Genomic DNA, 49,107 nt, shown 5'->3' on the forward strand with positions numbered 1-49,107 from the left:
TTCAGGTTATTCCTCCTTAGCTCAGTCGGTAGAGCATGCGGCTGTTAACCGCAGTGTCGTTGGTTCGAGTCCAACAGGGGGAGTTTAAAATTAAATATGGCTCCATGGTCAAGCGGTTAAGACACCGCCCTTTCACGGCGGTAACAGGGGTTCAAATCCCCTTGGAGTCACTTACAAAATGAGATTTTTGAGAGGCTTAACTCTGACATTTGGTATGTTTTTTATGTGCCGATGTGGCTCAATTGGCAGAGCAGCTGATTTGTAATCAGCAGGTTATCGGTTCGAGTCCGATCATCGGCTTTTTGGACCTTTAGCTCAGTTGGTTAGAGCAACCGGCTCATAACCGGTCGGTCCTGGGTTCGAGTCCCCGAAGGTCCATTTTTGTTATATAAATATTTTTTCTGGCCCGGTGGCTCAGTTGGTTGGAGCGCCGCCCTGTCACGGCGGAGGTCGAGAGTTCGAGTCTCTTCCGGGTCGTTGCTGTATTTAGCAAATTTTATGGGGTCTTAGCTCAGCTGGGAGAGCATCTGCCTTACAAGCAGAGGGTCATAGGTTCGAGCCCTATAGGCCCCATCCTATTTTACTAAATTATATGCATGCCGCAGTGGCGGAACTGGCAGACGCCCGGGACTTAAAATCCCGTGGGTAGTGATACCCGTACCGGTTCGATTCCGGTCTGCGGCATTAATTAAAGCCCTTGATTTTCAAGGGTTTTTTTATGTTGTAGAAGATGACATTGATAAAAAGTATTCATTTGGCTATAATAAAAAAGAAAATACAGAACGTGTTATAGGAGAAACGATTATGTGTACAGCAGCTACTTATAAAACAAAAGACTTTTATTTTGGAAGAACGCTGGATTATGAATTTTCTTATGGTGATCAGGTTACTATTACACCTCGAAGCTTCCCGTTTCATTTTCGACATGTGAGCGAACTGAAGAACCATTATGCGATTATCGGGATGGCTCATGTTGCGGGAAACTATCCACTGTACTATGATGCCATCAATGAAAAAGGACTCGGTATGGCAGGTCTTAATTTTGTGGGAAATGCTTCTTATTCAGATGTACAGAGCGAAGTGGATAATATTGCACAGTTTGAATTTATACCTTGGATTTTAAGCCAGTGCTCCTCTGTAACAGAGGCCCGGGAATTGCTTCATCGTATTAATATAGTGAATACGCCTTTCAGTGAACAACTGCCTCTGGCACAGCTGCATTGGCTTATTGCTGATGAAAAGGAGTGTATTACAGTAGAATCTATGTCTGATGGATTGCATGTTTATGACAACCAGGTAGGAGTCCTCACAAACAACCCACCTTTTCCACAACAGATGTTTCAGCTGAATAACTATATGCATCTTTCTCCCAAACAGCCAGTGAACACATTTTCAAGTGATTTGAATCTTAATGCTTATAGCCGGGGAATGGGAGGTCTGGGTCTTCCTGGGGATTTATCTTCTGCTTCTCGCTTTGTCCGTGTGGCATTTACAAAAGTAAATTCATTTTCCGGTGAATCCGAGATGGAAAGCGTCAGCCAGTTTTTCCATATTTTAGGATCAGTAGATCAGCAGCGCGGTTGTTGCCAGGTCTTTGATGGAAAGTATGAGATTACGCTGTATACTTCCTGCTGTAATGCTACAAAGGGAATCTATTATTATAATACCTATGAGAATCACCAGATCAGTGCGGTGGATATGCACAGTGAAAATCTGGATAGCGATAAACTGGTTTGTTATCCGTTAATTCAGGGAGAACAGATTAAATATCAAAATAGATAACATTCTTCAATAGTATTAGATGCATTTTCAGATTTATATCTTTGTATCTACAGGAATGAGAGATATGTGTAGTATCTGTACTGAGTTAAGAATATGGCTATTTCCTTTATGCCGGGAAGTAGTCATATTTTTTTTGATGAATTTTTGGCAAAATACCTGGCAGGATGTTACCTGGAACAGTTACTGTCAGAAGTGCTAGTGTAAATATTGAAGTGTTTACGTATAATGAAGATGAACGAAAAACACACGAGTATAACAAGAAAGGAGATGTTTTTATGAACAAAAAAATGAAATTATGGGTGGCTGGATCTGTTGGAGTTATAATGGCAGGTATGATGAGCGTGAGTGTTTATGCACTTGAAGAAAAGGACGTTATTGGAACCTGGTATGTAAATGAGCTTTCTATGGGCGGAAACATGACGTTCCATCCGGAATCAATGGGAATGGAAGTAACCGTTGACATTAAAGAAGGCGGACAGATAGAGATAACGACATCTAATAGTGGAGAGGAGCCAGAGGTAGATCAGGCAGAGTGGAAAATAGAAGATGATAAATTACTGATAACCAATGATGGTGAATCTAAAGAATGTGAGTATGCTGATGGCAAGTTAACTATAGATGCAGACGGAATGACAATGATCATGAGCCAGGAAAAAGAAGAATATGAGCCATATGTACCTGGTGAACCGGTAGAAAATCCTGCAATAGAGGATTTTGAAGGAGAATGGATGTGTACTTTGATGGAAGCATTTGGAATGCAGATGCCGGTCGATGCTGAACTGACTGGATTCGAGATGATGCTGACAGTTCAAGGGGATACGGCTGAGCTTTCTTTAATAGAGAGCGGAGAAGAGAGCAAAGTAGAGCTTTCAGGCGAGGTGGAAGGAAATAACCTGATCTTGAAGGCTGTATCCGAAGATGAGGCAGGGACTATGTTCTTCAGTTGTGATCTTATGAAGTTCACTTTGCTGGATGATGGAAAGCTTTGTTTTGAAGCAGACGCTGATGACAGTGAAGAATCAGAAGATTCTGAAACAGATGGGGAAGATTTCTCTGTAAAGACATATTTTGACAAAATAACTGTTACTGAATAGAGTAAAACACTGCCGTACCGGAGATATCTTATTCCAGTGCGGCAGTATAGGATTGCCAAGATGTGTAGAAAAATATGTGATGCGTTGCATGACGCACATCTTCCGGCAAGAATACCAAGGCATTTTTGAAATTCTTCTTGACTGAATTCAAGTTGAGCAGTTGCGAGACTTGGCGCGTGATTCTGGTCAGCGTAAGCTGACATATTCTTTACGGAATCACTGCGCATCCTCGCGAAGCGTTTATCTCAGTCGGAGATTGGACTCCCACTGAGACGAACTTGTTGTTACTCACCACCTGAAAGAGGTGGGAGTCTTCTCGACTGAGATAAAAAGGGAGGTAGGGCATGGGATTATTTGATAAAAAAATTTGTGATATCTGTGGAGAAAAAATAGGTTTACTTGGAAATAGAAAATTAGACGACGGAAATTTGTGTAAGGATTGTGCAAAAAAATTATCACCATGGTTTGAAGAGCGGCGGCACAGCACAGTAGAGGATATCAAACGTCAATTGGAATATCGTGAAAAGAATAAAAAGGCGGTAATGGATTTTTGCGTTACCCGTCAGATCAATACCAGAAATTACACTGTTTTTATTGATGATCATAAGGGGAATTTTACAGTTGCACGAAAACTGGATGTGAATGAAAACCCAGATATCGTTCCTTTATCAGCTATTGTGCAGTGCAGAGTAGAGGTAGAGCAACAGCAGCTTGAAGAAACATATACAAAGGATGGAAAGACAGTAAGCTATCAGCCACCAGTATATAACTATGAATATGATTATACGATGCGTATTAAGGTTAATACTCCCTGGTTTGATGATATGGATTTTCGTTTGAATACATTTTCCATAAGTAGTGAAAAGAGAAACGAATTGATGGAAGTAGAGCAGACGGGAATGTCCGGGATGAACATGAACGGAGGGATGCAGCCGGGAATGTCCGGGATGAATATGAACGGAGGGATGCAGCCAGGAATGTCTGGAATGAATATGAACGGAGGAATGCAGCCAGGAATGTCCGGGATGAACATGAATGGAGGGATGCAGCCGGGAATGTCCGGGATGAACATGAACGGAGGGATGCAGCCGGGAATGTCCGGGATGAACGTGAACGGAGGGATGCAGCCAGAGGGTAATTCCTGGAAATGTCAGTGTGGCGCAGAGAATACAGGAAGATTTTGCGAATACTGTGGTCTGCCGAGACCGTTTTAAAAATATAAACAAAAGGTTATGATAGACCGTCCTGTGACTCCCAATGAGATGAACTTGCTGTTACTCACCACCTGAAAGAGGTGGGAGTCTTCTCGACTGAGATAAAAAGATTTTGTGGAAGTTTCTAATGATTGCCAGCCTACCCGGTGTGAACAGATAACCAATTTCTCTAAAAACTATATGCCAGTACATGGGCTTTATAGTATACTTAGTACAAGAGAGTATTAATGAGAGAGGAATTTTCATGACATACAATAAAAAAAAGATGCTGTCGTGTGGAGTGATTTTGATAAGCGTGTTACTGGCTTATATCTGCAGGCTGGCACGACCGGAAAATGTTTTTATGAGAAACATTGCAGACCAGTGCCGTAACTGTATTTATCTGGGGATTTACTGTGCCTGGGTGATTTACCTGGAAAAGCACGTAGTACATAAGAAAATGCGCAGATGCCTCACTGCAATTGGCTGTCTGATGGTATTCTGGTTTTTTGTAAGGACAGTGAAATTTCATATTCTTCATGACCCCCTTGGAGAACACGTTTGTTGGTATCTGTATTATATTCCAATGATTTTAATCCCGGTTTTGGGTTTGGCAGCAGCCATGTTTTTTGGTGAAAAGGCTGAAGAGAAAACAGTCAGAAGAATCAAAATCCTGTTGACTGTGGCGGTGGTATTGATCGTAAGTGTTTTTACAAACGATTTACATCAGATGGTATTTCATTTTGCAAAACAGCCTCCATTTTCAGATAACGATTACAGTTATGGCATTCTTTTTATGGTGATACAGGGATGGATGTTGATTTGCCTGACAGGAATGGAAATCATACTGATCAGAAAAAGCAGAATCCCGGGAAAGAAGCAGTTCTGGCTGCCAATTATTCCGGGAATCCTGCTCCTGGGATGGAACATAGGAAATATATTCCGACTGCCTTTTATCCAAACCTTTGCAGGGGATATGACTGCAGTATGTTGTCTTTTAATGGCAGCAATTTATCAGGGCTGTATCTTATGCGGACTGATACAGACGAACAATCGTTATTTTGAATTATTTCAGACTTCCGGAGGATTGGATGCAGAGATCACAGATTATTCTTTTCAGCGTTATTATCATTCCGGTGATTTTCCGCAGCTTTCGCCTGAATTGCGTTCAATGATCGTTAACAGATCATTTGTACAAGAACAGGGGATTCGGATCAACCACATTCCCATAAGAGGAGGGCATCTGTTTTGGTCGGAAGATATTTCGGTATTGCTGGATCAATATCAGGATATTCGAGAACAGCAGGAAGAACTGACTGCTAGAAACAGGCTGTTGAAAAAAACCTATCAGAAAGAAGCAGAGCGGAGAAAAGCTGAAGAACAAAATCGGCTGTTAAATATGATACAGAGTCAGACCGCAGGCCAGCTGGAATTGCTGTCACAGCTGATGGATGAACTGGAAAAGACAGAGTCCAGGGAACGGTATAATTGGATTCTTGGTAAAATTGTAGTTGTTGGTACGTATTTGAAGCGGAGAAAGAATCTGGTATTGACACAGTACACATCAGATGGAAATCTGCTTACAATGGAAGATCTTAGACAAAGCATTGCAGAATCCTGTGATAGCTTAAAACTATGCAAGATTCGTGCTGCTTATTACGTTGAAAGCGGAGATGTGCAGCTGAATGCAGATGATATACTAAAATGCTATGATACTTTTGAATGGCTTGTGGAACAGTTATCTGATGTTATGCATTCTATATTTTACCGTGTATCGCAGATTGATGAGGATCTTCGAATTTCCGTTCATATTGTGTCAGAAGCGGATCTGCGTGACTTAGTGTCAGAAAGACCGGAATTAAAAGTACAGCAGGAAGATGAAAATGAATGGTTTGTTGGGTGTATCGTACTCAGAAAAGGAGGCAGCAGATGACCAGTTTTGGGGAACGCAGCATGGTAATGCAGAATTTTCTGATGATTCTCCTTGAGATATGCCTGATTCTGGAATTGATCCTTCTGATGGCAAGAATCACCGGTTTGTCCGGGAAAAAGAAAATCATAACGGCAATGACTGTTTTTGTAGTTTCTTTTATTCTTATGGGTTTTCTTATGAATGACCACAGGTATTGCCTGGGAGAAAGCGCATATCAGCCTATACTTAGGTATCCGGTCAGCATTTTAATTGCAATGGTGATTGTATTGACTTTGTATCTTTGCTGGGCGATCTGGAGGGAGAAACGCAGATATCAGCATTCTTTATCATACTGGTCTGTGAATGAAGCGGTGGATGATGTTCCCTGCGGGGTGTGCTTTTCAGATCCTCTGGGAAGGATTGTTCTATGTAATACCAAGATGCAGGAATTGTGCAGAATGATGACAGGTTCCTATCTGCAGGATTATGAAACCTTGCGAAAAGTAATGAATGACGAGCCTGTTTCCGAAGGTTTTTTCAGGTTGAGCAGCGACAGCAATGTATTTTATTTTCCGGATGCTTCTGTTTGGATGTTTCAGGAATATCATCTGCAGGAACCGGATTTTGCGGGATACCTGCAGACAGTAGCTGTTAATGTATCAGAAATATACTACAATAGTGAAAAGATCCGGGCAAACAATGAAGAACTGGAGATTCTGAACCGTAAGCTGGAGGAAATGTACGAAAAAATCGGAGATAAGATCAGAGAACAGGAAACTCTTGCTTTGAAAATGCAGGTTCACGATAATTTCGGACGAAGCTTACTGTCAATACGCAGAATATTGGAAAGAAAAGAAAAACAGGATAAAATGGATAAACAGTTGTCCACATTGAAGCACCAGGTTTATATTCTTACTGGTTCAACAGTTGAAAATATGGAAGAGCTGTATGAGGACACAGTGAAACATGCGGAAGAGCTTGGAATCTCCGTTCAGATCATTGGAAGCTTTCCGCAGCATCCTGCATATAGGCTGCTGGCAGACAGAGCAATTCGTGAATGTGTGACAAACTGCGCCAGACATGCCCATGGCAGTATCGTTTTTGTGAAGATAGATAAATGTGCAGATGAATACAACATTCAGATCACCAATGATGGAGATGCGCCTGAACAAAATGCAGAAGAAGGCGGTGGCTTGTCAGCACTGAGAAAAGCGGTTGAATCAGAGAAATGTATGATGCAGATTTCTTTTGCCCCTGAGTTTTGCCTGGTATTGAAAATGCCTATGACAGAAAGGATGAGATTCGATGGTACGGGTACTGATAGTAGAAGATCAGAAGATCATGCAGAAGTATTTTGAATATATGCTTATGCAGGATTCGGAATTACGACATGTCCAGACGATTTCGGATGCCCGTGAAGCTGTAAAGATCTGTGGTTATTCGGCAATAGATCTTGTGCTTATGGATGTGCAGACATTTCATAATCATGATGGATTAAGTGCCGGCAAAACGATCAGGGAAAAGTATCCACATACAAAGGTTTTGATTGTTACTTCCCTGATTGATCCCAAAGTGCTGGAAAGAGCCAAAAGCGGATGTGCAGACAGCCTCTGGTATAAGGATCATGGTGAAGAGGAAATACGGAATGTGATTTACAGAACTTTAAATGGTGAGCGTGTATTTCCGGATGTAACGCCGAAGGTGGAACTTAACTGGATCACAAGTGGAGATATCAGTCCAAGACAGCTGGAGATGCTGCGCCTGTATATTCATGGAATGTCATATTCAGAGATTGCCAAGAAAATGGAATGTTCCACCTCTGGGGTAAGATGGAATTTTCAGGAAATGATTGCCAAGGCAGGATATAGCTGCAAGGAAGACCTGATAGCAGCTGCACTGGAAAGTAAATTGATTGTGACTACACTAAAATAGAAAATCCGTAACTGTGAGGATACAGAACAGTTATGAAAACACACAGAATGTAGAAACATATTCTGACAGGAAGGAGATACGAGCATGAAAAAATTTTCTGTTGTTGTATGTGTTTGTGTGGCACTGCTTTCTTTTGGTATTTATGGGAAATGTGTGAGAGAAGTGTCTGCCCAAATACCTGGGGCAGAAGAGAATCTGGCAATTTTAAGGGATATCATCAGGGAAAATGAATGTCAGGTGGGAATGGCATTTCTTGGATATACCTATGAAACTGCAGAAGCGTCAGATATACTTGAATATACTAAAATGGAAGAAGTGGCAGCGGCTTATCCTTTCTTACAGGAGGGGACAGTTGTTGATGCAGGGGGATATGAAATTTATGCTATTGTTCCGGGATGCGATTGTAAGATCAGTGTTTATCCGACTCAGATTACGGAAGACGGGGAATATCTGGATGACCTGAACGCCCCATATTATATAGGTCAGGAGGACGAAATCATTATACTGCGATGCAATATGAGTGAGATCCATTCCAATGTGATGGTTTCAGTGCAGAAGCAGAATATGAGTGTGCAATACCATCCTATGGTATCACTAAAGGATGGGCATCTTGCCACAGAAGCTTACTGTTATGATTTTTCCATATATCATGATTGGGAGGAGTATCACCCGGAGGATGATTCATCATTGGATATAAATATTGCCCGGGAAGTGCTTTCACAAACTGACGAGGTGCGTTACTATCTGGGGCTTGGTATGTCATTGTGGTATACAGGTACAGAGGAATACATTGAAGGAAGAAATTGTCCGGTATTTGTACTTGGAACAGATCATGAGGATCATTTTACAAAAGAAAATTATTATGCAGTAGGAGACAATGTGGTTTATTACTATGATGCGACAGGCGACGCATGGCTTCTGCTGGGAGCAGGCTGATAAAGGTATTTCGCAGGGACAGACAGAAGATTCACCAATATATCATTGCATTTGATTAACCAGAGAAAGAGGAAACAGACATGAGTGATTTTTTGACAGAAAAAAATAAAAAAGCAGGAGTTCTGGGGAAAATAAAATGGATTCTTTGTGGCTTATGTATACTTTTGTCCCTGGGTGCTATTGGCGCCTCAGAAAAGTATATTGGTGAAAGACGATTGGGAATGGCAGCAACAGAGATCTTACTGGGATTGTTGTTTCTGTATCCTACTTTCAGGGAAATTCAGAAAATACGAAAGAAGAAACAAGCCAGTGAAATTGCCTGCTGGTTTGAATCTTATGCGCAGAGTACGCTCTCATTTGAAAAGTATGAGAAGGAGATGGGAAAAGGTGCAGTAAAAAAATTGGAAAAATATATTGCCAGAGGATATATTCGGAATATCCAGATAGACAGAGAAGGGGATTATATATTGATTACTGCACCAAACCGACGTGTGAATGAGAAGATTTATATTACAGTTACCTGTTCCAGCTGCGGCGCGAAGAATCAGGTCATAAAAGGCCGTCTGAGCAATTGTGAATACTGCGGACAGCGCCTCACCCCATGACATAAGGTTTTAAAAGGGAGTAAAAGACTGTGTAGCTTACAGACATATCACCTGCCGGCGACATCATTTAGTACAGCTATTTGCAGAATGTTGTACTATGAAAGATTTGGAAAGGAGAATAGATGTGAAAAGCTTAAAAAGAATAATGCTTACGGCTGTATTTTTGTGTATGTTTCTTTTGTGTGCATGTGGAGAGAAGGAAGAATCCAAAGAAGCTGCTGCACCCACAGAGGCACCTGCACCCACAGAGGCACCAGCCCCTACAGAGACACCAGCACCCACAAAAGCACCGGAACCGACAGTGACGCCAGAACCAACGGCCACACCAGCACCGACAGCGACACCTACACCGATTCCAGAGTATAAAGAGTATGATTATGCAGAAGGAAATCTTACGATTACTCTGCCCTATGAAGCGGAAGAACCAATAGAGCAGGAAGGCCAACTGGAATTTACAGATCCAAACGGGAAATGGACGATGACAATTGAGCCTATAACAGCAGGGCAGATTTCTAATTGTATTTTGAGTATAGAATCTGCACAGAAATACCGGGAAGAAGGCGCAAAGCAGGTCAAAACCGAAGAAACCAAGATCTGCGGTATGAATGCAATTGTATTTAGTTCCAATCTGGATGAATCTAAAAACGGACCAGATCAGACCGCAATATATCTGGGCACAGGAGAGTATGCTGCGATTCTCAAATATGAGGATCATTATATAGGACCATGGGATGGCCTGCAGATTGAGGTAAAAACCACGGAACGTTTTGATGACATATATACAGTGATGGAAGATGAACTGATACAGACGGTACTGAATGGAATCAAATTCCAGGAAGGAATCCAGTATGAAGAAGTAACTTCCAAAGGAATTACAGTGAAAATGCCGACTCGATGGCAGGGCAGAGAATTAGACGATTTCTTTGTAGGTGGAAAGATCCATTGTGCTTATGAGGGCCTCCTGAATATTCAGACTATTTCAGCTCCAGACGCAAAGGCACAGGCAGAATCAAGAGCAGACGGAGCCATAAAAGAAATAGACGTAGGTGACAGTCATTATTACGTGGCATGCAATAAGCAGGATTCGCACATAACCCTGCATAAGAACCTGACTGACCGGAAGAGTTTGTTGATACTTGTGAGTATTCCTGACTGCTCTGAAGAAGAGCTTTGGAAATTCCTGGACAGAGAAGAAATGAAAACATTATTGGAAAGTCTGGAGATCGATCAGGAACTGCTTGAAAATCCTGAAAAGGGACAGAAGAGTGGTACAGGGTATGAAAAGAATAATGGGGTGAAGGTAAGCGGTTATACGGGAGAAGAAACAGATCTTGTCTTACCTTCCAGTATCGATGGTACTGACATGAAGGGTGTTGCGGCAGTGGCATTTAAGGACAATACAAAGATTACTTCCGTTGAATGTCCGGCTGGAATGCTCTCGATTGATGACTCTGCTTTCGAGGGGTGTACCAGTCTGAAGAAAGTAATACTTCCGGATTCTCTGACATGGATCGGTCCGTATGCTTTTTCGGGCTGCACCAGTCTGGAAACAGTGGTTTTTGGAAATCGTGTTATGCAACTTCAGAACTCTGCATTTAGAAACTGCACAGCCTTGAGAGATGTGGATCTGTCATTAAAGAATCATTTTCTTGCAGATTCAGTTTTTGATGGTGCAGGTGCCGGAGGATATATTCACATAGGAAAGGGTTCAAAAATAGGAAGCTGCTGCTTTAACAGTTCAGGATTTGAGGAAGCGGTATTTGGAGAAGAATGTGTTTTTGAAGGTTATGGAACGTTTTCCGGTTCAAAAATTAAAAAGATCACATTGGGTGAGGGTATAACGGAATTACCATCCATGTTTGCTTCTTTCTGTGAGAATCTGGAGCAGGTAGATATGCCGGAAAGTCTGACGAAAATACCGGACGACTGTTTTGATGCCAGCCCAAAGATGGAAAAAGAGGAATAAAAAGAACAGTAAGTTGATCATTGAACTGATGGGATTCATCAAAAACAGCGACAGGGCTCTGCCGCTGTTTTTGTGATTCATTTCATGATCGTTAACTTATGAATATTTTATGATTTTACCATTTTTTGAATTAAAAACAATTTTGTGTGTTTTATCAGATGAATAATCATCAGGACTGCATTCATACAGAATGGTTATCTTATTTCGGGAAACGGTTATTTTATAAGGCCAGTAATTACCGGTTTTGGATATGTTTGTTTTCCAGAGAATCTTGCCCTTTTTAGATACTTTGTAAACAGTTTGATCATAGTAGCCTGTTACATACAGGTTGCCATTTTTGTCAAATTTGCAAAGATGTCCTGCCGGACTGACTTTTTTTACCGTCCATAATTTTTTGCCGTCTTTTTTTCTAAGGACAACGATTTTGGAATTATCAAAAATATAAACCTTATCCTTGCGGATGATACATTTGGTTTTAGGAAGCTCTGTAGCCGTGTATTTCTTTGTAACATATTTCCAGACCGCTTGCTTATTTGCGTCCAGCCCCCTTACGATCATGCGTTCTTTGGAATTTGTATAAGAGGTTTTGAACTTAACAGTTGTAGCTTCTGGACCGGCAGCCTGAGCTGGAACAGATATGATCAGTATGGAGAACAAAAACAATAGTGACATTAAAAGGATTGGTTGGATTTTCTTTTTCATATACACATGCTCCTTTCTGATAAATGAGTGGTTTAGGATTGGGCATAATATTATAAGCTCATCCTTGTAATCGCTGCACATCTTTTGATATTATTATCATACCATATTGAGAATAAAAATGTAAGCAGTTCAGTTACGGAAGATTGCTTCCTGTCTTGAGTTTTCATAGGATTTTTGGTATTTTATTCTACAGAATGAGTAATGGAATACAGAAAGGAATTTGAAAATGAAATTAATGATCGTGCGGCATGGAGAGCCGGATTACTCCATAGATTCACTGACACCGAAGGGATGGCGAGAAGCAGAATTGCTTGCAAAGAGACTGAGCAAGCTGGATATAAAGGATTTTTATGTTTCACCACTGGGAAGGGCACAGGATACGGCGTCCTTTACATTAAAGAAAATGGGGCGGCAGGCAAAAGTGCTGCCCTGGCTGCATGAATTTGATGCACCTATGCGTAAACCGAATTATCCGGAAAAAGATACAGTGACCTGGGACTGGCTGCCTCAGGATTGGATGGCTGACGAACGCTTTTTCCATTATGACCAATGGCTTGAAAATGAATATATGCAGAAATATGGGGTAAAGGAGAAATATGATCAGGTCATCCAGAAATTTGATCAGTTTATGGAAGGATATGGTTATAAAAGAGAAGGTCATTTTTATCGGGTGGTAAAAGCAAATCACGACCTGGTAGTCCTTTTCTGTCATTTTGGATTGGAATGCGTCCTTTTAAGCCATTTGTTGGGAGTATCACCTATGATCCTATGGCATAACACCTGCGTGCTGCCTTCAGCTGTAACGCTTTTGATTTCTGAAGAGCGTAAAAAGGGAATCGGTGCTTTCCGTATGAACTATATGGGGGATATTTCCCACCTGTATGCCGGTAATGAAGAACCGTCTTTTGCTGTCCGTTTTTGTGAAACGTTTGAAGATGATACACGGCACTGACAAGTGGAATTATACTTTTTTTTACCAAGGCTTTATATGCTGGGTCTGCGTGCGAATCTTGCAGCTATGTGGGTTCCCATTGCTGTCCTAATACTATGGGGACTGTTTGCGAACCGTAAGTTTAAGAATGCGGGGGCTAATATTTTATCCGGGATGCTTGGCTTGATTCTTGGGTTTAGCCCAATGCTTCTTTATGGAGCGTACACCCATAGCTTAAAAGATATGTTTCAACAGTCTATTTTGTTTAATCTGGCATATGCCGATAGTGGAAAATTCCGGATTCTTTCACTATTTACATCTGTAAAGACATCCTGGGTGGTTTACCTGTCCATGATTTCTTTATGCTTGGTTATTTTTTCCGGATATATATTGAAATTCAAGGTATTATATACAGCCTGCTTATTAATTTCACTGTATTCGGTTGCCCTTTCCGGAAGAAATTACGGACATTATTATGAATATTTTGTTCCTTTTCTTCTGCCGGTCATATTTGCTGCTTCCAGGATATTTTCAAAAGTATTTTCCAAAAAGCTGCAATGTGCAGCAATCCCGCTAATATTGCTGTTGACGCTAATGGTCAGTTATCCATCTAAGCTGCATTCTTACTCCTACACGCAAATGCAGCGATATGCACAACCTGTGAATGAATTTTCCACACTGTATAAACAAAAGTACAGTAATAAAAAAGCCGTATTGGCTGTGAATAATAATGCAGTTATTTATAATAGTTTTGGTGTTATTCCCCAGGAAAAATATTTTTACATTCCATCCATCAGTTATAGTAAATTTCCGGAACCCATTGACAGTCAGGCAGAATCCATATTAAGCGGCAGAAACGAGATCGTAGTGATCAAGTATAGGGATTATAAGAAAAAAAAGATTTTTCAAACGTCCAAGTATGATACACAGATAAAAACCTACTTAAAAAAGAATTATACATTAGTTGATGAAAATAAATATATGGAAATGTATATTAAGAAAGAGTAAAACTATAATGCCTGAAACGTTTGAAACTCCCTTTTTCAATGTTGCAGTTGTAGAAAGGGAGGATATTAGCTATAATATAAAAAAGGAGTAAGCTGTTGAAGAGAGCAACTGGTCTTGACCAGGGGAGCGAGTGAAGCAATCGTTTTCACGGATGAATTAAAAGAGGATTTACTGCTGATGGATGAAGCAAAAGTAAGAAATGTATCAGTGCAGATGGACTTAGAATTATGGGAATCATAGGAATTCTTATGGCAATATATAAGGAACATGAATGTCTGATGAAGGAAGTGATTGTATGCCGGAAAATGTAAGCAGCATTATATATAATTTTTCACGGGAAGTGAAGCGTTTGCTGGGAGAAAAACTGACAAAGGTTATTGTATATGGTTCGTACGCCAGAGGCGATTATCGAGATAATTCTGACGTAGATATTATGATACTGGTAAAAATGACTGATGAAGAAATTCGGACTGTTAAAAACGATATTTATGATCTTGCTTTTGAGGTAGAGATGAACACAGGGATTGAAATATCTCCAGTTATCAAAAATGAAGAACAGTATGAATATTGGGTAGATACGTTACCTTTTTATCGAAACGTGAGGGATGAGGGGATAGTAGTTAGTGAGTGAAAAGAAAATAGATTTGTGTATATATCGCATGAGAAGCGCAATTGAGACGTTGGGGGTATCTGCATTATGTCTGGAAAGCCAGCATTATAAGGATTCAATAAACCGTAGCTATTATGCTGCCTTTTATGCGGTGAAGGCGGTGTTGGCTTTAGAAGAGATAGATTTTAAGAGACATAAAGATGCTGTTGCACATTTTAATAAGACATATGTTGCAACAGATATTTTTCCAAGAGAGATTGGAAAAAAACTGGGAAGATTAAAACAAGAACGTGAAACTAGTGATTATGACGATTTTTATATTGCGTCCTCTACAGATGCTGAAGAACAGTATGCAGCTGCAGAACTTATCATTGCTGAGGTAAAGAAGTATTTGGACAGGAAAAACATTCAATACTAAGGTTACTGGATATAATCTGGTGTTTGCAATGGGGGTGGCATGTTTATAATTGCTACCAGTTTTTTTATAAATTTTATAGATTTATTAGAAATAGGACAAAGTTTTCTCACATTTGTATTGTATGATATATACATCTTAAGAGAAAGAACTCTTAAGACAAACTCTTTCCTTTCCCTAGAAAAATGTAAAACAAAAACATAAACCACCACCTTATATACAAGAACAGTTATAGGGTGGTGGTTTTGTATATGCTGAATATATCAGTTTGTATGAAACTCAGGGTCTGCGGCAGCGGTTAAAGCAGGAGTAGATTTCCTGGATCCTGGGGATGGCATAGCCACAGGAGGTATACCCGTCAAAGAAGAATGCAAGTCCTTCTTTTTTCAGATGGGAAGCAAGGAAAGCAATAATCTCATCAATTGTCCGTTTACCATCTATCAAATGTTCTGCTGCATATTTTAGAAGCAGACCAAGAGAGGCGGTTTGCTCACTGTCGATCAGCTGTTCAATATAACGCAGGTCTATTTCCTGTTTACCAAGGGAAAATCCGTCACAGCCGTGATTTTTGACTTTCAGCCGTTCAGGCTGATTTCTGGTGTTTCCATAATAATCCTTGTGTGTTTTTGCAGTGGGGGCTTTCGTCATAATCCGATGATTCTTTGGCAGTACAAAGGCTGGTGTGTCCGAAGCAGGAAGAGGGAAATCCCGGCAAAGCTTTTTGACTTTGGCGGTGATATCCACCGGAATATAGTTGTCCATCTGGATAACTGTATCTGCAATGTGGAAAAAAGCACCGGAGCTTCCTGCAACAAGAATAGTGGAAATCCCAGCTTTGGTATAAAGGTCCACAGCACGTTCCAAAAACGGGGTGATTGGCTCCTTTTCTCTAAGGATCACTTTTTGCATAAAAGCATCCCGAACCATAAAATTGGTAGCAGAGGTATCTTCATCCAGAAGGAATAAACGGCTGCCGGACTGGATACCCTCAACAATGGCAGCAGCCTGGGAAGTGCTGCCACTGGCATCCTCAGTACAGAAATTGTGGGTGTCTTTTTTATTGGGAAGATCATTGATGAACATGGAAATATCCACATCTTTAATAAAACGTCCGTCTTCGGAACGGAGTTTTTGTGCGGAGATATCTGTGATCACATATTCACGGCCATCCCCTGGAATATGGTTATAGACTCCTAGCTCCAGCGCATTTAGAAGCGTGGATTTGCCATGGTATCCACCGCCCACGATCAGGGTAATGCCCAAGGGAATACCCATGCCTGTGATGGTTCCGTGATGAGGAAGCTCCATGGTAATGCGAAGACTTTCCGGAGAAGCAAAAGGCACACAATTCTTCATTGGTTTTGATGAAATTCCACTTTCTCGGGGAAGAATGGCATTGTCAGCAACAAAAGCACATAAGTGGCGGACTGGAAGTTGCTGGCGGATATATTCCTGATCCTGGGTTGTATGGATATGTTTTTCCAGCTCTTTGCTGTTAAGGTTTCTGTAAAAAAAGGATTTCTGAACGCATACCGGCAGGAATTCAAAGAGTATTTTTTCCAGCTCTGCTGAATTAATTGTACGGCCGTTTGCCGGAAAGCCAATGAAGAAACGAACCACAATCTCCTGATCTGTAATCTGACAGGCAGTGCGGGAAAGTACCTCCTGTCCACAGTGCGTAACAAGAATCAGGCCGCTTTTCCCGGAGCCTTTTGCACGGAAGGTATATTGGCTGACCTGGCGCTCAAACTGTCTGGTAAGGAAGTCTGCAAGAGTAATTTTGGTAAGGGTATCCTGATAATATTCTGCCGGAATCCGGCTGTCTGTGTGACGGATCCGGATGCTTACGTGAGAGGGAGAGGCGAATGGATCGCCTTGTACATGGTCGATGGACAGGATATAGTTTTTAAATTGATAAGTTCCTTTTGTTGATTTATAAGCAGGATAGCTTTTTCTGTTAATGGAACGAAGAAGTTCCTGGAGCTGAGCCGCTGATTGCATAACATTTCCTCCTTTTGATCCTGGGTTCTTATGATTACTGTATCACAACTGTATTAAATAAAAAAGGATTTGTTCAGAGATAGGTGTTTTATCATACTGACATAATTCAGTGGAAAAAAAACGGATATTGGTTTATAATAAATAAAGATTTGTACGGTAAAAAAAGAAAGGCGGAACAGAAACATGGAACGTAGAAATGCATGGCTTGCTTATACAGAAGCAGAAGAAAAAGAACTGGAGGAAACAGCAGCGAAATATCGTTATTTCCTGGATCAAGGCAAGACCGAGAGAGAATGTGTTACACAGATCATCCGTGAAGCTGAGGCAGCAGGATATGAGTCTCTTGAGAAAAAACTGGCAGAGGGAGGATCTGTAAAAGCAGGGGACAAAGTATACACAGTTGGCATGAAAAAGATCATTGCCCTTTATCATATCGGCCAGGAGCCTTTGGAAAAAGGTATGAATATCCTTTGCGCACACATTGATTCTCCAAGGCTGGATATCAAACAGAATCCTTTATATGAGGACACAGACCTGGCTTATCTTGACACACATTATTATGGCGGAGTAAAGAAATACCAGTGGGTAGCCCTGCCTTTGGCAATGCATGGTGTAGTCGTAAGAAAAGACGGTACAGTTGTTGACGTAAAGATTGGTGAGGATGAGTCAGATCCTGTGCTTTATATTACAGATCTGCTGATCCACCTTTCCGCAAAGCAGCTTCAGAAGACAGCTGCAGAAGTGATCGAAGGGGAGAATCTTGATATCCTGATCGGCACCAAACCGTTGAAGGATCTGCCAGATGACAAGAAGAAAGAAGCTGTAAAAGAGAATGTGCTGAAGCTACTCAATGAAAAATATGGGATTGATGAGGAAGATTTTCTTTCAGCAGAACTGGAGATCGTTCCGGCAGGAAAAGCAAGAGAAGGTGGACTTGATCGAAGCATGATCATTGCCTACGGGCAGGATGACAGAGTTTGTGCATATACTTCACTGCTGGCACAGCTGGAGCTTGAGGATACACCAATGCGTACCCATTGCTGCCTGTTGGTAGACAAGGAAGAGATCGGAAGTGTGGGTGCTACAGGTATGCAGTCCAGATTCTTTGAAAACAGTGTGGCAGAGCTTATGGAAGCACTTGGACAGTACAGCGAGTTAAAGTTAAGACGGGCACTTTCCAGATCCAGCATGCTTTCATCTGATGTAAGTGCAGGATATGATCCGGCATATGCAGAGGCTTTTGAAAAAAAGAATTCCGCATATCTGGGAAGAGGAATCGTATTGAACAAATTTACAGGAGCAAGAGGAAAGTCCGGTTCTAATGATGCAAACGCAGAATATGTGGCAAGAGTGCGCAAGATTTTTGATGACCACAACGTTGCATTCCAGACAGCAGAGCTTGGAAAAGTAGATTTTGGTGGCGGCGGAACCATCGCTTATATTGCAGCTCTTTATGAGATGGAAGTAATTGACAGTGGAGTGGCTGTATTAAGCATGCATGCTCCATGGGAAGCTACAAGTAAGGCAGATGTATATGAGGCTAAGAAAGCATATAAAGCTTTTTTGCTTGATGCCTAAAGCTTGGTAGAGCTGGCTATGAGGAATTTATTTGTAACCGTCAGGAAGACTGCACCTGGTGAATTGATGCTGAAGATCATCGGAATGGCGGCAATATATTTGGTATGTAGGGCAGTTTCAGCCAATCGGAGTGGTGAATATGCTGATTCTTCCGGCTTTATATTTAGTGGAAGCCTTGAGAAATAAAAGTGCGGTAAAGCAGTGTTAAAAAGTGCTGTAAAGCAATGTAAAAAAATGCGATAAAAAAATATAAAAAAGGCTTGACAAAAATGTCCGTATACGCTAATATATTCAGTGTTGCGAAACAAGTTCGCAAAAGATGTGCGTTTAGCTCAGCTGGATAGAGCGTTTGGCTACGGACCAAAAGGCCGGGGGTTCGAATCCTCTAACGCACGCTGATAAAAGAAAGGGACAGAGCATGAAGCTCTGTCCTTTTTTTACGCGAGCAACGAGCCAAAGTCCGTGCTTGCACGAGACCTTGGCGACTGCCGCGATAACTTGAGAAACTCGCGGAGCGTGTTTCTCATAGTTTGAGCCATTGCTATCGGGGACAATTCATATTTTACACAATTCAATTTCGTGAAAAAACTTGACTTCAAACATACTTTTGGTATGCTATTTAGTAGAGAATATGATCACTATGTGGAAGATATGGGATGTTTGTGTGATCATATGTCTGGAATATTCTTTTCAGGAGGTTTGTATATTATGGAAAAATCAACTGTTTATTTTACAGATTTTCGTTGCAAGGTAGGTACCAGCCAGTTAGATAAGCTGAGAAAGCTTTGCATTGCAGCAGGAATTAAAGACATTGATATGGATGGGAAATTTGTGGCAATCAAAATGCATTTTGGAGAACTGGGCAATATGGCCTTTCTTCGTCCAAACTACGCAAAGGTAGTGGCGGATCTGTGTAAGGAGCAGGGAGGAATGCCATTCCTTACAGACTGCAATACGCTTTATCCGGGAAGCAGGAAAAATGCACTGGAACATCTGGACTGTGCTAATATTAATGGATTTAATCCCATTACTACCGGATGTCAGATCCTGATCGGAGATGGCTTAAGAGGTACGGATGAAATCGAAGTACCTGTGGTAAACGGAGAATATTGCAAGACCGCAAGAATCGGACGTGCTATTATGGATGCAGATATTTTTATCAGTCTTACCCATTTTAAAGGACATGAAGCTACCGGTTTTGGTGGAACCATGAAGAATATTGGAATGGGCTGTGGAAGCCGTGCAGGAAAGATGCAGCAGCATGCCAGCGGGAAGCCGGCCATCAACGCAGAAGCCTGTCGTGGCTGCAAACGCTGTTCAAAGGAGTGCGGAAGCGATGCCATTACATATGTTAATAAAAAGGCTGTGATCGATTATGATAAATGCAAAGGCTGTGGCCGCTGTATTGGAGCCTGCAGCTATGATGCAGTATACAATCCGAATAGCTGTGCAAATGAACTTCTGGATCGTAAAATGGCAGAGTATGCACAGGCGGTCTGTTATGGACGTCCTTGTTTTCACGTTTCGCTGGTACAGGATATCAGTCCAAACTGTGATTGCCATGGGGAGAATGACGCTCCAATCCTTCCAGATGTAGGAATGTTTGCAAGCTTTGACCCTGTAGCCCTGGATCAGGCATGTGCAGATGCATGTCTGAAAGAAACTCCTATCAGGAACAGTCAGCTGGGAGAGCATCTGGCAGAGCCGGGCTGGCATTGTCATCATGATCATTTCAAAGATTCCAATCCCAATATTGAGTGGAAGGCAACATTAGATCAGGCTGAGAAGGTGGGACTGGGTACCAGACAATATGAATTGAAAGTTGTGAAATAATGGGCGATTATATTACAACTTTTACCGGGAAACATTTCTATCCTACAGATCCGGATCCTTCGGCAATCTGTATGGAAGATATTGCCCATGCGCTGCCTATGATATGCCGGGGAAATGGTCATGTACATTCCTTTTGGTCAGTGGCAGAACACAGCATATGTTGTGCAAAGGAAGCACGTGCCAGAGGATTTTCAAATAAGATCATACTGGCATGCCTTTTACATGATGCAAGCGAATGCTATATGTCTGATGTACCACGGCCCTTTAAGAAAGAACTGGAAGCATATCAGGAGCAGGAAGATAAGCTTTTAAGCATGATTTTTAAGAAATTTCTTAATTCTGATCTGACAGAAACAGAGTGGGAAGCAGTGAAGACAATTGATAATGCTATGCTCTGGTATGATCTGGAAGAGCTACTGAATGAAAAACAACCCGGGGACCCGCCGGAAATCCATATTAAGCTGGATTATACTGTGCGGCCGTTTGAAGAGGTGGAAGAAGAATACAGACGATTGTTTTATCTCAGCCGAGAAGACTCCAGTTTTTATAAAGGGTGAGAGATAAGAATCCTGTTGCTATATAGGCCGTATCATAATAAGTTCCACATGTATTTGACCGGAAATTCCTGAAAGTGATAAGATCGTATGAATGATAATAAGTTTGTAATATGTGTTGAAAAAGGCGGTCAGCGTGACCAGGCAGAGTCGTTTGCCAGAAAGACTGGTAGCAGCATTGCCAGTCATCCTGGAAACGGTTTGACCGTGCTGTTTCATGCAAAAGGCGTTTCCCTTACAGGATATGGACTTGTATATCAGGGGGATTTTGAAAACATGCTTCACCGTGTGACCAACGGAAGGCTTCAGCATGAAATGCTGGTGCGCGCAGCAAAATCTGACAAAGAGGGGCGAAAAGCCATCGATGCAACAGCTGGTATGGGTGAGGATGCATTCCTTCTGGCGGCACAGGGATATGAAGTGACTTTGTATGAGCAGAATCCTGTGATTGCCATACTTCTAAAAGACGCACTTCGTCGTGCACGAAAGCATCCTGTATTGAAGGAGATTGCTGCCAGGATGAAGCTGGTAGAGGGCAACAGTGTGGAATGCATGAGAAAATTGCTGGATCCTGTAGATGTGATCTATCTGGATCCTATGTTCCCAGCCAGGCAGAAATCAAGCCTGATCAATAAAAAGCTTCAACTGATCCAGAAACTGGAACCTCCATGCTCAGCAGAAACGGATCTTTTTGATGCAGCGATTCAGGCAGACCCGGAGAAGATCATTGTAAAAAGACCGCTGAAAAGTGAATTTCTTGCAGGCCGGAAACCTTCGTATACATTGAATGGAAAAGCAATTCGGTATGATTGTTATACCCAATGAGAAAGACCAACTTACATTTATATAGTCTCCAGTACTCAGTTTACAAAAAGAGAGATAAATTCACATTTGATATAGTCTCCGGTATTTTAGAGTTCAAAAAAGGCTGTGAGCTGCCTGAGAGGTGGCAGTTCACAGCCTTTTTGCGGGTCTGACTACTCAATTTCGTCGATATCCAGGGAGTACCCGAGAACTTCTCCAACATCGGTGCATTGTCCTTTCAGGGTAACAGTATCGCCTTTTTTCATATTGGAAATAGCATTGCGCTGTGTATCATCTGAAATATAACATTGCACACCGTAAATGGAAAAGTCAGAATTTACAGGGTCAAGATTAATATACTTACCGGAAGAATCAATATTGGACAGTTTCCCTGTGATTTCCAGATAAGTGTCCTTGTAATGATCCGATGCATTCAGTGCGTTGTCTTCCAGTTCAGCTACCATATCATCTACGGATACAGATAAGTAAGTGATAGGCGTCACTGTTGTTTTTTCACCAGAGGAGCCTGCTGATCTTGAACCTTTGGAAGACTCCTTTTTACCTCCGGAAGCAGCACCTGCAATCATAAGGATCACAAGCAGCAGAAAGATCCATTTCAGCTTTCCACCCTTCACCTTTTTACGACACTGTGGACAGATTCTGGCATCTGCAGGAATTTCTGATTTACAATATTTGCATTTCTTGGTTTTTTCATTGTTCATATGTATTTCCCCCTCGTTTTGCATAAAAGTATAGCATATTATTAGGGTTATGATTCTCCCTCTAGGGGTGGAAAATTACGAAAAAACTGTACTGTGAAAGTGCTGAACATTTATGAAAAAGTATGAAAAATTATAAGTATGTTCTATACAGATTCACTTTGCATGCCACTGGATTTAAGTGGTTCAAACTGGTAGCGGCAAAGCTGTTCATTAACCTGAATGATACTGCCGGGACGGTCATTAAAACAGATCATCAGCAGTGCATCCCGTGGAATTTTGGCGTAAAGCTGCGGCATTTCATATTTTTTCAAAGCCTGTTGTGTCTGAGCAAGCGTAAGCTTTCCGGCATAGCAGATCCTCAGGATCACATCTCTTTGCCGGGTCTTTTTTTCACCGGATAACAGTTTATACCCGTATCCTTCAGGAATTTGTGCCTGGAGAAATGTCTGCTGCTGAGTGATATGATTATTTTTCAGACATTCTTTCAGATAAACACCAAAAGGATTGAGGGAAGGAAGCAGACTGTCCTCATAGGTACGGCAGTACTGGTCATATGTTCCGGTATGGGTGTTTTCTAAAATCTCCTCTAGTTCTCTGGTATTTTTTGTGCACATAGAAACCTCCTTGTGATAAAATCATAGTACGTTGTAAGAAGAAAAGGAATGATAAGCTTATGAATCTGGAAAATCAGCTAGCTCTTTCTTATTATCAGGAAATTGCAGTTTTGAATGAAGAGCATCATATTTCAGTCGTTCAGCATCGTGAAACGAAGAAGATATATGTAAAAAAGCTTCTGACCGTTTACAACGGTGAAGTTTACCGACGCTTGCAGCAGCTTAATTTGGAAGGGGTTCCAAGAATCAGGGAGTTTTTGGAAGGGGAAGGACAGGCGGTCCTTATTGAGGAATATATTTCAGGAGATACCCTTCAGGAAAAAATAGATGCCTGCAGATTAACGGAAAAGGATATCCGCCGATATACAGGAGAACTGTGCAGGATCCTGAACAGTCTGCATCAGCAGGAGCCTCCGATGATCCATAGAGATATAAAGCCTTCTAACATCATTATAACACCAGAAGACCCAGAAGACCGGGTAGTGCTGATTGATTTTAATGCTGCGAAAAGTTATACTCCGGGAAAAGCAGAGGACACCATGCTGATTGGGACAAAAGGCTTTGCGGCTCCGGAGCAGTATGGTTTTGGAAGCTCATCCCCGCTTACGGATATTTACGGGATGGGGGTGTTGATCAGGGAACTGACAGGACGGATCCGTGTATATGAAAAGGTTCCGGAGATTTACGAAAAGGTGATCCAGCGGTGTACTCAGATGAACCCAGAGGATCGTTATCAATCCGTACAGGAACTGGCTAGTACTTTGGGAAATACTAAGGATTTCACTTACAGCGGTGGCAAAAGCCAGGAACAGAAGGAAACTCAGTGGAGAAAATACTGCCCGCCGGGATTCCGCACACCTGTATTGTGGAAGAATTTTCTGGCATTTGCAGGCTATTTTGTGCTGCTTAGTGTATCTATGGGGATTACTGTGGAAAAGACTTATGGGGCGGCACTTTGGATCAATCGGATTTGCTTTCTGCTTTGTGCTCTTGTATTGGTTTTTGTAGGCGGAAATTACCTTGGAATCCAGAGGCTGATGCCCCTATGCGGCAGTAAAAAGCGAAGCGTTCATTATCTTGGGATGTTTCTCCTGGATACGTGTCTGATCTTTTTATTGTTACTACTGTTGGAGATGGTCCTCAGGTATTTTTGAGTAATTATTTTGTGTTTTACAAGCAATTCGGAAAGTGCTATGATATCTTCAGAAAAGAATAAAGGAGGAATTTTGAGGATGACTCTTGAAGGTTTAAGAAAAGACATGGTTGCAGCCATGAAAGCAAAAGATAAAACAACAAAGGATGCGGTATCATCTCTGGTTTCCGCTGTTAAAAAAGCTGCTATTGATGCAGGATGCAGAGAGGATGTTCCGGAGAGTATGGTAGACCAGGTGATTCTTAAGGAATTAAAAACAGTAAAAGAACAGCTGGATACCTGTCCGGAAAGCAGAGAAGACCTGCATGCAGAGTATCAGGCAAGATATGATGTGATCGCCAAATACGCACCACAGCAGATGGGAGCAGAGGAGATCCGTGCATATCTGGAAGAGAAATTCGCTGATCTTCTTGCAACAAAGAATAAAGGCCAGATCATGAAAACTGTAATGGGTGATCTGAAAGGAAAAGCAGACGGCAAGCTGATCAATCAGGTGGTGGCTGATATCTGCAAATAAAACCAGACAAAACAACGAGGCCACGATTTGCGGCCTCGTTATTTTTTTACCAATAAGAGCGGATCACAGCTCTTTTTTTAATTGCCGGAAATCCCCAAGAGCTTTCCAGCCAATTTTCACAATCTTTTTAATGTTGATGGAATTAGTACCGCCTTGTCTTGGTTTAAAGGAAATTTCAATAAATTTCACATGTTTTTTGTAGTATACAAAATAAGTGGTAAGCATGATATTGGGAAGATTGAAATCAGCAGGCATCTTTTTGATGAATTCTGCGGTCTGGTTTGCTTTCATAAGACGAAAAGGAGCATTGGCATCAGAAACACGGATACCAAAGATCATCCGAAGAAGTAAACAAACAATATTTTCCACAAATTTCCTGGATTTGCCGTCGCCTCGTACACTGCGCTGGCCGATCACTGCATCATAGCTGTTACGAGCTGCCCAAAACTGGTGGAATTCCTCCGGGTTGGTCTGGCCGTCAGAATCTGTCTGGAAGATAAAATCAGCCCCATTTTTGATGGCATAATCGTATCCGTAAAGCAAAGTAGGACCATGTCCGCCGTTAGGCTTGGTAAGAGGGGTGAGAAGCGGGCGTGTCTTGGCGCAATCACATAGGATCTGGTAGGTATTGTCTTTACTGCCGTCATTGATGATCACCAGTCTGGACTGTCCATCGCCGTTATATTTTTCTACAATTGGATACCATTCATCAATGGTACGCCGAATGTTGGTTTCTTCATTATAAGCCGGGATTACTATAAATAATTTATCCATAAAATTCTCCGTGTAATGTGTAGCGAAGCTGCCACCTGTTTTGATGCTTATAGGATACTATTTTCATGGCCGTTTGTAAATACTGGTGAACTATGTAGCCTGCAGATGATATGTTACACTCTGCACAGAGCAGATTATGAATAAGAGACGGGGACTCTTTTTTGTACTTCATCTGTGAGCCATCCGATCAGCAGGCCTGTGATCACACCAGACACCAGAAGTGCAGGTGCATAATACAAAAGGCTGGTATTTTCCACAATGACCATGGCTACAAGCAGCTGTCCCACATTGTGGGTGACGCCTCCTGCTACGCTGATGACTGGAATGGAAAAATCTGAGAATTTTTTCATAAGTGTCATGACGATAAGACTGAGGGCTGCACCGGCTAGGCTATAAAGAATGCTGAACATATTGCCAAAAAGAAAGCCGATCACCAGGATCCGCACTGCAGATACCAAGGCTGCTTCTTTTAATGAGTATCTTTCCAGAATAAAAAGAACACTTAAATTGGCCAGACCAAGCTTAATGCCCGGGATCCCGGCGAAAACCGGGATCAGTGTTTCTACGTAGCCAAAGATAATGGCTACAGCTGTAAAAAGCCCCAGATAGGCTGTTTTTTGTTTCATAGATTGCTTCCTTTCATACAAAGAGAATCATAACATGGTCAAAAAGAAAATGCAATGAAAAGTTAGAATGCTAAAATATAAATTAGACATATATAACAAAAGTTATGGACATATAAAATGAAAGATGATACAATTCACAAGTTGGAAACATAACAGGTAAATAGCAAAAGGAGCAAACAGATTTATGAAAAATCAAAATTTCTATATGCGGGTTCTTTGCCTGGTGGTGATCATTGGTGCAGTCCTTTTTTATAATTCAAGAACCCAGGAAAAGGAATATCAGACGCAGAATGAGGAGCTGATCAAGCGGATAGATGCACTGGAAAAGCAGCAGCAGGAAATCCTTACAGCACTTCAGGAAAACTTTGATGCACAGGAGAAGGCAAAGGCAGAAAGCGAAAAGCAGAAAACAGAAACGACAAAAAGCGAAGAAAATGCAGACAGCACAGACACAGCAGATCAGGTATATAAGGATGGAACCTATACAGGAGATGGTCAGGGATTTGGCGGCAATATCCAGGTACAGATTACCATTGCGGATGATACCTTAACCGATATTCAGGTAGTCAGTGCAGAGAAAGAAGACAGTGCGTATCTTTCGCAGGGAAAAGCAGTGATTGACCGCATCCTGGAAGCTCAGAGCACAGATGTAGATACTGTATCCGGTGCTACTTTCAGCTCTACCGGTATTTTGATGGCAGTAGAGGATGCCCTGGGAAAGGCGGAAAATCAATGAAAAAGCGAATAAGAAAAATTCGGCTGATCAGGACTGGGATACAGCTTTTGTTCTTTATCCTGGCGCCTTCTCTTTTTTCTACTGCATTTGCAGGAGTCAGATCCATCTTCGATTCCGTTTCGCAGGGAACACCGGTAGAATGGAATTCTTTTCTTGATATCACAGGGATCCTGGTGCTTGTAACGATTTTATTCGGGCGTCATTTCTGTGGTTATGCCTGTGCTTTTGGAAGTCTTGGGGATGCTTTATATGAGACCTTTTCCTGGTTCTGGATCAAAGTCCTGCACAGGAAAAAGAAACCGGCTTATCCGGAAAAAGCGGTTTATTTTATGCAGAAGATCAAATATGTGATCCTGGCAACTATTTTGCTGGCCTGTGCCACCGGAACATACGGAAAGTTTCAGGGTACCAGTCCCTGGGATGCATTTTCCATGCTTCGTGCAGGAAGACTGCCGGGAGCGTCTTATAAGGTCGGAGTCCTCCTTCTTGTTCTGATCATGATAGGAATGTGTACCCAGGAACGGTTCTTCTGCCAGTTCTTTTGTCCTATGGGAGCTGTTTTTGCTATTCTTCCCATTGTGCCCGGAGCACTTCTGAAAAGAGATAGGGAGAACTGTCCCCAGAAATGTGGAGCCTGTAAAAAAAGATGTCCTGCTCATCTGGATATTGACGGTGATACGTCCAGATCAGGGGAATGCATCTGCTGTCATGCCTGCCAGGCTATTTGTCCCAAGCAGAACATTCATACAGGCGATGCATAAGGGATGTTAATATTTGTAAAATACTATGATGGCATGGAACTAAAGCATGAGTCGAGGGTAATTCTATGTCTGATGGTTAGAACAAACTTACGGATGTTCTAAATGATAAAAAAAGTTAGATAAGACTGATAGAAAAGAATTGACATTTTTTTCTATACAATATTATACTAACTAAGCACGGTTAGATGATACTAATAGATAGATCAGAAACAAATGAGAAAGAAATAAATGAGAAAGAAATAAATGAGAAAGAGACAAATAAAAAAAGAAATAAATAAAAAAGAAATAAACCGAAAAGCAAATCCATATGGAAAATTCTTGCTTGCGGCAGTATGTGCAGCCGGGACGATCGCCCTCTGCCAGGCTGCATGTGCCGCAGAGCCTGAATTATATACAGCAACAGATCTGGCCATGGATACGGTAGTTACAGAAAGTATTTACACCACCGGGGAAGATGTGACCGGAGAGATTGGCACCCTGCTTCGGAAGATAGAAAGCGATTGGCTTTCCTGGACTCAGGAAGATTCTATGATCGCCAGGATCAACGCAAGTGAAGGGCAGACCATGGAAGTACCGGTTCAGCTGGCTTCTTATCTGGAAAAAGTAATGCAGTTAAGTGAAAACAGTAACGGTGCATTGGATCCTACTCTTGGAAAGGTGATCCGTTTGTGGGATATTGGCGGCGAAAATCCTCACATTCCGGATGAAAATGAACTGAAAAAGCTTCTGGCACTAACCGGTTATGAGAAAGTTCATATGGAAGGAAATAAGATCACTTTAGATGAAGGCTGTACTCTGGATCTTGGGGCAGTGGGAAAAGGAATCGGCTGTGCAGAGATTACAGATTATCTGCAGAAGCAGCAAAAGATCACGGCCGGACTTGTGAATCTTGGAGGAAGCAGCGTGCTGACTTACGGTACAAAGCCAGATGGGAGTAAATGGCAGATCGCTATCACGGACCCGAGGGATACAGAAGGGGATTATCTGGGAGCAGTTGCCCTTGACGGTGGAGAATTTCTTTCCACATCCGGCGATTATGAAAAGTACTTTATGGAAGACGGGGTCAGATATCATCACATTCTGGATCCTGAAACAGGATATCCTGCAAATAACGGTGTGTGTTCTGTAACCGTTGTGTGTGATGATGCAGTGGCAGCAGACGGCCTTTCCACAGCCTGTTTTATACTGGGCATGGAAAAGTCACAGTCACTTCTGGAAAAATACAATGCAGAAGCACTTTTTGTAGATGAAGACCATCATGTGACTATGACCGATGGGATGAAAGAACGGTTTCGTCTTTTAAAGGACAGCTACACAGTAAAAGAATTACAGACCGATTTAAGAAATGATAGATGATTCCCAAAACATTTTTGGACGGGATATCTATAGATGAAAAATTATAAACTCAGAGAGGAGAGAGGTTATGCATAAGTGGAATGTATTGAAAAAAACAGCACCGGTTTTCTTAAGTCTGGCAGTGGCAGCAACCAGCATGCCAACCACAATCCTGGCAGCAGATGCATTTGGTGATGGTACCGTTGTAGAAACAGAGGATGTTTCCGCAGAAGAAGTGTCAGAGGATGATTTGGCAGAAGAAGCATCAACGGATGCCAGCGTAGAAGAGGTGCCGGAGGACACTGCAGATGTGCCTGAAGAGGTAACAGAGGATGCAACTTCTGAGGAGGACTCTTTATTTACATCTGAAGAAGAGACTGCAGAAACCGATACTTTAGAGGCAGAGGATGTTGCTGATGGAGGTGAGGTTCAGGTTGCCGGTTATACCTATCCATGGACAAAGGTTGCAGATGGCTCCGCTGCTCCCACAGGATACAATAAGATTGGTGATTCAAACGTTTACTATAAAGTAGATGAAAGCAACACTTCTTTATTTTCATGGCGTTATTATTATGGTAAGACAACTTTAAGCTATACAGATTTTTATAAAACAGGGTCATTTGACTCCACGGTTTATGATTCAGTAACTTCGGCAACAACGAAAAAGAATCAGCTTTTCGCAAATGCAGATGCAACCACACCTGATGAAAATGGATATAAGATCAATGGTGTAAAAAATGTAAGTGTTAAGGTTTGGGATAAGGACTATGTAGAGGCAAAGATTCTTGAAGCAGCAGGGGAACTTCCCGCTGACGGTGTATATGCAAAAGCGGCAGGGATTGTATTGAATGAAAGCCCTTCAGATGAAGTGGCTCAATATAAAGCATTAAGCTCTAGCGGCACATACGGAAATTGGCATATAGCAGATGCAGCGCAGACAAAGGTAACGGATGCAACAGCAACACTAAAAACCTCTTCACGCAGGGGAGATTATGTGATCAAGGTCAATGAGACAAGCACAAAATATCTCCGCAATTCCAAAGAGGGAGATTTTGCGGTAGCTGCCAATGTACAGGGTGTGATCCTGAAAACAAAGAGTGGTAAGACAGTAGGCCTTCGCCATTTGCAGGAAATCTGGGTAAAGCCATATGAACTGGCATTTTCCAAAGATGCAGGTCTTCAGGGAGAAACGATTACAGAGATTACCTATATTATTCCGGAAGGTAGATACGTATACTCTTTTGCCGATGGCATCTATGTAAAGAAACAGGCTACAGATGCTATGAAAGAAGCTGTTACAGCAACTTTTGAAAATAAGAACACTGTAAAAGTAACAGGTCTTGATAAATTCAAAAATCCAATGGTTTCTGTTTATTATGTAACAGGCTCCGGAAAAAATTCCAAGACTACCTACATGGCAGAGGAAACAGCAGTTACAGTCGGTGAGGACGGATCCGCGGCAGTAACATTTGCAGATGAGAAGGTGGCACAGGCTGGCAAAGAGTACACCGTAAAGGTAACCAGTGATGATTATGCTGATCTTACCACTACAGCCGTAAGGTCTGAATCAGATGAATGGAGCTATATGTATGTAGGCCTTACCTGGTCTGAGTATTGGGCAAACGAAGGTGTATACATGGCAGGAAGCACAGAGGCAAATGCTGAGACTGACGATAGGGATGAACATGACAAAGGTGCATTTGATACAGTTACAAGAGCTACTGTGAATCATGGACTTCACAGAGGAAGCTTCCAGTGTACTACAGTTATTTATACAACAGACGGAAAAACATTCCCGGTTCAAAGCTGGAGTGCAGACGGCGGCACCATGAACCTTACAGACGGAAGCTCTGTCGGTTATAAAAGAGGCGTTATCACAGATGCTGAGGGTTCACATATCCTGAAAGAGTATGATGTATATGGTCTGAAATATGTGCCTGTAAAAGTCAATAATGAGGATCTGGAAGCTTTTAAAGCGGCTTACGGAAGCAAGATCGTAGAGAATGGCGCAGCCATGAGCGGCGGCTACGGAGAAATGAAGCTGAGTGCTTACACTGCAACTGCAACTGTTACTGAGAATACAAATGGTTTAAAGACAGCTGTATTACAGGAGAACGGAAGCTTTGCATTCAGTGCAAGAAACAATGCAGGTACAGAGTCCGGGCTTCAGGATCAGGCGTTAAAGACAGCGGATGGACTGGTCGTAACTGTAAAACCGGCAGATGGAAGCTACGGAGAATTTTTAAGAGTTGACCTTACCGGCAATTATGGTGATCTGGGTGCACATATGCAGGCAGTACGCTGGGATTACTATGGCACAGGTGAAACGGTTCTCGTATCTTATGGAACAAAATTCGCAGCAGATAACTGGATGCACAAAATAAACGGAATCCAGCTTGGACTGACAAATTCTCTTCGCTGCCAGCTTCCGGAAGGAACAGACGGAACCGGAAAATGGGTGATTACCGTTTATGCACTTGGATATGCAGATACACAGGTTACTGTTAATGCAGCAGAGGAAAATATAGTTAAGGCTATGGCCAATGCTACAGAAGAGGAAATTGCATCCGCAACATCTGCAGTAAATGCAGCAGAAGCACTGAAAGAAAGTGACTATACCGCAGAGTCCTGGGCTGCTATGCAGACAGAATTAGGCGAACTGAAAGATGCACTTAAAAAAGCAAAACCAAAGGCACCAGTATTAAATGAAGGGATCCAGCACTTGAATGCAGCAATCGCAGCACTTGTAAAGGCACCTGTACCTACTGCAGTGCCGGTGCAGCCAACTGCCACACCAACGCCTTCTGCAGAACCAACCGTAACGCCAACACCTTCCGTAGAGCCAACAAAGGCACCGGCACCGGAGGTGAAACCTTCTCTTACTGTTAAGAAAGCTGTGCTTAACCTGAAAGCGAAAAAGTCTGCAACTATCGTACCGGTACTTACAGGCATCAGCGGAAAAGTAACTTATAAATCAAGCAACAAAAAGGTTGCTGCTGTTAATTCCAAGGGTAAAGTTACAGCGAAGAAAACAGGTAAAGCAGTGATCACTGTTAAGTGCGGTAACTATAAGACAAAAGTAACTGTTTATGTAAATGAGAAGCTGAAGCTGAAGAAGTCTTCAGCAGTGATCAAGGTAAAAGGAAAAACTTCTATCAAAGCAACTACAAATATTACCGGTAGGATTACATACACTTCCAGCAATAAGAAGATCGCAACCGTTACATCCAAGGGTGTTGTAAAAGGCATCAAAAAAGGAAAAGCAACCATTACAGTAAAATGCAATGGTGTATCTAAGAAATTTAAGGTGACAGTAAAATAATATGAGTAATAAATACAGTCATTGGGGAAAGCTTGCACCAGCGGCAGTTGTACTGGCAGCCATGCTTGCATCCGGAAAGGGCGGTGAAGCCCTTTCCGGGCAGGAAATTGCACAGACACAGATCGTGAAGGCTTCTGGCTGCAGCGTCTGTGTGGGCATCTGCCGGTCTGCCAGTGCAGGCACAGGTTCAGGAAGGAACTGTTCAGAATGAGGCGGATGCAGCACCGGTCTTAGTTCAGAAAAAACAGGGCCTGGTTCGGGAAGGCAGGAATTATTGCTATTATGTAAAAGGCCAGAAGGTACGCCGGGTATGGAAGAAGATCCATGGTCGGAAATATTACTTTGGAAATAATGGCAATGCAGCAACCGGATCTGTACAGATTAAGGGTACCTACTATATTTTCAACGAAAAGGGCCAGCTTTTGGCACCAAGGCGTAATGCCATTAAGAAGGTAAAGAATGCATACTATTATGTGAAGCCATCAGGAACCCCTGTGACCGGCTGGCATGTGGTAAAGGGAAAGCTGTATTATTCCTACAGGAATGGTAAATGTGCAGCCGGCAGGACCGTTGGGGAGATCCGGTTCACCAGGAACGGATATGCCAGGGATGATATTAATACCAGGCTGAAGATCAAATGTATGGAAGTAATTAATAAAGTGACTACGCCTTCTGCTTCAACCAATACAAAGCTAAGGCAGTGCTGGTATTACCTGAATACGATCCGTTTCCAGTCAAATAAATTTCCTATTACCAGTCAGAAGAACTGGCCAAAATACTGTGCCTACGACCTTCTGGATACCATGTGCGGCAACTGCTACGGGTTCGCTAATGCATTTGCAGCACTTGCAAAGGAACTGGGATACAAGCCTTATGTGATTGAGCTGCCTATGACTCATTGTTGGGTTCTGATCAATGGCGGATACTGGGATAACATGGGAAATAAAATGGGTGTACCTAATTCCCCTAACCGATATAATTCCGATCAGATTTATAAATTCTAAAGAAAAATGGCACTAATTGAGAAAAATAACTCAATTGGTGCCATTTCCTTTTGGGGAGAAAAGCAGTAGAATAATTGGAGTTAGATAATACTAACAAAAAAGGAGGAAGGAGATTCCCAAAGGGAAGAAAAAGAAGTTATGTTTTTGGAAATACATAATCTGAAAAAAAGCTATGGAGATGGAGAGAGCAGGACAGAGGTTCTTCGCGGAATTGATTTTTCTGTTGCAAAAGGGGAAATCTGTGTGTTGCTTGGGCCATCCGGATCAGGAAAGTCAACACTGTTGAATATCATCGGTGGAATCGATGATGCAGATGAGGGGTATATTTCTATTGAAGGCGAAAAGACTGCAGATATGAATGAAAAGACCCTTACAAAATACAGAAGAAAGCATCTGGGTTATGTGTTTCAGATGTACAATCTGATCCCGAACCTGAATGTAAAGGAAAATGTGGAGGTAGGGGCCTACTTAAGTGATAAGGCACTGGATATCGATGATCTTCTGAAAACACTGGGGCTTTATGAACATAGACACAAGCTGCCCAATCAGCTTTCCGGTGGACAGCAGCAAAGGACTGCTATTGGAAGAGCTATTGTAAAAAATCCGGATATCCTGCTTTGTGACGAGCCCACCGGTGCCCTGGATTATAATACGTCCAAGGAGATCCTGAAGCTGATCCAGGAGGTGAACCAGAAATATGGCAATACGGTGATCATGGTAACACATAATGATGCCATTAAGAATATGGCAGACCGCGTGATCAAGCTCAGGGACGGCCAGATCCGGAAAAACTATGTGAATGAAACCAAGATCTCTGCGGAAGATCTTGACTGGTAAGGCGGTGAAACGATGAAAAATCCATTATTGAAACGTCTTCCAAAAGAATTAAAGGCAGATCTGGGGAAATACCTGGTGATCTTTCTTTTTATGACACTGACCATTGGATTTGTGTCAGGATTTCTGGTAGCCGGCTCCAGTATGTCAGCTGCCTACGATGAAAGCTTTGAAAAATATAATATAGAAGATGGAAATTTTACACTGTCTTCAAAGGCTTCCCAGGCACAACTGGAAAGGTTGGAAAAGGAAGGCGTCAGGATTGAAGAAAGCTTCTTTGTAGAAGAAGATGCGGATGCAGATTCTGATGGGAAGGCAGATGGAACGATGCGGATCTACAAGAACCGGACAGGCATGAATCTGATCTGTGTGATGAAGGGAGAGCTTCCGGAGGCAGAGAATGAGATCGCCATTGATCGTATGTATGCAGATAATAACCATCTGTCTGTAGGGGATTCCATAAAGATCGCCGATAAGGATATAAAGATCACGGGACTGGTGGCTTTGTCCGATTACAGCTGCCTTTTTTCTGATAACAGCGATATGATGTTTGATGCTGTAAAGTTCGGGGTTGCTATTATGACAGATTCCGGCTTTGACAGCCTGGGAACCACTCATCTTTCTTATCGGTATTCCTGGCAGTATGATAAGGCACCGAAGAACGAAACAGAAGAAAAAAATATGTCTGAGGATTTTATGAAGGCCCTTGCCAGAAATGTTTCTCTTACAGATTATATCCCGCAGTATTCTAATCAGGCGATCCATTTTGCAGGGGATGACATTGGCGGTGACCAGACTATGATGGAGGTTCTGCTGTATATCCTGATCGTGATCATGGCCTTTGTATTTGCTGTCACTACTAATAATACGATCACGAAAGAGGCTTCTGTGATCGGTACTTTAAGAGCATCCGGATATACCAGAGGAGAGCTGCTGAAACATTATATTGCACTGCCTATTCTTGTAACGCTGGCAGCTGCAGTGATCGGGAATATATTAGGATATACTTATTTAAAAGATATCTGTGCAGATATGTATTACGGAAGCTACAGCCTTCCTACTTATGTGACACGGTGGAATGGAAAGGCCTTTGTGCTTACCACAGTAGTGCCTATTGTGCTGATGCTGGTGATCAATATTATGCTGATCTACCGAAAACTGACTCTCTCACCGCTTAAATTTCTTCGCAGGGATTTAAGCAGATCCAAAAAGAAAAAGGCAGTACGCCTGCCGGCATTCAGTTTTATGAACCGGTTTCGTATCCGTATTATCTTACAGAATAAATCAGGCTATATTACCCTGTTTATCGGAATTCTGTTTGCCAATATCCTGCTTTTGTTCGGCATGATGATGACTCCGCTTCTGTCAAATTATCAGAAGAAGATCGTGAATAACATGATTGCAAAGTATCAGTATATGTTAAACGTACCAGAGGATGAAGAAGAGAAAGAAGAGGAAACAGACTCGGAAGAAAATAAGCTTACATTGATGGGTGTTCTGCAGAAAATCCTGACTCCGTCCCTGGAAACAAAAACAGAAGGGGCAGAGAAATTCTGTGTTTATTCCCTGAAAAACATGCCGAAGAATCATGATGGAGAGAGCATTACCGTATACGGTATCCAGGACGACAGCCAGTATGTAGACCTTGATTTTAAGGATGAAGGGGTATATCTGTCTGACGGATTGGCTGAAAAATACAATATCCATATCGGGGATGAATTAACATTAAAAGAGCCTTATGCAGACGATACCTATATCTTTAAAGTGGCAGGAACCTATGATTATCCGGCTGCACTGGCAGTGTTCATGCCTATCCAGGAGTACAGGAATACCTTTGACAAGGCAGAGGATTATTTTAACGGATACTTCTCAAATGAAGAAATTAAAGATATTGATGAACAGTATATTGCCACAACCATTACAGAGGATGATCTGACTAAGGTATCCAGACAGCTGACTGTGTCCATGGGAAGTATGTTCTACCTGGTCAATATATTTGCTGTTATACTTTTTGCAATCCTGATCTATCTGTTGACAAAACTGATCATAGAGAAAAACAGTGCATCCATATCCATGGTAAAGATCCTGGGTTATGAGAATAAAGAGATCATAAGTCTGTATCTTACATCAACTACCTGGGTGGTTATATTTTCCATAATTCTCAGTCTGGCAGCTGCTTCCTGGATCATGACTGCCATTTATAAGGTGATCATGATGGATTTCAGTGGGTGGCTGACATTGTATCTGGATCCTGTGATCTATCCGAAAATGGTAGCAATGGGGCTTGGTGTTTATGGTTTTGTAGCTGCCATGCAATACAGGAAAATAAAGAAGATCCCTATGGAACAGGCATTAAAGAATGTGGAATAAATTAAACAGAAAAGAGAAAAGAATATGATACAGATTACTATTAAAATCGACGGTATGCAGTGTGGGATGTGTGAGTCCCATGTCAATGATTCTATCCGCAGGGCTTTTCCTGTGAAAAAGGTTACATCTTTTCATACAAAAGGAGAAACCGTGATCCTTACGGAAGAGGACATTCCGGAGGAAAAGCTGAAAGCTGTGATCAAGGAAACCGGTTATGAGTTTAAGGGGATGACCAAGATGCCTTATGAAAAGAAAGGGTTCTTTTCCAGATTGTGGAAAAAATAAAAATGAGAGTGAAAGAAATAAGCCTTTGTTTGGCTTGACAGGAACGGGGGAATAGTGTTACCTTTATCCCGTTGAATGAATTAACTACGGAAGCTGACGAGGTGTAAAAAAATGCAGGAAATGAAGCCAATCAAAGAAGGTAAAGTACGTGAGATCTACGACAATGGAGACAGCCTGATCATGGTTGCCACAGACCGTATCAGTTGTTTTGATGTAATCCTCAATAATGAAGTTACCAATAAGGGCAAGGTGCTTACTCAGATGTCCAAATTCTGGTTTGACCTTACCAAGGATATTCTTCCAAATCACATGATCTCTACAGATGTGAAGGATATGCCTGAATTTTTCAGACAGGAGAAATATGATGGTAAGAGCATGATGTGCAAGAAGCTGGAAATGCTTCCATTGGAGTGCATTGTCCGGGGTTATATTACAGGAAGCGGCTGGGCAAGCTATAAGGAGAACGGCAAGGTTTGCGGGATCAGCCTGCCGGAAGGACTGAAAGAGTCTGACAAGCTGCCAGAGCCTATTTATACACCGTCTACAAAAGCTGAGATCGGTGATCATGATGAGAATATTTCTTTTGAGCAGAGTATTGATCATCTGGAGAAATATTATCCTGGCAAAGGTAAGGAGTATGCAGAGAAACTCCGCGACCTGACCATTGCACTTTATAAGAAATGTGCAGAGTATGCACTGGAAAAAGGGATCATCATTGCAGATACCAAGTTTGAGTTCGGGCTTGATGAGAATGGCAATATTACCATTGGCGATGAAATGCTTACACCTGACAGTTCCCGTTTCTGGCCTGCAGATGTATATGAACCGGGACATGGACAGCCGTCCTTTGACAAGCAGTTTGCCCGTGACTGGCTGAAGGCAAATCCGGACAACAACTGGACTTTGCCCCAGGAGATCGTGGATAAGACTATTCAGAAATATCTGCAGAGCTATAAGATGCTTACTGGCAAAGAACTGGATTGATCTGCGGAACACCGGCATAAGTGGGGATAGCCGGTGGATCATTTACTGTCGTTTGATTAAATAAAAGAGAGGGATGAATGAAATGGATTATGCGAAAGAATCGTTGAAGATGCACTATGACCTGAAAGGAAAGCTGGAGATCAAATGCCGCGCAGCAGTAGACTCCAAGGATGCATTAAGTCTTGCCTATACACCAGGGGTAGCACAGCCTTGTCTGGAGATCCAGAAGGATATTAATAAAAGCTATGAGCTGACCAGACGCTGGAATACGGTTGCTGTTGTGACAGATGGTACCGCAGTTTTAGGGCTTGGAGATATCGGACCAGAGGCTGGTATGCCGGTTATGGAAGGTAAATGTGTTCTGTTTAAGGCTTTTGGCGATGTAGATGCCATTCCATTATGTGTACGCAGCAAGAATGTGGATGATATTGTTGAGACTGTACGCCTTCTGGCAGGCAGCTTTGGCGGTGTAAACCTTGAGGATATTTCTGCACCAAGATGCTTTGAGATCGAGAAGAAGCTGAAAGAGTGCTGTGATATTCCAATTTTTCATGATGACCAGCATGGAACTGCAGTGATCACTTTGGCTGGTGTGATCAATGCACTGAAAGTAGTTGGCAAAAAGATGGAAGATATTAAGATCGTTACATCAGGTGCCGGTGCAGCAGGTATTGCTATTATCAGGCTTTTGATCTCCATGGGTCTTAAGAATGTGATCATGACTGACCGTAAAGGTGCTATCTATGAGGGCAGAGAGGGTCTGAATCCAATCAAGGAAGAAATGGCTAAGATCACAAATAAAGCTCATGAAAAAGGTACTCTTGCAGAGGTGATCAAAGGCGCAGATGTATTTATCGGTGTATCTGCTCCGGGAACACTTACTCAGGATATGGTACGTACCATGGCAAAGGATCCGATCATTTTTGCATGTGCTAACCCTACACCAGAGATCTTCCCGGATGAAGCGAAGGCAGCAGGTGCAGCTGTGGTTTCCACAGGAAGATCCGACTATCCTAATCAGGTAAATAACGTACTTTGCTTCCCTGGTATTTTCCGTGGAGCACTGGATGTACGTGCATCTGATATCAATGATGAGATGAAGATCGCTGCAGCCTATGCTATTGCAGGACTGGTAAGTGATGAAGAATTGAATCCGGATTACATCCTTCCGGCTGCTTTTGATCCAAGGGTAAAAGATGCGGTTGCAAAGGCAACTGCAGAAGCTGCCATCAAGAGTGGTGTTGCAAGGATTAAATAAGCTTTTTAAAATAGTAAAATGATTTACTAAGGACTGTCGCATTCGTTTGCGGCAGCCTTTTTTGATTGAGATAAATGCTGCTAATCATTGTGAGAAAAAAATAAAAAAAGTAGTTGACTACTAAAAGATATTAGAATATACTAATTAACGTAAGTGAGAAACAATATTTAATAGATATAGCTATGACAATGTGAAGGGAGAGTGTAATGATGCCTTTGTCTATGGTTAATGAAGGGGAGCCGAACGTGATCCGGAAAGTCGGTGGAAAAGAAGAGATACGCAAATTCCTGGAAAACCTTGGCTTTGTTGTAGGAGGTACAGTGACCGTTGTTTCTGAGAATGACGGTAATCTGATCGTAAATGTAAAAGATTCACGTGTGGCGATTGGTAAGGACATGGCCAATAAGATTATGGTGTAAACAGCATCTTATATCCTTGGAGATTTTCAGCCTCCGACAGACATGAGAGTCTGTCGGGGATTGTGAATTAATAAAAAGTTACATATTTTCATGAAAAGGAGTTTGTTATGAAAACATTACGTCAAGTTGCCGTTGGCCAGACAGTTACTGTTAAAAGGCTCCACGGCGAAGGGCCTGTAAAAAGGCGTATTATGGACATGGGAATCACAAAGGGCGTAGGGATTTATGTGAGAAAAGTTGCACCCCTTGGAGATCCGGTGGAAGTAACAGTGAGAGATTATGAGCTGTCCTTAAGAAAAGCGGATGCTGAGATGATCGAAGTGGAATGATTTTTTTTACACGGCTGTTAGTGATTGCTAATTAACAACTGTATATTCTAACAAATGGAAGAAGCTTAAAACGAAATTAAATCAGGAAAGAAAGAGGAGGCATGAAAATGTCGATTAAGATTGCGCTTGCAGGCAACCCGAACTGCGGCAAAACAACATTGTTCAATGCGTTGACAGGATCTAACCAGTTTGTTGGTAACTGGCCTGGCGTAACCGTTGAGAAAAAAGAAGGTCGTTTAAAAGGACACAAAGATGTGATCATTATGGACCTTCCTGGTATTTATTCCCTTTCCCCATATACACTGGAGGAAGTAGTTGCCAGAAATTACCTGATCAATGAAAGACCGGATGCAATCATCAATATCGTTGATGGTACAAACCTGGAAAGAAACCTGTATCTGTCCACTCAGATCATGGAGCTTGGCATTCCGGTAGTTATGGCTGTCAACATGATGGATCTGGTTCAGAAGACAGGGAATAAAATCTATATTGACAAATTAAGCAAAAAGCTTGGCTGTGAGGTAGTTGAGATTTCTGCTTTAAAGGGAACTGGCATCAGTAAAGCTGCTGAAAGAGCTATTGCGGCAGCCCAGAAGAAAAGCAGCGTAACACCTGTTCATGAGTTTGCTCAGGAAGTTGAGGATGTGATCAAGACTGTTGAGACAAAGCTTACAGGTATTGTTGCTGAGGAGCAGAAGCGTTTCTTTGCTATCAAGCTTCTGGAGAAAGACAGCAAGATCACAGAACAGATGAAAAGCGTGCCGGATGTATCTATTGAGGTTAAGGCTCTTGAAGATAAATTTGATGATGATACAGAGAGTATTATCACCAATGAACGTTATGTATACATTTCTTCCATTATCGGACAGTGCTATTCAAAATCCGCAAAAGGAAAGAAACTTACAACATCTGACAAGATTGACCGTATCGTGACAAACCGCTGGCTTGCACTTCCAATCTTTGCAGTTGTAATGTTTGTTGTTTATTATGTATCAGTAACTACGGTTGGTACGATTGTAACGGACTGGACAAATGATGTTCTCTTTGGCGAGATCATCCCTCCTGCGATTGAATCTGCACTGGAGGCTGTTCACTGTGCTGCATGGCTGCAGGGACTGATCCTGGATGGTATTGTTGCTGGTGTTGGCGCTGTACTTGGTTTCGTACCGCAGATGCTGGTTCTGTTCTTCTTCCTTGCATTCCTTGAGTCCTGTGGTTACATGGCCCGTGTTGCATTTATTATGGACAGAATCTTCCGCAAATTCGGTCTGTCCGGTAAATCATTCATTCCTATGCTGATCGCATCCGGATGTGGTGTTCCTGGTGTTATGGCTTCCCGTACCATCGAGAATGACAGAGACCGTAAGATGACTATCATGACAACTACCTTTGTTCCTTGTGGCGCAAAGCTTCCGATCATCGCCATGATCGCAGGCGCATTCTTCGGCAACAGTGGATGGGTGGCTACAAGTTGCTACTTTGTAGGCATTGCGGCAATCATCTGCTCTGGTATTATCTTAAAGAAAACAAAGATGTTTGCAGGTGATCCGGCACCATTCGTTATGGAGCTTCCTGCATACCATTGGCCAACCGCCGGAAATATTTTAAGAAGCATGTGGGAGAGAGGCTGGTCCTTTATCAAAAAGGCCGGTACGATCATCCTTCTTTCAACCATCGTTCTGTGGTTCTTAATGGGCTTTGGATGGGAAGGCGGTTCCTTTGGAATGGTCGAGGAACTGAACAACAGTATCCTTGCAAAGATCGGTTCTGCAATTGCCTGGATCTTTGGACCTTTGGGCTGGACAAAAGCCGGCGAAGGCTGGAAGATGGCTGTTGCTGCTGTAACTGGTCTGATCGCAAAAGAAAACGTAGTAGCTACCTTTGGTATGCTGTTTGGCTTTGCTGAAGTTGCAGAAGACGGCGCTGAGATCTGGGGTAACCTGGCACAGGTTATGACACCTATCGCAGCATATGGATTCCTGGTATTCAACCTTCTTTGTGCACCTTGCTTCGCAGCAATGGGCGCCATCAAGAGAGAGATGAACAACAAAAAATGGTTCTGGTTTGCAATCGGATATCAGTGCGGTCTTGCTTATGTGGTTTCACTTTGTATCTATCAGATCGGTACACTGATCACTACTGGAACTTTCGGTATTGGCACAGTGGTTGCTTTCATACTGGTTGCATGCTTTATTTATCTGTTATTCAGACCATACAAAGAGAGCAATACATTAAAAGTAAGTGTAAAAGCCTGATAAAGACAGGCACTTTTACAGCCTGCATCCAACAGGGTGCAGGCTGTTACTGCATCAGCCAAGAGCAAAAGGAGGTGAGTTTTGGTGGGAGAACGAAAGGAAGAAGTGGTAAGGGAGTCTCAGTCATATGAGCGGACAAAAATGCAGAAAACCATGGTGATCCAGAAACTTCGTGAGCAAGGTTGCAGGATCACCAGGCAACGAAGGACGATCCTGGATATTATTCTGGAAGAGGAGTGCTCCTGCTGTAAAGAGATTTATTTTAAAGTTCAGAAAAAAGACAAGAATATTGGTCCTGCAACGATTTACCGTATGGTGAACGTACTTGAGAATATTGGAGCCATCAGCCGGAAAAACATGTATAAGATCGCAGACTGCAGTATCTGTTGTGAGGAAAAATCCTGTTATGTGAAATTAAGTGACGATACAATATGCAGGCTTTCTCCCGGAATGTGGCGGGAAGTAATGAAGGCAGGCATGAAAGAATGCGGATATATAAAGGAACAGGAAATCGCCAGTATTGAAATGAAGGCTTGCAAATGCGAAGCCTGAAAGCAGGCAGGGTAATTACAGGATATGGGAATGCATTTTACCTCTTGGCTGTGAGAATATTAAATAATTGAGAATGTTTCTCGATTAAGAAAAAGTTTCTGGACAAGCAAAAATACGAATGCTATAATGACTTTTAAACTTTTATAAAGGAAGAAAAGCAGCAGAGATTATCTGACTGCAAAATATAAGGAGGAATCTATTATGGCAGATTTGAACTGGAAAAAATCAGGATTATTTGCAGCAGGAGTTTTATTTGGCACGGCAGGCATCAAAGCACTGTCCAGTAAGGACGCAAAGAAGCTGTATACCAACTGCACAGCAGCTGTTCTTCGCGCAAAGGATTGCGTTATGAAGACAGTTACTACAGTTCAGGAAAACTGCGGTGACATTTATGAGGGGGCAAAGCAGATCAACGAAGACCGTGCTGCTGCTGAGGAGACTTTTGAGGATACTACAGACGAGGAAGTAAAGACAGACCAGGAAGTCAAGGCAGAAGAGGATAAAACAGAAGAGGATACATTCAAAGAGGCAGAATAAAGATGCGTTTTAATATTAAACATGAGATCCGGGGAAGAATCAGGATCCATATTTTCCAGAAACGGATGACTTATCAGCAGGCAGATATCCTGCAGTATTATCTGGAAAATACTGACGGAGTGATAACGGCAAATGTTTATGATAAAACCTGTGATGCCACCATCAGTTACAAGGGTGACAGGAAGGAGCTTCTTCGCAAGCTACAGTGCTTCCGCTATGAGAATGTGAAGGTTCCGACAGCTGTGCTGGATAGCTCCGGCAGGGAATTAAATGAACAGTATAAAGAGAAACTTGTTAATAAAGTGATCTTTCATTATGCAAGAAAGTTTATGCTTCCAATGCCATTTTCAGCCATCTATACAGGTGTGGTATCTGCAAAATATATCTGGAAAGGCCTGAAGACTTTATGGCAGCGCAAGATCGAGGTACCGGTACTGGATGCGACTGCTATCAGTGTTTCTATGATCCGGGGAGATTTTGGAACTGCCGGTTCTGTAATGTTCCTTTTGGGAGTAGGTGAACTGCTGGAGGAGTGGACCCATAAGAAATCAGTAGGCGATCTGGCTCGTACCATGTCCCTGAATGTGGGCAAGGTATGGCTGCGCACAGAAGATGAACAGGAAGTACTAACTGATGCAGATGTGATAAAGCCAGGTGACTGTGTGGTTGTGCATATGGGCAATGTGATCCCGTTTGATGGTACAGTCCTTGAAGGTGAGGCTATGGTGAACCAGGCTTCTCTTACAGGTGAGTCTGTACCAGTACGTCGTGTATCTGGCAACACCGTGTATGCAGGCACAGTTGTAGAAGAAGGAGAAGTGGTCTTTACTGTTTCCTCAGTAGGAGGCAGCAGCCGGTATGAAAAGATCGCTGCTATGATCGAAGATACCGAGAAACTGAAATCCGGACTGGAGAGCAAAGCAGAACATCTGGCAGACCGTCTGGTTCCATATACTCTTGGCGGCACGGGTCTGGTGTATCTTCTCACAAGAAATGCTACAAAGGCACTTGCAGTGCTGATGGTTGATTTTTCATGCGCCTTGAAGCTGGCAATGCCTATTTCCGTATTGTCTGCGATCCGCGAGGCTAACCGGTACAAGATCACAGTTAAGGGAGGCAAATTCCTGGAGGCTGTAGCTGAAGCAGATACCATTGTATTTGACAAGACAGGCACTCTTACCAAGGCAAAACCAACCGTAGCAAAGGTGATTTCTTTTGGCAGACACAGTGAAGATGAAATGCTTCGCCTGGCTGCCTGTATGGAAGAGCATTTCCCTCATTCCATGGCAAAAGCTGTAGTAAATGCTGCAAAGCAGAAAGGTCTTGACCATGAGGAGATGCATTCCAAGGTAGAGTATATTGTGGCCCATGGCATTTCCACATTTGTAAACGATCACAAAACTGTGATCGGAAGCTCTCATTTTGTATTTGAGGATGAGAAATGCAAGATCCCGCAGGGAATGGAAGAGAAGTTTGAACAGATTCCAGAAGAGTATTCCCACCTTTACCTTGCTATAGACGGTGAACTGGCTGCAGTGATCTGCATTGAGGATCCGCTGCGGGAGGAAGCACCGGAGGTGATCCGCAGGCTGAAAGACGCCGGATTTACCAAGGTGGTGATGATGACCGGGGATAGTGAGCGTACAGCAGCTGCAGTTGCCAAAAGGGTTGGGGTAGATGAATATTATTCAGAAGTCCTTCCTGGAGATAAAGCCAGATTCGTAGACAAGGAAAAAGCCGCAGGACGTAAGGTAGTGATGCTTGGAGATGGCATCAATGATTCGCCTGCACTTTCGGCGGCTGACGCAGGTATAGCTGTCAGTGAAGGTGCACAGATCGCAAGAGAAGTGGCAGATATTACCATTGGTATTGATGATCTGTATAGCCTTCTTGCGCTGAAATACATTAGTGATGAACTAATGAAGAGAATCAGATGCAACTACAGAACCATTGTAGGCTTTAATACAGGACTGATCATCCTGGGGGTGGCTGGTATCCTGCAGCCTACTACTTCAGCACTTCTTCATAATACCTCCACATTGCTGATTGGGATGAGGAGTATGAAGAATCTTCTCCCGGAATAAATAGAGGTCTGTATGGGCGAAAATGTGGTTATTATGAAGACGAACTAGTACAGTGAAAATCAGGTAAGTCAATATGGCGGTTACTTAATATTCACTGTACCAGTCACTGACATCATAATGAGAATTATTATACAAATAAGGGAGTCATCATCTATTGACAAAAAAGCATAGATAAAGTAATCTATCTATGTGGTTAGCAAATACTAACTACCAATAGGTGATGGCCTTATTTTTTTAAATGACGGTTAGATGCAACTTATATGTATTACAAATGACTAATTACCTATCATTAAATGAATACAAGAAGGAGGATTCATTTTGGCGGAAAACATAGAAAGATATCTGATTGAACATTGTTCCCCTACGCTGGCGTCTGTAAAGGCGGCCAATCTGTTTAATGCAGTGACAGAAGATGACCAGGAATTGGCTGAACAAGTCAAACAGTGGAATCGCCTGATGAATCCAAAGGGAGTTAAGCTTCTGGTTTTGCGTAATCATGGACGACGAGCACTTGTATATGTATATCGTGAGAAAAAGCTGCAGGAAAAGCTGGACGAATCCGGTGTTGCAGGTTTTCTGGAAAAGTACGGGTATACATCCACAGATGCAGGGTATGCATTGAACCGCCTTGTGGAACGGTTTTCCGGGCAGGAGGGATTTCCTCATGAAATTGGGATTTTTTTAGATTATCCACTTGGGGATGTGATTGGTTTTATCAAAAACAGCGGACAGAATTATAAGTGTGCAGGCTGTTGGAAAGTATACTGTAATGAATGTGAAACTATGAAGCTGTTTCATAAGTACCGGAAGTGCAGGGATATTTACCGCAGTCTGTGGCAAAATGGAAGAAGTGTTGTGCAGCTGACAGTAGCCGGTGCCAGTGCATGATGGGCTGACCTGGTGAAAAGTTTGCTTAACATAAAATTTAATATGAATGAAAGGGGTATTTATATTATGAGTAAAGTTGCAGTTGTTTTCTGGAGCGGAACTGGCAATACAGAGACTATGGCAGATAAAGTAGCGGAAGGCGCAAAAGAAGCAGGCGCTGAGGTTTCTGTTTTTAGTGCAGAGGATTTCTCTGCTGACAAAGTGGAGGAGTTTGACGGACTGGCATTCGGCTGCCCTGCTATGGGAGATGAAGAACTGGAAGATACTATTTTTGAACCGATGTATGCGGCGTGTGAGCCAAAGCTTGCAGGTAAAAAAGTAGGTCTTTTCGGATCCTATGGATGGGGAGACGGAGAGTGGATGCGTACCTGGGAAGAAAATGCAAAAGGTGCAGGTGTATCACTTGTCGCTGATCCTGTGCTTTGCAACGAGGAGCCGGATGATGATGCACAGGCAGCTTGCCAGGATCTTGGAAAAGCACTTGCCTGAAAATATTATGGGATATTTCTTTGAAAATGTCTAAAAATATTATAGCGCCCTATTGACAAAAAGGTCTAGGGTGCTATAATAATATCAAACATATGAATAAATGTTCATATGATAAAACGAAATTATGAAAGACCTTAAGCAGGATCGTAAGCAGCCGGTGAAGGTAGAAAAGGAGTAGACCATGAAAAAAACTTACAAAATCGACGTTGATTGTGCAAACTGTGCAAATAAGATGGAGGACGCTGCCAAGCATACCCCAGGAGTTAAGGATGCTACTGTAAACTTTATGACACTGAAGATGATCGTTGAGTTTGAAGATGGCCAGGATCCTAAGGCTGTTATGCAGGATGTATTGAAGAACTGCAAGAAAGTTGAGGATGATTGCGAGATTTTTCTTTAAGCTTTAGAGAGGCAGATTTACAGGAGGCATGAATCGTGAATAAGAAACAGAAAAAAATGTTCATTAGGATTATTATTTCCACTGCCCTGATTATTATTCTGTCATTACTTCCGGTAGAAGGATACGTGCAGTTCGCTTTGTTTATGATTCCTTATCTGGTGATCGGATATGATATTTTGAAAAAAGCATGGAAAGGGATCTTGAACAGACAGGCATTTGATGAGAATTTTCTTATGGCAGTGGCAACCATCGGTGCGATCGCCCTGAAGGATTACAAAGAAGGCGTAGCTGTTATGCTTTTCTATCAGATTGGAGAACTTTTCCAGAGCTATGCAGTAGGCAAGAGCAGGAAGAATATCAGTGAGCTGATGGATATCCGACCGGACTATGCCAATGTGGAAAAGGATGGTACCCTATGCCAGGTAGATCCGGATGAGGTAGAAGTGGGAACCGTGATAATTGTACAGCCTGGCGAGAAGGTGCCTATCGATGGTGTGGTAGTAGAAGGCCAATCCACGCTGAATACCAGTGCACTTACAGGAGAGAGCCTTCCAAGAGAGGTTGGTTGTGATGACGAGATCATCAGCGGATGTATCAATCTGAATGGTGTGTTGAAGATCCGTACTACCAGGGAGTTTGGTGAGTCTACTGTATCCAAGATTCTGGATCTGGTAGAGAATTCCAGCTCCAAGAAGTCAAGATCTGAGAATTTTATTTCCAAATTTGCCAAATATTACACACCTGCAGTATGCTACTCTGCGCTGGCACTGGTGATCATTCCTCCGATTGTAAGGATGGCTGTTATGGGCCTTTCTCCGGAGTGGGGGGACTGGATCTACAGAGCACTTACTTTCCTTGTAATCAGTTGTCCGTGTGCCCTTGTGATCAGTATTCCGCTAAGTTTTTTTGCAGGGATCGGCGGAGCCAGTAATCAGGGAATCCTTGTAAAAGGATCCAATTATCTTGAAACATTGTCCCAGACAAAGTACGTTGTATTTGATAAAACAGGCACTATGACAAAAGGTGTGTTTGAAGTTGCAGGCATCCATCACAGTGACATGAGTGATGACAAGCTTCTGGAGTATGCAGCACTTGCAGAGTGTGCATCTTCCCATCCGATCAGCAAAAGCCTGAAAAAGGCTTATGGCAAAGCGATAGACAGAAGCCGTGTGACAGATATTGAAGAGATCAGCGGCAATGGTGTGATTGCCAAGGTTGATGGAATATCCGTAGCAGCTGGCAACACCAAGCTGATGGATCATTTGGGCATTAAATATATAGATTGTCATCATGTAGGCACAATTGTCCATATGGCCGTTGACGGTAAATATGAGGGACATATCCTCATTGCAGATATTATCAAACCCCATGCAAAAGAAGCAATCCAGGCGCTGAAAAAGGCTGGAGTCAGGAAAACGGTCATACTTACCGGAGACACTAAGAAAGTAGCTGATCAGGTTGCAGCCGAGCTGGCAATCAATGAGGTTTACAGTGAATTGCTTCCGGCAGACAAGGTAACTAAAGTAGAGGCACTTCTTTCTACAAAAGGTGAAAAAGAGAAACTGGCATTTGTAGGTGATGGTATTAATGATGCCCCTGTTTTGTCCAGAGCCGACATCGGTATTGCCATGGGAGCGCTTGGTTCTGACGCTGCGATTGAAGCAGCGGATGTGGTGCTGATGGATGATGACCCTCTGAAAATCTCAAAGGCGATCAGGATTTCCAGAAAGTGTCTTAGGATCGTTTATGAGAATATCTGGTTTGCTCTTGGTATCAAAGGGATTTGCTTGCTCCTTGGTGCTCTCGGTATTGCAAATATGTGGATGGCAATTTTTGCAGATGTGGGAGTTATGGTGATCGCCGTACTGAATGCAACAAGAGCTTTGTTTGTAAAGAATCTTTAAATTCAAAATAGGTAATTGCGAAACTCAAATTTGAAATATGAGAGCAGTTATCCACAATAAATGGAGATGATAAATGCAGAAACGTTAAATGACGAAATA

47 protein-coding genes and 8 tRNA genes are annotated in these 49,107 nt (G+C 42.3%); 49 read left to right on the forward strand and 6 right to left on the reverse strand.

What is annotated here, in order from left to right:
- Nucleotides 1–10: 10 nt before the first annotated feature.
- The 16 genes from OCV61_RS13180 (at nt 11) to OCV61_RS13255 (ending at nt 11,420) form a co-directional block, all read left to right on the forward strand.
- Nucleotides 11–83, forward strand: a tRNA-Asn gene (locus tag OCV61_RS13180).
- 15 nt (nt 84–98) lie between these two features.
- Nucleotides 99–170: transfer RNA gene (locus OCV61_RS13185), tRNA-Glu, on the forward strand.
- A gap of 57 nt (nt 171–227) precedes the next feature.
- A tRNA-Thr gene (locus tag OCV61_RS13190) sits at nt 228–300 on the forward strand.
- Between the two features lie 4 nt (nt 301–304).
- A tRNA-Ile gene (locus OCV61_RS13195) sits at nt 305–378 on the forward strand.
- A gap of 25 nt (nt 379–403) precedes the next feature.
- A tRNA-Asp gene (locus OCV61_RS13200) sits at nt 404–477 on the forward strand.
- A gap of 23 nt (nt 478–500) precedes the next feature.
- Nucleotides 501–573, forward strand: a tRNA-Val gene (locus OCV61_RS13205).
- A gap of 25 nt (nt 574–598) precedes the next feature.
- Nucleotides 599–684 (forward strand) — tRNA-Leu (locus OCV61_RS13210).
- A gap of 120 nt (nt 685–804) precedes the next feature.
- Nucleotides 805–1,782 carry a choloylglycine hydrolase gene (gene bsh / locus OCV61_RS13215; RefSeq protein WP_158422181.1) on the forward strand — a complete coding sequence of 326 codons (978 nt, stop codon included), beginning with the start codon at nt 805–807 and terminating at the stop codon, nt 1,780–1,782.
- 275 nt (nt 1,783–2,057) lie between these two features.
- Nucleotides 2,058–2,876: a hypothetical protein gene (locus OCV61_RS13220; RefSeq protein ID WP_158422182.1), complete on the forward strand. Its 819-nt coding sequence runs from the start codon at nt 2,058–2,060 to the stop codon at nt 2,874–2,876.
- A gap of 344 nt (nt 2,877–3,220) precedes the next feature.
- Nucleotides 3,221–4,090: a DUF4428 domain-containing protein gene (locus OCV61_RS13225; RefSeq protein ID WP_158422183.1), complete on the forward strand. Its 870-nt coding sequence runs from the start codon at nt 3,221–3,223 to the stop codon at nt 4,088–4,090.
- 244 nt (nt 4,091–4,334) lie between these two features.
- Nucleotides 4,335–6,002 (forward strand): histidine kinase N-terminal 7TM domain-containing protein, encoded by a 1,668-nt coding sequence (locus OCV61_RS13230; protein WP_158422184.1) that lies wholly within the window; start codon nt 4,335–4,337, stop codon nt 6,000–6,002.
- Nucleotides 5,999–7,339, forward strand: a complete 1,341-nt coding sequence (locus tag OCV61_RS13235; RefSeq protein ID WP_262582984.1) for an ATP-binding protein — start codon at nt 5,999–6,001, stop codon at nt 7,337–7,339. The genes OCV61_RS13230 and OCV61_RS13235 overlap by 4 nt, the downstream gene beginning before the upstream one ends.
- Nucleotides 7,287–7,913, forward strand: coding sequence for a DNA-binding response regulator (locus OCV61_RS13240; RefSeq protein ID WP_158422186.1), 627 nt, complete (start codon nt 7,287–7,289; stop codon nt 7,911–7,913). Before OCV61_RS13235 ends, OCV61_RS13240 begins: the two co-directional genes overlap by 53 nt.
- Before the next feature lie 84 nt (nt 7,914–7,997).
- Nucleotides 7,998–8,849 (forward strand): hypothetical protein, encoded by an 852-nt coding sequence (locus OCV61_RS13245; protein ID WP_158422187.1) that lies wholly within the window; start codon nt 7,998–8,000, stop codon nt 8,847–8,849.
- An 80-nt stretch (nt 8,850–8,929) separates the two neighbouring features.
- The gene (locus OCV61_RS13250; RefSeq protein ID WP_158422188.1) at nt 8,930–9,454 is read left to right on the forward strand and encodes a hypothetical protein; all 525 of its coding nucleotides are present in this window, start codon (nt 8,930–8,932) and stop codon (nt 9,452–9,454) included.
- Nucleotides 9,455–9,578: 124 nt separating this feature from the next.
- Entirely contained in the window at nt 9,579–11,420 is a 1,842-nt protein-coding gene (locus OCV61_RS13255) for a leucine-rich repeat domain-containing protein (protein WP_158422189.1), read from the forward strand.
- A 96-nt stretch (nt 11,421–11,516) separates the two neighbouring features.
- On the opposite strand, the gene OCV61_RS13260 is transcribed toward OCV61_RS13255, so the two are convergent.
- Nucleotides 11,517–12,122, reverse strand: a complete 606-nt coding sequence (locus tag OCV61_RS13260; protein ID WP_158422190.1) for an outer membrane protein assembly factor BamB family protein — start codon at nt 12,120–12,122, stop codon at nt 11,517–11,519.
- Nucleotides 12,123–12,348: 226 nt separating this feature from the next.
- Between OCV61_RS13260 and OCV61_RS13265 the strand changes: the two genes are divergently transcribed.
- From OCV61_RS13265 to OCV61_RS13280, 4 genes are all read left to right on the forward strand, one after another.
- A complete protein-coding gene (locus tag OCV61_RS13265; protein ID WP_158422191.1) occupies nt 12,349–13,074 on the forward strand; it encodes a histidine phosphatase family protein in 726 nt (241 codons plus the stop codon).
- A gap of 36 nt (nt 13,075–13,110) precedes the next feature.
- Nucleotides 13,111–14,061: a hypothetical protein gene (locus OCV61_RS13270; RefSeq protein WP_262582987.1), complete on the forward strand. Its 951-nt coding sequence runs from the start codon at nt 13,111–13,113 to the stop codon at nt 14,059–14,061.
- Between the two features lie 295 nt (nt 14,062–14,356).
- Nucleotides 14,357–14,692 carry a nucleotidyltransferase domain-containing protein gene (locus OCV61_RS13275; protein ID WP_158422193.1) on the forward strand — a complete coding sequence of 112 codons (336 nt, stop codon included), beginning with the start codon at nt 14,357–14,359 and terminating at the stop codon, nt 14,690–14,692.
- Nucleotides 14,685–15,089, forward strand: coding sequence for a HEPN domain-containing protein (locus tag OCV61_RS13280; protein WP_158422194.1), 405 nt, complete (start codon nt 14,685–14,687; stop codon nt 15,087–15,089). Before OCV61_RS13275 ends, OCV61_RS13280 begins: the two co-directional genes overlap by 8 nt.
- A 276-nt stretch (nt 15,090–15,365) precedes the next feature.
- Here OCV61_RS13280 and OCV61_RS13285 read toward each other — a convergent pair whose 3' ends face one another.
- Nucleotides 15,366–17,087 (reverse strand): ABC-ATPase domain-containing protein, encoded by a 1,722-nt coding sequence (locus tag OCV61_RS13285; RefSeq protein ID WP_158422195.1) that lies wholly within the window; start codon nt 17,085–17,087, stop codon nt 15,366–15,368.
- Between the two features lie 183 nt (nt 17,088–17,270).
- On the opposite strand from OCV61_RS13285, the gene OCV61_RS13290 reads away from it, so the two are divergent.
- From OCV61_RS13290 to OCV61_RS13315, 6 genes are all read left to right on the forward strand, one after another.
- Nucleotides 17,271–18,665, forward strand: a complete 1,395-nt coding sequence (locus tag OCV61_RS13290) for an aminopeptidase (RefSeq protein ID WP_158422196.1) — start codon at nt 17,271–17,273, stop codon at nt 18,663–18,665.
- A gap of 18 nt (nt 18,666–18,683) precedes the next feature.
- On the forward strand, nt 18,684–18,851 hold the full coding sequence (locus OCV61_RS13295) for a hypothetical protein (protein WP_262582991.1): 168 nt from the start codon (nt 18,684–18,686) through the stop codon (nt 18,849–18,851).
- Nucleotides 18,852–18,986: 135 nt separating this feature from the next.
- A tRNA-Arg gene (locus OCV61_RS13300) sits at nt 18,987–19,060 on the forward strand.
- A 313-nt stretch (nt 19,061–19,373) separates the two neighbouring features.
- Entirely contained in the window at nt 19,374–20,498 is a 1,125-nt protein-coding gene (locus tag OCV61_RS13305; RefSeq protein ID WP_158422197.1) for a DUF362 domain-containing protein, read from the forward strand.
- Nucleotides 20,498–21,055, forward strand: a complete 558-nt coding sequence (locus tag OCV61_RS13310) for an HD domain-containing protein (protein WP_158422198.1) — start codon at nt 20,498–20,500, stop codon at nt 21,053–21,055. Before OCV61_RS13305 ends, OCV61_RS13310 begins: the two co-directional genes overlap by 1 nt.
- A gap of 87 nt (nt 21,056–21,142) precedes the next feature.
- A complete protein-coding gene (locus tag OCV61_RS13315) occupies nt 21,143–21,877 on the forward strand; it encodes a class I SAM-dependent methyltransferase (RefSeq protein WP_158422199.1) in 735 nt (244 codons plus the stop codon).
- Nucleotides 21,878–22,029: 152 nt separating this feature from the next.
- Here OCV61_RS13315 and OCV61_RS13320 read toward each other — a convergent pair whose 3' ends face one another.
- Both OCV61_RS13320 and OCV61_RS13325 read right to left on the reverse strand, forming a co-directional pair.
- A complete protein-coding gene (locus OCV61_RS13320) occupies nt 22,030–22,578 on the reverse strand; it encodes an OB-fold protein (RefSeq protein WP_158422200.1) in 549 nt (182 codons plus the stop codon).
- Nucleotides 22,579–22,721: 143 nt separating this feature from the next.
- A complete protein-coding gene (locus tag OCV61_RS13325) occupies nt 22,722–23,192 on the reverse strand; it encodes a hypothetical protein (protein ID WP_158422201.1) in 471 nt (156 codons plus the stop codon).
- A gap of 59 nt (nt 23,193–23,251) precedes the next feature.
- Here OCV61_RS13325 and OCV61_RS13330 point away from each other — a divergent pair, with 59 nt between their 5' ends.
- Together OCV61_RS13330 and OCV61_RS13335 are read left to right on the forward strand one after the other, a co-directional pair.
- Nucleotides 23,252–24,346: a serine/threonine protein kinase gene (locus OCV61_RS13330; RefSeq protein WP_158422202.1), complete on the forward strand. Its 1,095-nt coding sequence runs from the start codon at nt 23,252–23,254 to the stop codon at nt 24,344–24,346.
- Nucleotides 24,347–24,424: 78 nt separating this feature from the next.
- Nucleotides 24,425–24,862, forward strand: a complete 438-nt coding sequence (locus tag OCV61_RS13335; protein ID WP_158422203.1) for a GatB/YqeY domain-containing protein — start codon at nt 24,425–24,427, stop codon at nt 24,860–24,862.
- A gap of 63 nt (nt 24,863–24,925) precedes the next feature.
- Here OCV61_RS13335 and OCV61_RS13340 read toward each other — a convergent pair whose 3' ends face one another.
- Together OCV61_RS13340 and OCV61_RS13345 are read right to left on the reverse strand one after the other, a co-directional pair.
- Nucleotides 24,926–25,636, reverse strand: coding sequence for a glycosyltransferase family 2 protein (locus OCV61_RS13340; RefSeq protein ID WP_158422204.1), 711 nt, complete (start codon nt 25,634–25,636; stop codon nt 24,926–24,928).
- 134 nt (nt 25,637–25,770) lie between these two features.
- Entirely contained in the window at nt 25,771–26,262 is a 492-nt protein-coding gene (locus OCV61_RS13345) for a Gx transporter family protein (protein ID WP_158422205.1), read from the reverse strand.
- A gap of 184 nt (nt 26,263–26,446) precedes the next feature.
- On the opposite strand from OCV61_RS13345, the gene OCV61_RS13350 reads away from it, so the two are divergent.
- The 21 genes from OCV61_RS13350 to OCV61_RS13450 all read left to right on the forward strand — a co-directional run bounded on the left by OCV61_RS13350 (nt 26,447) and on the right by OCV61_RS13450 (nt 49,008).
- Nucleotides 26,447–26,998, forward strand: coding sequence for an FMN-binding protein (locus tag OCV61_RS13350; RefSeq protein WP_158422206.1), 552 nt, complete (start codon nt 26,447–26,449; stop codon nt 26,996–26,998).
- Nucleotides 26,995–27,759 carry a 4Fe-4S binding protein gene (locus tag OCV61_RS13355; protein ID WP_158422207.1) on the forward strand — a complete coding sequence of 255 codons (765 nt, stop codon included), beginning with the start codon at nt 26,995–26,997 and terminating at the stop codon, nt 27,757–27,759. The genes OCV61_RS13350 and OCV61_RS13355 overlap by 4 nt, the downstream gene beginning before the upstream one ends.
- 243 nt (nt 27,760–28,002) lie before the next feature.
- Nucleotides 28,003–29,115 carry an FAD:protein FMN transferase gene (locus tag OCV61_RS13360; RefSeq protein ID WP_158422208.1) on the forward strand — a complete coding sequence of 371 codons (1,113 nt, stop codon included), beginning with the start codon at nt 28,003–28,005 and terminating at the stop codon, nt 29,113–29,115.
- Between the two features lie 67 nt (nt 29,116–29,182).
- A complete protein-coding gene (locus OCV61_RS13365; RefSeq protein ID WP_158422209.1) occupies nt 29,183–32,416 on the forward strand; it encodes a penicillin-binding Tp47 domain A-containing protein in 3,234 nt (1,077 codons plus the stop codon).
- A gap of 1 nt (nt 32,417) precedes the next feature.
- A complete protein-coding gene (locus OCV61_RS13370; protein WP_158422210.1) occupies nt 32,418–32,627 on the forward strand; it encodes a hypothetical protein in 210 nt (69 codons plus the stop codon).
- Nucleotides 32,590–33,420 carry a transglutaminase domain-containing protein gene (locus OCV61_RS13375; protein WP_158422211.1) on the forward strand — a complete coding sequence of 277 codons (831 nt, stop codon included), beginning with the start codon at nt 32,590–32,592 and terminating at the stop codon, nt 33,418–33,420. The genes OCV61_RS13370 and OCV61_RS13375 overlap by 38 nt, the downstream gene beginning before the upstream one ends.
- A gap of 138 nt (nt 33,421–33,558) precedes the next feature.
- Complete coding sequence (locus OCV61_RS13380; protein WP_158422212.1) at nt 33,559–34,257, forward strand: ABC transporter ATP-binding protein; 699 nt, start codon at nt 33,559–33,561, stop codon at nt 34,255–34,257.
- A 12-nt stretch (nt 34,258–34,269) separates the two neighbouring features.
- A complete protein-coding gene (locus tag OCV61_RS13385) occupies nt 34,270–36,624 on the forward strand; it encodes an ABC transporter permease (RefSeq protein ID WP_158422213.1) in 2,355 nt (784 codons plus the stop codon).
- 24 nt (nt 36,625–36,648) lie between these two features.
- The gene (locus OCV61_RS13390; protein WP_158422214.1) at nt 36,649–36,909 is read left to right on the forward strand and encodes a heavy-metal-associated domain-containing protein; all 261 of its coding nucleotides are present in this window, start codon (nt 36,649–36,651) and stop codon (nt 36,907–36,909) included.
- 111 nt (nt 36,910–37,020) lie between these two features.
- Nucleotides 37,021–37,893: a phosphoribosylaminoimidazolesuccinocarboxamide synthase gene (locus OCV61_RS13395; protein ID WP_262582998.1), complete on the forward strand. Its 873-nt coding sequence runs from the start codon at nt 37,021–37,023 to the stop codon at nt 37,891–37,893.
- 82 nt (nt 37,894–37,975) lie between these two features.
- Nucleotides 37,976–39,151, forward strand: coding sequence for an NAD(P)-dependent malic enzyme (locus OCV61_RS13400; RefSeq protein ID WP_158422216.1), 1,176 nt, complete (start codon nt 37,976–37,978; stop codon nt 39,149–39,151).
- Between the two features lie 206 nt (nt 39,152–39,357).
- Entirely contained in the window at nt 39,358–39,570 is a 213-nt protein-coding gene (locus OCV61_RS13405) for a FeoA family protein (protein ID WP_158422217.1), read from the forward strand.
- A 107-nt stretch (nt 39,571–39,677) separates the two neighbouring features.
- Nucleotides 39,678–39,899: a FeoA family protein gene (locus OCV61_RS13410; RefSeq protein WP_158422218.1), complete on the forward strand. Its 222-nt coding sequence runs from the start codon at nt 39,678–39,680 to the stop codon at nt 39,897–39,899.
- Nucleotides 39,900–40,006: 107 nt separating this feature from the next.
- Nucleotides 40,007–42,154 carry a ferrous iron transport protein B gene (feoB, locus tag OCV61_RS13415; protein ID WP_158422219.1) on the forward strand — a complete coding sequence of 716 codons (2,148 nt, stop codon included), beginning with the start codon at nt 40,007–40,009 and terminating at the stop codon, nt 42,152–42,154.
- A gap of 84 nt (nt 42,155–42,238) precedes the next feature.
- Nucleotides 42,239–42,706: a transcriptional repressor gene (locus OCV61_RS13420; RefSeq protein WP_317258466.1), complete on the forward strand. Its 468-nt coding sequence runs from the start codon at nt 42,239–42,241 to the stop codon at nt 42,704–42,706.
- A gap of 201 nt (nt 42,707–42,907) precedes the next feature.
- Nucleotides 42,908–43,243, forward strand: a complete 336-nt coding sequence (locus tag OCV61_RS13425; RefSeq protein ID WP_158422220.1) for a DUF6110 family protein — start codon at nt 42,908–42,910, stop codon at nt 43,241–43,243.
- Nucleotides 43,244–43,245: 2 nt separating this feature from the next.
- Nucleotides 43,246–45,327, forward strand: a complete 2,082-nt coding sequence (locus tag OCV61_RS13430) for a heavy metal translocating P-type ATPase (protein ID WP_158422221.1) — start codon at nt 43,246–43,248, stop codon at nt 45,325–45,327.
- A gap of 318 nt (nt 45,328–45,645) precedes the next feature.
- Nucleotides 45,646–46,215 (forward strand): DUF3793 family protein, encoded by a 570-nt coding sequence (locus tag OCV61_RS13435; protein WP_262583003.1) that lies wholly within the window; start codon nt 45,646–45,648, stop codon nt 46,213–46,215.
- A gap of 66 nt (nt 46,216–46,281) precedes the next feature.
- Complete coding sequence (locus tag OCV61_RS13440) at nt 46,282–46,704, forward strand: flavodoxin (protein ID WP_158422222.1); 423 nt, start codon at nt 46,282–46,284, stop codon at nt 46,702–46,704.
- A 181-nt stretch (nt 46,705–46,885) separates the two neighbouring features.
- Nucleotides 46,886–47,104 carry a cation transporter gene (locus tag OCV61_RS13445; protein ID WP_158422223.1) on the forward strand — a complete coding sequence of 73 codons (219 nt, stop codon included), beginning with the start codon at nt 46,886–46,888 and terminating at the stop codon, nt 47,102–47,104.
- Nucleotides 47,105–47,139: 35 nt separating this feature from the next.
- The gene (locus OCV61_RS13450; protein WP_158422224.1) at nt 47,140–49,008 is read left to right on the forward strand and encodes a heavy metal translocating P-type ATPase; all 1,869 of its coding nucleotides are present in this window, start codon (nt 47,140–47,142) and stop codon (nt 49,006–49,008) included.
- Nucleotides 49,009–49,107: the final 99 nt, after the last annotated feature.

Origin of the sequence: Blautia ammoniilytica, from assembly GCF_025566965.1 — a bacterium.
Lineage (GTDB): Bacteria > Bacillota > Clostridia > Lachnospirales > Lachnospiraceae > Blautia_A > Blautia_A ammoniilytica.

Bases quoted from the DNA above. Each gene is read 5' to 3' on its own strand.
- feoB (WP_158422219.1), top strand. From the start codon at position 40,007: ATGTCGATTAAGATTGCGCTTGCAGGCAACCCGAACTGCGGCAAAACA.
- OCV61_RS13340 (WP_158422204.1), bottom strand. From the start codon at position 25,636: ATGGATAAATTATTTATAGTAATCCCGGCTTATAATGAAGAAACCAAC.
- OCV61_RS13330 (WP_158422202.1), top strand. From the start codon at position 23,252: ATGAATCTGGAAAATCAGCTAGCTCTTTCTTATTATCAGGAAATTGCA.
- OCV61_RS13390 (WP_158422214.1), top strand. From the start codon at position 36,649: ATGATACAGATTACTATTAAAATCGACGGTATGCAGTGTGGGATGTGT.
- OCV61_RS13385 (WP_158422213.1), top strand. From the start codon at position 34,270: ATGAAAAATCCATTATTGAAACGTCTTCCAAAAGAATTAAAGGCAGAT.
- OCV61_RS13320 (WP_158422200.1), bottom strand. From the start codon at position 22,578: ATGAACAATGAAAAAACCAAGAAATGCAAATATTGTAAATCAGAAATT.
- OCV61_RS13260 (WP_158422190.1), bottom strand. From the start codon at position 12,122: ATGAAAAAGAAAATCCAACCAATCCTTTTAATGTCACTATTGTTTTTG.
- OCV61_RS13230 (WP_158422184.1), top strand. From the start codon at position 4,335: ATGACATACAATAAAAAAAAGATGCTGTCGTGTGGAGTGATTTTGATA.
- OCV61_RS13440 (WP_158422222.1), top strand. From the start codon at position 46,282: ATGAGTAAAGTTGCAGTTGTTTTCTGGAGCGGAACTGGCAATACAGAG.
- OCV61_RS13290 (WP_158422196.1), top strand. From the start codon at position 17,271: ATGGAACGTAGAAATGCATGGCTTGCTTATACAGAAGCAGAAGAAAAA.
- OCV61_RS13285 (WP_158422195.1), bottom strand. From the start codon at position 17,087: ATGCAATCAGCGGCTCAGCTCCAGGAACTTCTTCGTTCCATTAACAGA.
- OCV61_RS13250 (WP_158422188.1), top strand. From the start codon at position 8,930: ATGAGTGATTTTTTGACAGAAAAAAATAAAAAAGCAGGAGTTCTGGGG.
- OCV61_RS13270 (WP_262582987.1), top strand. From the start codon at position 13,111: ATGCTGGGTCTGCGTGCGAATCTTGCAGCTATGTGGGTTCCCATTGCT.
- OCV61_RS13295 (WP_262582991.1), top strand. From the start codon at position 18,684: ATGAGGAATTTATTTGTAACCGTCAGGAAGACTGCACCTGGTGAATTG.
- OCV61_RS13430 (WP_158422221.1), top strand. From the start codon at position 43,246: ATGCGTTTTAATATTAAACATGAGATCCGGGGAAGAATCAGGATCCAT.
- OCV61_RS13410 (WP_158422218.1), top strand. From the start codon at position 39,678: ATGAAAACATTACGTCAAGTTGCCGTTGGCCAGACAGTTACTGTTAAA.
- OCV61_RS13350 (WP_158422206.1), top strand. From the start codon at position 26,447: ATGAAAAATCAAAATTTCTATATGCGGGTTCTTTGCCTGGTGGTGATC.
- OCV61_RS13240 (WP_158422186.1), top strand. From the start codon at position 7,287: ATGGTACGGGTACTGATAGTAGAAGATCAGAAGATCATGCAGAAGTAT.
- OCV61_RS13305 (WP_158422197.1), top strand. From the start codon at position 19,374: ATGGAAAAATCAACTGTTTATTTTACAGATTTTCGTTGCAAGGTAGGT.
- OCV61_RS13335 (WP_158422203.1), top strand. From the start codon at position 24,425: ATGACTCTTGAAGGTTTAAGAAAAGACATGGTTGCAGCCATGAAAGCA.
- OCV61_RS13315 (WP_158422199.1), top strand. From the start codon at position 21,143: ATGAATGATAATAAGTTTGTAATATGTGTTGAAAAAGGCGGTCAGCGT.
- OCV61_RS13445 (WP_158422223.1), top strand. From the start codon at position 46,886: ATGAAAAAAACTTACAAAATCGACGTTGATTGTGCAAACTGTGCAAAT.
- OCV61_RS13325 (WP_158422201.1), bottom strand. From the start codon at position 23,192: ATGTGCACAAAAAATACCAGAGAACTAGAGGAGATTTTAGAAAACACC.
- OCV61_RS13235 (WP_262582984.1), top strand. From the start codon at position 5,999: ATGACCAGTTTTGGGGAACGCAGCATGGTAATGCAGAATTTTCTGATG.
- OCV61_RS13360 (WP_158422208.1), top strand. From the start codon at position 28,003: ATGAGAAAGAGACAAATAAAAAAAGAAATAAATAAAAAAGAAATAAAC.
- OCV61_RS13310 (WP_158422198.1), top strand. From the start codon at position 20,498: ATGGGCGATTATATTACAACTTTTACCGGGAAACATTTCTATCCTACA.
- OCV61_RS13395 (WP_262582998.1), top strand. From the start codon at position 37,021: ATGCAGGAAATGAAGCCAATCAAAGAAGGTAAAGTACGTGAGATCTAC.
- OCV61_RS13220 (WP_158422182.1), top strand. From the start codon at position 2,058: ATGAACAAAAAAATGAAATTATGGGTGGCTGGATCTGTTGGAGTTATA.
- OCV61_RS13425 (WP_158422220.1), top strand. From the start codon at position 42,908: ATGGCAGATTTGAACTGGAAAAAATCAGGATTATTTGCAGCAGGAGTT.
- OCV61_RS13405 (WP_158422217.1), top strand. From the start codon at position 39,358: ATGATGCCTTTGTCTATGGTTAATGAAGGGGAGCCGAACGTGATCCGG.
- OCV61_RS13400 (WP_158422216.1), top strand. From the start codon at position 37,976: ATGGATTATGCGAAAGAATCGTTGAAGATGCACTATGACCTGAAAGGA.
- OCV61_RS13355 (WP_158422207.1), top strand. From the start codon at position 26,995: ATGAAAAAGCGAATAAGAAAAATTCGGCTGATCAGGACTGGGATACAG.
- OCV61_RS13365 (WP_158422209.1), top strand. From the start codon at position 29,183: ATGCATAAGTGGAATGTATTGAAAAAAACAGCACCGGTTTTCTTAAGT.
- bsh (WP_158422181.1), top strand. From the start codon at position 805: ATGTGTACAGCAGCTACTTATAAAACAAAAGACTTTTATTTTGGAAGA.
- OCV61_RS13245 (WP_158422187.1), top strand. From the start codon at position 7,998: ATGAAAAAATTTTCTGTTGTTGTATGTGTTTGTGTGGCACTGCTTTCT.
- OCV61_RS13265 (WP_158422191.1), top strand. From the start codon at position 12,349: ATGAAATTAATGATCGTGCGGCATGGAGAGCCGGATTACTCCATAGAT.
- OCV61_RS13380 (WP_158422212.1), top strand. From the start codon at position 33,559: ATGTTTTTGGAAATACATAATCTGAAAAAAAGCTATGGAGATGGAGAG.
- OCV61_RS13225 (WP_158422183.1), top strand. From the start codon at position 3,221: ATGGGATTATTTGATAAAAAAATTTGTGATATCTGTGGAGAAAAAATA.
- OCV61_RS13275 (WP_158422193.1), top strand. From the start codon at position 14,357: ATGCCGGAAAATGTAAGCAGCATTATATATAATTTTTCACGGGAAGTG.
- OCV61_RS13345 (WP_158422205.1), bottom strand. From the start codon at position 26,262: ATGAAACAAAAAACAGCCTATCTGGGGCTTTTTACAGCTGTAGCCATT.
- OCV61_RS13370 (WP_158422210.1), top strand. From the start codon at position 32,418: ATGAGTAATAAATACAGTCATTGGGGAAAGCTTGCACCAGCGGCAGTT.